We start from the raw sequence: 51,180 nt of genomic DNA on the forward strand, positions 1-51,180 counted from the left end.
AAGGCAGCACGGGCGCAGCGTCGCCGCCGCATCCGCTGAACGAGAAAGCCCAGCTCAGACGCCGTCTGAGCTGGGCTTCGAGAGAGCCGCCTTCGGGATTCGAACCCGAGACCTACGCATTACGAGTGCGTTGCTCTGGCCATCTGAGCTAAGGCGGCGCGCTGTCCGCACTATGGTGCGATCAGCAACGTCGGTAAGTCTACACAGTTTCGGGGTGTGCTCCGTACCGGCCCCGGGCCACCCGGACCCGGGCCGGTGGGGTGGGTTATGAGCAGCGCTTTCCCTTCGTCGGAGGGGTGCCGCGGAGCAGGTACGCGTTGATCGTGGAGTCGATGCAGTCGCTGCCGCGGCCGTACGCGGTGTGGCCGTCGCCTTCGTAAGTGAGGAGGCGGGCGGAGGAGAGCTGGCCGGCCAGGGCGCGGGCCCAGCGGTAGGGCGTCGCGGGGTCGCGGGTGGTGCCGACCACGACGATCGGGGCGGCGCCCTTGGCCTCGATGCGGCGCGGTACGCCCGTGGGCGCCACCGGCCAGTACGCGCAGGGCAGGGTGGCCCAGGCGAGGCCCTCGCCGAAGACCGGGGAGGCCTTCTCGAAGGTGGGGAGGTCCTTCTGCACCCCTTCGGGGGTGTCGAAGGCGGCCGGGAGGTCGAGGCAGTTCACGGCGGCGTTGGCGAACATCAGGTTCGTGTAGCGGCCGTCGGCGTCACGCTCGTAGTAGCTGTCGGAGAGGACGAGCAGGCCCGCGCCGTTCTTCTCCTTCATCGCCGAGGCCAGCGCCTCGCGCAGCTGTGCCCACGCTCCCTCGTCGTACATCGCCGCGATCACGCCGGTGGTGGCAAGGGACTCGGTGAGCGTACGGCCGTCCGCGTCGCCGGTGGTGATGGGCTGCGCGTCGAGCTTCGTGAAGAACGCCTTGAGGTTGTCGCCGACCTTCGCCGGCGCCGTGCCCTTGCCGCCGAGCGGGCAGTCCGGCTGCTGCACGCAGTCCTTCGCGAAGGACTGGAACGCCGTCTCGAAGCCCGCGGTCTGGTCGAGGTTCAGTCGGCGGGCGGGCAGCGACGGGTCCATCGCGCCGTCCAGCACCATCCGTCCGGCCCGGTCCGGGAAGAGGCCCGCGTACGTCGCCCCGAGGAACGTTCCGTACGACGCCCCCACGAAGTTCAGCCTCCGGTCCCCCAGCGCCGCCCGCACGATGTCCATGTCCCGCGCCGCCTCGGCCGTCGAGACATGGCGCAGCAGCTCGGGCGAGTCACTGCCGCAGCCCTCCGCGAACTTCTTGTACGCGTCGACGAGTTGGGTCGTCTCCCGCTCGTCGTCGGGCGTGGTGTCCGTCCGGGTGTACGTGTCCATCTCCCGCCCGTCGAGGCATTCGACGGGCTCACTGCGGGCGACCCCGCGCGGGTCCACCGCCACCATGTCGTAGCGTGCGCGGACCTCCGCCGGGTAGCCGACACCGGCGTACGCCTGCAGGTACCCGACCGCCGAGCCGCCCGGCCCGCCCGGGTTCACCAGCAGCGACCCCAGACGCTTGCCCGAGCCCGTGGCCTTCTTGCGGGCGACGGCCAGCCGGACGTCGCCGGCGTCGGGCCGGTCGTAGTCGAGCGGCGCCTTGATCGTGGCGCACTCGAACCCGGGGACCCCGCAACCGCGCCAGCCCGGTCTCTGCTCGTAGAACGGCGAGAGCGCCGCCGGCGTCGCCTGCGGCAGCGCGGCCAGCGCCGCCTCGGCCGCCGTACCGGCCGACGTCGTCGCACCTCCGGAGGAGCAGGCGGAGGCGAGCAGGGCGACTGCGGTGAGAAGTGCGGCGGCGGCAGCGGTGGTGGTGGTGCGGGGGGTGCCTGCCGTGTCCGTGGCGTGGCGGGCGGAGGGCTGGAGCCTGAGCTCGGGCTTCGGGCTCAGGCTGGTCGGTCGGGAGGCGCGCCTGATGTGCATCCAGCGAGCGTAACCCTGTGCGGTGGATTGGTTGCTGTGTGTGCAGGGTGTGGCTCGTAGGTTGCAGGTCAGGTCCCGGTCGGATGCGGGTCGGCTGTCGGTCAGACACAGGTCGGCCGACGAGCGGGCCTGCGGTGCGCCCCGCACAGGTACGGGTCCCGCCTCGGACAGTTGCTGGGCCCAGCCCGTACGACCGCCCGTCCCGGCTCGGACGACTGCGGTTGTGCCTCGTACGAGTTACGTCGTCAACACATCGGCCGGCCCCGCATGTTCGAGGATGCCGGACCGCCGCCCGTCAGCCCGCTCTCAGTGCCATCGTCATCGCCTCCACGGCCAGCAGCGGGGCCACATTGCGGTCGAGGGCGTCTCGGCAGGCGGCGATGGCTTCGATGCGGCGGAGTGTGGACTCCGGGGAGCCGGCGCGGGCGAGGCGCTGCAGGGTGTCCTCGGCGTCGGCGTTGGCAATGGCCACGCGGGAGCCGAGCTGGAGGGCGAGGACGTCGCGGTAGAAGCCGGTGAGGTCGGTCAGGGCGAGGTCGAGGCTGTCCCGCTGCGTACGCGTCCGGCGGCGCTTCTGTTTGTCCTCCAGGTCCTTCATCACGCCGGCCGTGCCCCGCGGCATCCGGCCGCCCTGAGACGCGCCCATCGCCGCCTTCAGCTCCTCGGTCTCCTTGTCGTCCCTCTCGGCGGCGAGTTGCTTGGCGTCCTCGGCCGCCGCGTCGACGAGTTCCTGCGCGGCCTTGAGGCAGCCGCCGATGTCGTCGACCCGGAGCGGCAGCTTGAGCACGGCGGCCCGGCGCTCGCGTGCGGCCGGGTCGGTGGCCAGGCGGCGGGCGTTGTCGATGTGCCCCTGGGTGGCGCGGGCCGCGGCGGCGGCGACCGGGGGCTCGATGCCCTCACGTCGTACGAGCATGTCGGCGACGGCGTCGACCGAGGGCGTCCGCAGGTTCAGATGGCGGCAGCGGGAGCGGATGGTGGGCAGCACGTCCTCGATGGAGGGGGCGCACAGCAGCCACACCGTGCGGGGGGCGGGCTCTTCGACGGCCTTGAGAACGGCGTTGGCCGACTTCTCGTTCAGCCGCTCGGCGTCCTCGACGAGGATGATCTGCCAGCGGCCGGTCGCCGGCGAGGTGAACGACTTGCGGACGGTGTCCCGCATGTCGTCCGCGAGGATCTGCGTGCCCACGGCGACCACCGTGCTGACGTCGGCGTGCATGCCGATCAGGGTCGTATGACAGCCGTCGCAGAACCCGCAGCCGGGGGCTCCGCCGAGCGCGCGGTCGGGGCTGACGCACTGCAGCGCGGCGGCGAAGGCCCGCGCCGCCTGGATGCGCCCCGCGCCGGGGGGACCGGTGAACAGCCAGGCATGCGTCATCTTGGACGCCTCTGGGGGCGGCGCGTCCGTGGCCGCGGCGGTGACCAGGGCATCGGCATCGCGAGCGGCGGCATCGAGCTGCGCGCTCACCTTCTCCTGGCCGACCAGGTCATCCCATACGGTCATGGGTCACCCCGCCCTTTCGTCACGGTCCGTGCTGTGCCATCCATTGTGGGGGGTGGCACTGACAACGGGGATCCTGAGACGGACGGGGCAGCCGAAACCGCCGAGACTATTCGGGACTGCCGGGACTGCCGGGAGCCCTCCTCTGGACGGCCCGCCGACCGAGTTCAACGCCGCCGACCGCGCCCCCCACCCCCCTCGTCGTCGAACTCGTCGCCCTCGCGCGGCCCCAGCAATTCGTCCGCCAGCGTGGGCAGATCATCCAGCGGCGTCTCCTCGGCCCAGTCGGACCGCGCCCGCCGCCGAGGCGCCCCCTCCGCATCGACCTGGGGCATCTCGCGCGTACGGTCCTGGGTCCCGTCCGGCCGCGCCTCCGCCGACTCGTCCCGGAAGAACCCCGGCGGAACCCGGTCCGCCGGATCTTCCCCCTGTACAGGAGGAAGTACCGCGGTCTCGTCCGCCGCACCGGGCGGCACCTGCGGAAGTACCGCAGTCTCATCCGCGGCACCAGGCGCCACCGGCGGCAACACAGCGGTCTCGTCCGCAGCCCCCGGAGCCACCTCCGGCTTGGGCAGCTCAGCCGTCACCTCGGACTCGCCGACCCCGGAGGAACCAGCAGCGGCCTCTCCGGAAGAACCGGCCTGACCGGTCCCGCCCTCGTCCGCATCCCCCCGCACCGGCCGCAGCACAGCCGTCTCCTCAGCCGACCGCCCGCGCGCCGCTTCCTCCGGCGTCACAACGGGCGTAGGCACCGTCACCGCGTCCGAAGCACCGCGTGCCGCGTCCGATGCCGCACCGGGCTCCGCGTCCCGGGCCCCACCCGGCGCCGTTTCCGGAGCCCCACCCGGCGCCCCAGGAGCCGTCTCCTGCCTCGGCCCAGCCTCCGCCGCAGCCGCCGCCTGCTCCGCCAGCCGGCGTGCCTCCTCGGCGCGCAGCAGTGCCTCCTCGGCCTTCCGCTGCTTCTCCAGGCGCCGCGCCTCCGCCTCGGCGCGCAGCCGGGCCTCTTCCTCGGCCTGCTTGCGCCGCCGCTCCTCCTCGGCCTTGCGGCGGGCCTCCTCCTCGGCGCGAGCCTTCTCCTCGGCGAGGAGCCGAACCCGCTCCTCCTCCGCACGCCGACGCGCTTCCTCGGCCCGCTGCCGGGCCTCCTCCGCCTGCCGTTCGGCCTCGCGCCGCTGCGCCTCCTCCAGTTCGCGCCGCTTGCGCTCCTCCTCCTCGGCGCGCAGCCGGGCGAGCTGTTCCTGGCGCTCGCGCTCCAGCCGCTCCTCCTCGGCCTTGCGGGCGGCCTCTTCCTCGGCCTTGCGCCGGGCCTCCTCCTCGGCCTTCCGGCGCGCCTCCTCGCGCGCCTGGATCTCGGCCTCGGACAGCGGCAGCATCTGGTCGAGCCGCGCGCGGACGACGGTCGTGACGGCCTCGGGCTCCTGGCCCGCGTCCACGACCAGGTACCGCCCGGGGTCAGCGGCGGCCAGCGTCAGGAAACCGGACCGCACGCGCGTGTGGAACTCGGCGGGCTCCGACTCCAACCGGTCCGGCGCCTCGGTGAACCGCTCGCGCGCGGTCTCCGGCGAGACGTCCAGCAGCACGGTCAGGTGCGGCACCAGACCGTTCGTCGCCCACCTGTTGATGCGGGCGATCTCGGTCGGGGACAGGTCACGCCCGGCCCCCTGGTAGGCCACGGAAGAGTCGATGTAGCGGTCCGAGATGACCACCGCGCCACGCTCCAGCGCGGGCCGTACGACCGTGTCCACGTGCTCCGCGCGGTCCGCCGCGTACAGCAGCGCCTCCGCCCGGTGCGACAGCCCAGCGGACGACACGTCCAGCAGGATCGACCGCAGCCGCTTGCCGACCGGCGTCGCGCCCGGCTCGCGGGTCACCACGACCTCGTGTCCCTTGGCCCGGATCCACTCGGCGAGCGCCTCGGCCTGGGTGGACTTCCCGGCGCCGTCGCCGCCCTCCAGGGCGATGAAGAAACCGGACGCGGCGGGCACCGTCTCCGGGTCGTCGCCGCCGAGCAGCGCGTCCCGCAGGTCCTGCCGCAGCGGCACACCGGAGCGGTCGTCGACCTTGGCCAGAACCAGCGCGGCCACCGGCAGCAGCAGCGCGCCGACCAGCATCAGCGTGAACGCGGCGCCGCCGTGCGCGAACACGAACTTGCCGTTCTCCAGGCGGTGGGGCCCGATGAGCGCCGCCACCAGCGGTGCGATCACCGCGCCGAGCGCCACGAAGACCCGTACGACCGCGTGCAGATGCTCGGTCGTGCGCGCCCGCCGGTGGTCCTCGGCCTCCTGGTCGAGCAGCGTGTGCCCGGTGTTGGCGGCCACGCCGGCCCCGACGCCGGCCAGCGCGACGATCAGCAGCACGGTGGTCAGATCCGGCACCAGCCCGGCGGCGAGCAGCGCGATCCCGGTGAAGGCGATGGCCAGTGCGAGCAGCCGGCGACGCGACAGGGCGGGGAGTATGGAAGGTGCCGTACGGATGCCGACGACGACACCGCCGGTCAGCGCGAGCACCAGCAGCCCGTACGTCACCGGGCCGCCGCCCAGGTCCTTGGCGTGCAGCACCGACACGGCGACGGCAGCGGCGATCGCCGCGGCCACGGCGGCGCAGGCCAGCACCAGCAGGGGCAGCGCGCCGGTGCGGCCCTTGTCGACGCCGGCGCCCGTCTTGGGCCGACGCAGTCCTTCGAGCGGCGACCGCGCGCGCGGGGTGCGGGTGCCGGGCACCTCCAGGAAGGACAGCACGGACAGGGAGGCGGCGAAGAGACCGGCCGCCACATACGACGCGAGGGCGGCCTGATGCTGCTCGAACCAGTCGATTCCGGCGCCCAGCAGATTGTTGAGCAGGCCCGCCGCGATGAGTGCGGCAGCCGCGAGGGGGATCGCCACGAAGGTCGTACGGATCGACAGGCGTCGCAGGGCGTCCAGGTGGTCCGGCAGCGGACGCACCGTCGCCCCCTCCGGGGGCGGGGCCGGCAGCAGCGCGGGCGCCGCGCTCTCCCGGCACACCGTCCAGAAGCGCTCGGCGACACCGGTCACGAAGACGGTCACCAGGAGGACGGCCAGCGCGTCGTCCGGCGTCCAGTCGATCCACAGCGGCGCCACGATCAGCAGCGCGGCCCGCAGCCCGTCCGCACCGACCATCGTCCAGCGGCGGTCGAGGGGACCGTCCTGGGACGTCAGCGAGGTGAGCGGGCCCAGCAGCACGGCTCCGAAGAGCAGCGTCGCGAGGATGCGCACGGCGAAGACGGTCGCCACTGCGAACGCCACGCCCCGGTAGCCGCCGCCGAACGAGCCCTCGGCGATGGCCACCTGGAGGGCGAGGACGACCAGCACCAGCAGCGCGAGCGCATCACCGACTCCGCCCACGAGGTGCGCGCTCCACAAGCGCTTGAGCTGCGGTTGGCGCAGCAGAGCGCGGACGGCACGCTCGCGGGAATCCGCTACCAGGGTGTCGTCGGGGGCCGGGTGAGGGGCCGTTGGCTGCTCGGCTCGGGTCATGCATTCAGCCTATCGGCAGCCACCGACAGCCCGTCGCGCCCGTCCGAACGTGCGCACGCCCCGACACCAAAGCGTTGCCGGGGCGCGCCTTTTGCGAACCAGAAGTGAAGATGCGGACGCTCACACGACGCGCGGTGAGCCTCAGTCCTCCACCGAATCAGTCCTCCACCGAAGACGCCGCCGAGTTCGAAGCCGTCGCCTTCTTGGCCGGCGCCGTCTTCGCGGCCGTCTTCTTCGCCGTCGTCGTTGTCTTCTTCGCCGCGGTCTTCTTGGCAGCCGTCTTCTTGGCCGGAGCCTTCTTCGCCGGGGCCTTCTTCGCGGCCGTCTTCTTCGCCATCTTCTTGGCGGGCGCCTTCGCCCGCTTCTCGGCGAGCAGCTCGAAGCCGCGCTCCGGGGTGATCTCCTCGACGCTGTCGCCGGACCGCAGGGTCGCGTTGGTCTCGCCGTCGGTGACGTACGGCCCGAAGCGGCCGTCCTTGACGACGACGGGCTGCCCGCTGACCGGGTCCTCGCCCAGCTCCTTCAGCGGCGGCTTGGCGGCGGCCCGGCCGCGCTGCTTGGGCTGGGCGTAGATCGCCAGTGCTTCTTCGAGGGTGATCGTGAAGAGCTGATCCTCCGACTGCAGCGAACGCGAGTCCGTGCCCTTCTTCAGGTACGGCCCGTAGCGCCCGTTCTGCGCGGTGATCTCCTGGCCCTCGGCATCCTTGCCGACGACACGCGGCAGCGACATCAGCTTCAGCGCGTCCTCGAGCGTCACCGTGTCGAGAGACATCGACTTGAACAGCGAGGCCGTACGCGGCTTGACGGCGTTCTTGCCGGTCTTCGGGGTGCCCTCGGGGAGCACCTCGGTGACGTACGGGCCGTAGCGGCCGTCCTTGGCGATGATCTGGTGGCCCGTCTCCGGGTCGGCACCCAGCTCGAAGTCCCCGCTCGGCTTGGCGAGCAGCTCCTCCGCGAGTTCGACGGACAGTTCGTCCGGGGCGAGGTCCTCGGGCACGTCCGCGCGCTGATGCTGCTCGGTGTCCTTCTCGCCGCGCTCGATGTACGGGCCGTAGCGCCCGACCCGCAGCACGATGTCGTTGCCCACGGGGAACGACGACACCTCGCGTGCGTCGATCGCGCCCAGGTCGGTCACCAGCTCCTTGAGGCCGCCGAGGTGGTCCCCGTCGCCGTTCCCGGCTTCGGCGGCGCCGACCGCGTCGCCCTCGCCGAAGTAGAACCGCCTCAGCCACGGCACGGCCTGCGCCTCGCCGCGCGCGATGCGGTCGAGGTCGTCCTCCATCTTGGCGGTGAAGTCGTAGTCGACGAGCCGCCCGAAGTGCTTCTCCAGGAGGTTGACCACGGCGAAGGACAGGAAGGACGGGACGAGTGCCGTGCCCTTCTTGAACACATAGCCGCGGTCGAGGATCGTGCCGATGATCGACGCGTACGTCGACGGGCGGCCGATCTCGCGCTCTTCGAGCTCCTTGACCAGGCTGGCCTCGGTGTAGCGGGCCGGGGGCTTGGTGGCGTGCCCGTCGACCGTGATCTCCTCGGCGCTGAGCCCGTCGCCCTCGCGCACCTGGGGCAGGCGGCGCTCGCGGTCGTCCAGCTCGGCGTTCGGGTCGTCGGCGCCCTCGACGTACGCCTTCAGGAAGCCGTGGAAGGTGATCGTCTTGCCGGACGCGCTGAACTCGACGTCCCGGCCGTCGGACGCGGTGCCACCGATCTTCACCGTGACGGAGTTACCGGTCGCGTCCTTCATCTGGGAGGCGACGGTCCGCTTCCAGATCAGCTCGTACAGCTTGAACTGGTCGCCGGTCAGTCCGGTCTCGGCAGGCGTGCGGAAGCGGTCTCCGGAGGGGCGGATCGCCTCGTGCGCCTCCTGCGCGTTCTTGACCTTCCCGGCGTACGTCCGCGGGGACGACGGCAGGTAGTCGGCGCCGTACAGCTGCGTGACCTGGGCGCGGGCCGCCCCGATGGCGGTGTCGCTCAGCGTCGTGGAGTCCGTACGCATGTACGTGATGTAGCCGTTCTCGTACAGCTTCTGCGCGATCTGCATCGTGGCCTTGGCGCCGAAGCCGAGCTTGCGGCTGGCTTCCTGCTGCAGCGTCGTCGTACGGAACGGGGCGTACGGCGAGCGGCGGTACGGCTTGGACTCGACGGACCGGACGGCGAACTGCGTCTGCTCCAGGGCGGCGGCCAGGGCGCGGGCGTTCGCCTCGTCGAGGTGGAGGATGTTCGCGCTCTTGAGTTGTCCCAGGGAGTCGAAGTCGCGGCCCTGCGCGACCCGCCTGCCGTCGACGGTCTGGAGGCGGGCGACCAGCGACGACGGGTCCGACGAATCCCCGGCGCGGCCGGTCGCGAAGGTGCCCGTCAGGTCCCAGTACTCAGCAGAACGAAACGCGATGCGCTCGCGTTCCCGCTCCACCACGAGCCGGGTGGCGACCGACTGGACACGGCCGGCCGACAGGCGCGGCATGACCTTCTTCCACAGGACCGGCGAGACCTCGTAGCCGTAGAGACGGTCGAGGATGCGGCGGGTCTCCTGGGCGTCGACGAGCTTCTGGTTGAGCTCGCGCGGGTTGGCGACGGCGGCCTGGATCGCGGCCTTGGTGATCTCGTGGAAGACCATCCGCTTGACCGGGACCTTGGGCTTGAGCACCTCCTGGAGGTGCCAGGCGATGGCCTCGCCCTCGCGGTCCTCATCGGTGGCGAGGTAGAGCTCGTCGGAGTCCTTCAGCAGATCCTTGAGCTTCTTGACCTGGGCCCTCTTGTCGGCGTTGACGACATAGATCGGCTCGAAGTCGTGCTCGACGTCCACACCGAGGCGGCGGACCTCGCCGGTGTACTTCTCCGGCACCTCCGCGGCGCCGTTGGGGAGGTCGCGGATGTGCCCGACGCTCGCTTCGACGACATAGCCGGGGCCGAGATAGCCCTTGATCGTCTTCGCCTTGGCAGGCGACTCGACGATGACGAGTCGGCGGCCGCCGTGTGCGGTGTCGCTGGTCGGGGACAACTTCGCTCTTCTCTCCGGTCGACGCTGGGGTCACTCCCCAGGCCTTGGTTCCCGGGGTCGGGTCATGCTGACGCTGCGGAGTGTGACGGTACATCCCGCCCCCGTGTCAAACGGGAAAAGCCCGCAACGGCCACTCGAACGGTAACCCGACTCCCGCCATTCCTGCCGCCCGGAGTGCCCACCGGCCTTTTCGAACCTATCCGGAGGATGACCTCCTAATTATCGAAGTCCCTGTCCCCGGGCGGTTCTCAGACGCGGGTGAAGCACCACGTTCCCAGAATCAGCGCGATCACCGCGGCGATGGTCGCGAGGGTCACCGATGCGACGGGGCTCACACCGTGGGCGACGGGTTCGCGGTGTCGTACGCGCACCGCCGTCCACACCAGCAGCCCGCCGCCGAACAGGGCGAACACCACACCCGCGAAGATCGCCGGTCCGCTCTCCATGGCTCTTCGTGCCCCTTTTCTCCCGTTCACGCGTGCCCAGTGCCGGGAGGCTGACACGTGCGGACGGCGACCCGGCGAACCTCAGGTGAACGAGGGACCGGCGCGGCTGTGGATCAACCGAGGCCGACCGTTGACCGGTCTCGGCCCGATCCCGACCGGCTCCGAACCGGGTTCCCAGGTCGACTCGATTTTGTCGCGGCACAACTTGATCGAGTTGTCGCTGCCCTTCTTCTGGCTCATTCCATTCGGCGCCGGAGCGAATACGTGCCCACCGACCGCAGGCCTCGTCCCTACGCCGGATCGAGGAATCCCTGTTCCACCAGCAGCCGGATCTGCGCGGGCGTGCGGTCGCGCAGCAAGACGGGGTCCTCGCCCATCAGTTGGGCGATGGCATCCAGGATGCGGCCCGCGCTCAGCGTGCCGTCGCAGACGCCCGCGAAGCCCGCGCCGACCGTGTCCACCTTGGTGGCCCGGCGCATCCCGCGGTGCTGGCGCAGCACCACGTGCTCCGGGTCCTCGGCGCCGGGCAGCCCGACCTGTTCCTGGACGATTTCGGCGCCGAGCCGGAAGTGGCCTTCGAGCAGGTCGGCGTCGTCGTGCGTGCGCAGGAAGTCGAGGCGGCCGAAGTGCGCCCGGACCGTCTCACCGAGCGGCTGTTCGACCGGATGCGGCCACTCCTCGACCGTCACCGAGGGCACGGCCGTGCCCGTCCTGCGCAGCGTGATCCAGCCGAAGCCGACCGCCTTCACCTTGCGCGCCTCGAACTCGTCCAGCCACGCGTCGTACCGCGCCTGGTAATCGGCCGGGTCGCCCCGGTGATCGCCGGCGTCCCTGAGCCACAGCTCCGCGTACTGCGTGACGTCCTGCACCTCGCGCTGCACGATCCACGCATCGCACCCGCGCGGCACCCACGACCTGATCCTGTCCTGCCAGTCCTCCCCCTCCACGTGCTGCCAGTTGGCGAGGAACTGCGCGAACCCGCCCTCCCGCAGCCGTTCCCCCGCCCCCTGAACGAGCGAGCGGCACAGATCGTCCCCGCCCATCCCGCCGTCCCGGTAGGTCAGCCGCGCACCCGGCGAGATCACGAACGGCGGGTTCGACACGATCAGGTCGTACGTCTCACCGTCCCGGACCGGCTCGAACAGCGAGCCCTCCCGGAGGTCTGCCCCGGGGGCACCCGACAGCGCCAGCGTGAGCGCGGTGATGTGCAACGCGCGCGGGTTGACGTCGGTCGCCGTCACGCGCGTGGCGTGCTGCACGGCGTGCAGCGCCTGGATCCCGGAGCCGGTGCCGAGGTCGAGGGCGGCGGAGACGGGCGTACGTACGGTGATGCCGGCCAGGGTCGTGGAGGCGCCCCCCACGCCCAGGACGACGCCCTCGTCCCGGCTGCCGATCCCACCGGCCCCGCCGACCGCGCACCCCAGGTCGGACACGATGAACCAGTCCTCGCCACCGGGCCCGCCGTACGGCCGTACATCCACGGTGGCCGCCACCTCGTCCCCGCCGATGGACAGCAGCCACCCGCTCTCCAGGCACTCCGCGAGCGGCAGAACGTCCGTCACGCGCGCGTGCGGCACGGGCTGCTGCAACAGGAACAGCCGTACGAGCATCTCCAGCGGCGTGTCGCCGCGGGTCGCCCGGAGCGCGGGCACGGTTTCGCTCCGTGCGAGCGCCGCGTACGCGGGCGCACCGAGCAGCTCGAGCAGTCCGTCGGCGGTGAAGGAAGCCGCGAGCAGGGCGTCCCGGAGGCGGGAGGTGATCTCGGGGCGGTCGATGGAGGGCAGCGAGGACAGGCTGGAGTTACTCACGCCCTCATTGTGACCCGCACCGGACCGCAAGGGCTCTGGGTGGGGCCGTGGTGGCGCGGCGATGAGCGCGGAGGCTCTGCGTCCGGACGCGGTGGTGCCTCAGCTGTCCGTGGCCGAGGCCGAGGCGGCCGCCTTCTTGCAGCTCTCCTGCTTGACCAGAGACTCCTTGGCGTCGCCCTCTTCCAGCTGCTTGAGCGCGGCGACCGCGTTCTTGCGCAGGGTCACCACGTCCTTCATCCCGTCCGACAGCTCGTTCAGTCCGGACGCGAACTTCGCCTGGTCCTTCGTGTTCAGCGCGTCGACCTGCTTCTTCAGATCGGCGTAGGCCGTGGAGACGGCGTTGAGCTTCTTGACGGCGTCCTGCTGCTTCGTCGCACCGTCGTCGACACCCGGAGGCGCTCCGGCGTCCTGAAGGTGGGTCGCCCGCTCCTTGAAGCCATCGGCAAGGTCTCCGAATGACTTGGAATCGACCTTCTGGAGCTCCTCGGGCTCGCTGTCCGTGGCCACCTTGTTGATCGCGGCGTCGGCAGCGGCGATCTTCGCGTTCGGCGCCGTGGCCGTGTTGCAGATCTTCTTGGCCCAGGCGTCGAGCTCCTCGTTGCCCTCGTCGCCGCTGCATGCCGACAGCGCCAGTACCAGTACCGCACCGCCGGACAGTGCGGCCGCGAGCTTCTTGTTCACCGGTTTGGTCCCTTCCATGGCTCTCGGCCCCGGAACATACACGCCGGATGGGCGACGACTGCACGCCGAAGGTCCACCAAAAACCCTTTTCATGCGATTTACACCAGAGAGAGAAGGGTCACGGCACCGGGCGTGAACACGCACGGGGCGGGCGGACGACGCGTCAATGCGCGCCGCCCGCCCGCCCCGTGAGCTGGGCGTCGTAAGACCGCCTACGAAACCACCGCGGGATCGGCCGGCTTGGCCACCCTTTCGGCGTTGCCTTCGTCACCCACGGCGATGCCACGCCGTTTGGAGACATAGACCGCGCCGATGATCACCACCAGCGAGAGGACCGCGATCGCGATGCGGACACCGACGCTCTTGTCCTCGCCGTAACTGAACTTGATGACCGCGGGCGCGATCAGCAGTGCCACCAGGTTCATGACCTTCAGCAGCGGGTTGATCGCGGGCCCCGCGGTGTCCTTGAAGGGGTCGCCGACGGTGTCGCCGATCACCGTGGCGGCGTGGGCCTCGCTGCCCTTGCCTCCGTGGTGACCGTCCTCGACGAGCTTCTTGGCGTTGTCCCAGGCGCCACCGGAGTTGGCGAGGAACACCGCCATCAGCGTGCCGGTGCCGATCGCGCCCGCGAGGAACGCGCCGAGCGCGCCGACGCCGAGCGTGAACCCGATGGCGATGGGCGCCATGACCGCCAGCAGTCCGGGCGTCGTGAGTTCCCTCAGGGCGTCCCTGGTGCAGATGTCGACGACCTTGCCGTACTCCGGCTTCTCCGTGTAGTCCATGATCCCGGGCCGTTCACGGAACTGCCGCCGCACCTCGTAGACCACGGATCCCGCCGACCGCGACACCGCGTTGATCGCCAGCCCCGAGAAGAGGAAGACGACCGCGGCGCCCGCGATGAGACCGACGAGGTTGTTGGGCTGCGAGATGTCCATCATCAGGTTCAGCGGCGCGCCCTCGCCGGTGAGTTTCTCGCCGACGTCCCGCGCGCCGGTCGTGATCGCGTCACGGTACGACCCGAAGAGCGCCGATGCCGCGAGGACCGCGGTGGCGATGGCGATGCCCTTGGTGATGGCCTTGGTGGTGTTGCCGACCGCGTCCAGGTCGGTGAGCACCTGCGCGCCGGCGCCCGTCACGTCACCGGACATCTCGGCGATGCCCTGCGCGTTGTCGGAGACCGGACCGAAGGTGTCCATCGCGACGATCACACCGACCGTGGTGAGCAGGCCGGTGCCGGCGAGCGCCACCGCGAACAGCGCCAGCATGATCGACGTACCGCCGAGCAGGAACGCTCCGTACACGCCGAGTCCGATCAACAGGGCGGTGTAGACGGCCGATTCGAGGCCGAGGGAGATACCGGCGAGGACGACGGTGGCCGGGCCGGTCAGCGAGGTCTTGCCGATGTCTCGCACCGGACGACGGGTCGTCTCGGTGAAGTAGCCGGTCAGCTGCTGGATGACAGCGGCGAGCACGATGCCGATCGCCACCGCTACGAGCGCGAGGATCCGTGGATCGCCGTCCTTGGCGGCGATGGTCGCGTCGGTGACGCCGTCGAGTTCGGCGTACGACGACGGCAGATAGATGAAGACGGCGATCGCGACCAGTACGAGCGAGATCACCGCGGAGATGAAGAAGCCGCGGTTGATCGCCGTCATGCCGCTGCGGTCGGAGCGGCGGGGTGCCACGGCGAAGATGCCGATCATGGCCGTGATCACGCCGATCGCGGGCACGAGCAGCGGGAAGCCGAGTCCGGCGTCGCCGAAGGCGGCCGAGCCGAGGATCAGCGCGGCGACGAGCGTCACGGCGTACGACTCGAAGAGGTCGGCCGCCATGCCCGCGCAGTCGCCGACGTTGTCGCCCACGTTGTCGGCGATGGTCGCGGCATTGCGCGGATCGTCCTCCGGAATGCCCTTCTCGACCTTGCCGACCAGGTCGGCGCCGACGTCGGCGGCCTTGGTGAAGATGCCGCCGCCGACACGCATGAACATGGCGATGAGGGCGGCCCCGAGGCCGAATCCCTCAAGCACCTTCGGCGCGTCGGCCGCGTACACCAGCACCACACAGGAGGCGCCCAGCAGACCGAGCCCCACTGTGAACATGCCGACGACGCCGCCCGTGCGGAAAGCGATCTTCATGGCTTTGTGCGAGACGGCGGTGAGATCCTTTTCCGGCTCACCCTCCGCCGGGGTCGCCTCGCGCGCGGCGGCGGCGACTCGCACATTGCTCCGTACGGCGAGCCACATACCGATATATCCGGTGGCTGCCGAGAACGCCGCGCCGATCAAGAAGAACACCGATCGGCCGGCGCGCTGATTCCAGTCGTCCGCGGGTAGCAGCATGAGCAGGAAGAACACGACGACGGCGAAAACGCCGAGCGTGCGCAGCTGCCGGGCCAGATAGGCGTTCGCGCCCTCCTGGATGGCTGTTGCGATCTCCTTCATGCTGTCGGTACCTTCGCCGGCCGCGAGTACCTGGCGCACCAGGACACCTGCGACCACGAGAGCCGCGAGCGCGACGACCCCGATGACCATCACGAGGATGCGGTTGTCGTCGGTCAGGACCGCGGCTGCGAAGGTAGTGGGTTGGTCAAACTGATGAGGGGTAGAAAGCCCCGCCATTCGTCCTCCTTGACGCCTGTGCTGAGCTCAAGATGTGGACGGATTCTAGGTACCCGGACCTGATCAAAACAGTGCGCGGTAAACGGAATTAGCCTTCACATGCTCTTCAGCAAATGATCGACGTCACGCCACACAACCCGAAAGCGGTAATGCCTCAAAGGCATTGACGCCTGCATTGACGCTTGATCAAATTATCGGGTGAATGATCGTGAATTCCTTCACGAATTGCCCGCGCTGCGGCAGAAAACACCAAGGGCCCTGCTCAGCAGGGCCCTTGGTGGTGAAGCGTGGTGGGACTCAGGGGAGCACCGCGGTCGGCGGCGTGGTCGGCCAGGTCATACGGATCAACCCGCCGTGCTCGCCGGCGGTGACCTCCACGTCGTCGACGAGGCCGCTGATGACCGCGAGGCCCATCTCGTCCTCCTCGGTCTCCGCATCGGGATCCTCGGCGGCGCCACCGGGCGCGCGATCCCCGGGAGCCGAACGCGGCGCCTCGTCACCGACCTCGATGGAGAACTGCTTCTCCTCCTCGATCAGCAGCACTTTGACCGGCGCCGTGATGCCGCCGCTCTGGTGCAGTCCGACGGCACGGGTGCAGGCCTCGCCGACAGCGAGTCTGACCTCGTCGAGGACGGCCTCGTCCACTCCGGCCCTGCGCGCCACCGCTGCCGCCACCAGTCGGGCGGTCCTGACGTGCTCGGGCAGCGCGCTGAAGCGGAGTTCAACGGTGGCCATGCATCCCCCTCGGAACTTCGGGCGTGCTGTCGGGGGACCGGGCTGCCGATAGCCCGGACCCCCTCATGAAATTCTTCCGTCCCGGGCACGGACGACTGATCACTGGCCCGGGCGCGGCGGTCAGTCTGTGGCCGCCACCGCTTCCTCGACCGAGGTGTGGATCGGGAACACCTTGGTGAGACCGGTGATGCGGAAGATCTTCAAAATGCGCTCCTGGTTGCAGACCAGGCGCAGCGAGCCCTCATGGGCACGCACCCGCTTCAGGCCGCCGACCAGCACGCCGAGACCGGTGGAGTCGAGGAAGTCCACGCCCTCCATGTCGACGACGAGGTGGAAACTCCCGTCATTCACCAGCTCGACGAGCTGCTCGCGCAGCTTGGGCGCGGTATAAACGTCGATTTCGCCACCGACCTTGACGATCGTGCGATCGCCGACGGTCTCGGTCGACAGGGACAGGTCCACGGATCCTCCAGCACCTTGCTATCGAGCGGTCGCCCCTCGGGACACCTCGGCAGGGCCCGGGACGGTTCGCCAGCCGCGATGGCATTCAATCACTTACGGCAGGCGTGCACGACGCCTTGGTCCCATTGTCCGTCACGCCAGTGACACACTCGGTGCCGATGGCCAAGAATCACCGATCCGATCGACCCTCGACGGACCCCGCCTCGCGCCTCGCTCCGGGCACGATCCTGGGCCGGCTCGCCGCGGGGCCGAGCCGGGCTTCGCGCATCACTCATACGGAGCACTTGCCCCCGCGCGAGGGTCGCCATGCCGTCTGGCCCGACCGGATCCGTGCCGAGGTCATCGCGGCCGTGCAGGCAGCGGGCATCGAGCATCCCTGGGCCCACCAGGCCCGAGCGGCCGAGCACGCCCTGGACGGCGACTCGGTGGTCGTCGCGACCGGCACCGCGTCCGGCAAGTCCCTGGCCTATCTGGTCCCGGTCCTGTCGACCCTCCTGGACGGTTCCGAGGCGCCGAACGGCCGCGGCACCACCGCCCTCTACCTGGCCCCCACGAAGGCCCTGGCGGCGGATCAGCGACGATCTGTGAAGGAACTTTCACAACCGCTGGGCAATTCGGTCCGGCCTGCGGTCTACGACGGCGATACGCCGTTCGAGGAACGCGAGTGGATCCGTCAGTACGCCAACTACGTCCTCACCAACCCGGACATGCTGCATCGCGGCATACTCCCGTCCCACCCCCGCTGGTCCTCCTTCCTGAAGTCGCTGAAGTACGTCGTCATCGACGAGTGCCACACCTACCGCGGCGTCTTCGGCTCCCATGTCGCCCAGGTACTGCGCCGGCTGCGCCGCCTGTGCGCGCGGTACGGCGCCTCGCCCGTGTTCCTGCTGGCCTCCGCGACCGCCGCCGAGCCGTCGGTCGCCGCCCGCCGCCTCACCGGCCTCCCGGTCGTCGAGGTCGCCGACGACGCCTCCCCGCGCGGCGAACTGGTCTTCGCCCTGTGGGAGCCCCCGCTCACCGAGCTCCAGGGCGAGAAGGGCGCACCGGTCCGCCGCACCGCCACCGCCGAGACGGCCGATCTGCTGACCGACCTCGCCGTCCAGGGCGTGCGCACGGTGGCCTTCGTACGCTCCCGGCGCGGCGCCGAGCTGATCTCGGTGATCGCCCAGGAGCGGCTGGCCGAGGTGGACCGCTCCCTCGCCCGGCGCGTGGCCGCCTACCGCGGCGGCTACCTCCCCGAGGAACGCCGCGCCCTCGAACAGGCCCTGCACTCCGGCGAACTCCTCGGTCTCGCCGCGACCACCGCCCTCGAACTCGGCATCGACGTCTCCGGGTTGGACGCGGTCCTCATCGCCGGCTACCCGGGCACACGCGCGTCCCTGTGGCAGCAGGCGGGCCGCGCGGGCCGCTCCGGGCAGGGGGCCCTCGCCGTCCTCGTAGCCCGCGACGACCCCCTGGACACCTTCCTCGTCCACCACCCCGAGGCCCTGTTCGACCAGCCGGTCGAGTCGACCGTCCTCGACCCGGACAACCCGTACGTCCTGGCCCCGCACCTGTGCGCGGCAGCGGCGGAACTGCCGCTGACCGACGACGACCTGGAGCTGTTCGGCCCCGAGACCGAGAACCTGCTGCCGCAGCTGGAGGCCGCGAAGCTGCTGCGCCGCCGGACCAAGGCGTGGCACTGGACCCGCCGCGAACGGGCCGCCGACCTGACCGACCTCCGGGGAGGCGGCGGCCAGCCGGTGCAGATCGTCGAGTCCGGCACCGGACGGCTGCTCGGCACGGTGGACGCGGGCGCCGCCCACACGACCGCGCACGAGGGCGCCGTCCACCTCCACCAGGGCCGTACCTACCTGGTCCGCTCACTGGACCTGGACGACTCGGTCGCCCTGGTCGAGGAGGCCAACCCGCCGTACACGACGGTCGCCCGCGACACGACGTCGATCTCCGTCCTGGAGACGGACGTCGAGATCCCCTGGGGCGACGGCCGCCTCTGCTACGGCTCCGTCGAGGTCACCAACCAAGTCGTCTCCTTCCTGCGTCGACGTGTCATCACCGGTGAAGTGCTGGGCGAGACGAAGCTCGACCTCCCTCCTCGTACGCTGCGCACGCGTGCCGTGTGGTGGACGGTCACCGAGGACCAACTGGACGCCGCCCGGATCAACCCGGAGATCCTCGGCGGCGCCCTGCACGCCGCCGAGCACGCGTCGATCGGCATGCTGCCCCTCTTCGCGACCTGCGACCGCTGGGACATCGGCGGCGTCTCCGTCCCGCTGCACCCCGACACGCTCCTGCCGACGGTCTTCGTCTACGACGGCCACCCGGGCGGCGCCGGCTTCGCGGAACGCGCCTTCCACACCGCCCGCTCCTGGCTGACGGCCACCCGACAGGCCATCGCGTCCTGCGAGTGCGACGCCGGGTGCCCGTCCTGCATCCAGTCCCCCAAGTGCGGCAACGGGAACGATCCGTTGCACAAGAGGGGCGCGGTACGCCTGCTCACGGTGTTGCTGCGGGGGGCTCCGGAGGAGAAGGCGCAGGAGAAGGCGGAGGAGGAGCCGGCGAGGGAGCGGGTCCCTGATCCGGCCCAGGAGCCGGCACACGATCCGGTCCAGGAACCGTCGCACGATCCGGTCCAGGAGCAGGCGCATGGTCCGGTCCAGGAGCCGGTCCCGGGTCCGATCCAGGACCCGAGGAACGGTCCGTCCCGGGAGCCGGTCCAGGATCCCGCGGCACCGTCTCCGCAGGTGCCGCCCGTGCCCTGACCTCCGCCGCGAACGGGCCCCGGCCCGATCTCGCCGTCACGTCCGAGATCTCGCCCACGACATCGCACCGCACCAGCCGCGTGCCCTGGGCTCTCGCCACCCGGTCCGCCCGGGCGCAGGCCGCGGTGCCGCCCTCCGCCCAGTGGTCGGCCGCCGCCAGCGCGGCGAGGTCCGCGGCGCCCGCCGCACGATGCCGGGTCACGACGGCCTGTCCCAGGGCGAGGACGACGCCGAACACCACACACAGCACGGCGATCGCACCGACGGTCCAGACGGTGGCGGACCCGCGGTCGGAATACCGGTCGGCGGGGCCACGGTCGGAACACCGGACGGCGGTACCCCGCTCGGAACACCGGACGGCCGAGAAGCCCCGGCGAAGACCGAAGTCGTCCATCACGCCCCCGGCCCTCAACTCCCCCACACTGTCCTCCGCCAACGCCACGGCCTCCTCCCGTACTTCGAAAGGCAACCCGTCCAGCGCCGGTGGCTTCGCCACGACCGCCACGCGAACCTGGTCCCCCTCCCGGCTGAGCGTGACCTTCGCGCCGCGGGGTGCCGCCTCGCGGGTCACTTCCACGACCGCGTCGGCCGGATCCTGGCGGGCCGCCGCGCGGGCGCCCGCCCTGGCCGCGTCCACACACTGGATCTGGGCGACCACGGCGAGCAGCAGCCCCACCAACGCCATCGCGACCATCACCATCACCGGTAGCACCACGGCCGACTCCGCCGTGACGAATCCCCGGTCCCCGTCCCGCTCACATCCCCGCATCGAGCGCCCGTTTCACGATGGCCTGCAGCTCGGCGTCGACCTGCCCGCTCGTGACCACCTTGTAGAGGACCACCGCGAACGCCACCGCCGCGACGATTCCCATCGCGTACTCGGAGGTGACCATCCCCGCGTCCCTCCGCGCCGCCCGCGCCCCGCACATCAGGGCACGCAGCCGCGCCCATACCGCCTTGTACATCTCAACCCCCGTAAGGTTCGGTTCTGTTGCTCTCTCGCTGTTGGTCGTACGTCCTTCACACGCGCCGTACCGTCATCCACCACCCCCTCCCAGCACCCCGCCCGCGAGCCCGATCACCACGGGCAGCACACCGACCGCGATGAAGGCGGGCAGAAAGCACAGGCCCACCGGAACGGTGACCATGACGGCCGCCCGTCTGGCCCGTGTGGTCGCGCTACGGGCCCAGTCGGCGCGGGCCTGCGCCGCGAGGTGGGCGACGGGTCCGGCCGCCGGGATCCCGGACACGTCGGCCCGCTCCAGCAGCCGCGCCAGCGCCCCGGCCCCCGGCAACGAGGCCAGCCTCCGCCAGGCCTCACCGGGTTCACGGCCGAGCCGCACCTCCGCCGCACCCCGCGCCAGCGCTTCCCCCACGGGGCCTCCCAGGGCCTCGCCGACAGCCTGTGCGGCGATCACCGGACCGGCGCCGGCGGCAATGCAGGCCGCCAGCAGGTCGGCCGCGAGCGGGAGTTGACGCGCCGCCTCACCGACGTCGATTGCCTCGCCCCGCCCAGCGCCCTCCTGCCGACGACGCCACCGCCACAGCCCGACCGCACCGACCAGCCCCACGACGATCCCGGCGACCCCGCCGACGACAGCCCACCCGGCGCCCAGAACCCCCGCCACCGGAGCCCACCGCCGCACGGCGCCCCGCACATCGACGTGCAGCCCCGCGGAAGCCACCTCCAGCCCCAGCAACTCGGCGACCCGCCGCCGCACCCTCCGCTCACGCCGTACCGCCCCGACCCACCGCACCACCCACCCGAGCACCAGCACGGCCCCCAGAGCCGCCCCCACCCTGTGGAAAACTTCCGCACTCACTCCGCCTCCTTCTCTCGATCCCGACCGATACCGACCCATCTCGATCTATCTCGACTGATCCCGACCGACCCCGGCCAATCCAGGCCGATTCCCACCGAGTTCAGCGCCGGGCATCCACGCATTCGCCGTCACCCCTCACACCACCCCCGCCTTCACATCACCTCCGCCCCTCGCACAATCCGGGCAACCCACCACACCCCCACCACCTCCAGCAGCCCCCCGACCACCAGGCACCCGAACCCGGCCCCGGTGTGCAGCAGGACATGCAGCGGGTCGGCACCGAGAGCCGTCCCGAGGCCGAGCCCGAAGGCCGGCAGCGCGGCGAGCATCACCGCCGTGGAGCGGGCGCCGGCCAACTGGGCTCGCAGATCGGCCCGTTGGTCCCACTCCGCGCGCAGCGCCGCCTCAAGCCGGTCGAGCCCCGCCGCAAGCCCCGCCCCCTGGTCCACGGCCACTCGCCAGCAGGCCGCGAGCCCCAGCAGTCCCTCGGCCCCCGGCTGCCGTGCCGCGCCCGCCAGCGCACCCGGCACGTCCCCGCCGAACCTCGCCGCAGCCAGCACCGCCGCCTGCGCGCCCCCGAGCCCGCCGGAGTCGCGCGCCGCACACAGGAGTGCCTCACCCGGCTGCCGCCCGGCCCGCACCTCCCCGGCGAGCGCCGCGCACAACGCGATCACCCCGTCCGCGCGCCGCTCCCGCGCCCGCCGCGCCTCCGCGGCCAGCCGCAGCCGCCGCAGCAAAGGCACTCCGGCGGCCCCCGCGACGAGCGGCAGCACCGACGCACCCAGCACCGCCAGCACCAGCCCGGCGGCCGGTGCCCACCACTCGACCCGCAGCCGCCCGCGGAGCCGCCGCAGCCGGCCGACCGCATCCCGCCACGCGGGTGGACCGGTCCCCACCACCCCGCCACCCGCGAGCAGCAACTCCGCCCGCCGCGCCCCGGAGTGCCATCCACCCATCAGCCAGACGACGGCCCCGGCACACGCCACAGCAGCCCCCGACGACAGCTCACCCATCCCGACCACTCCTCCGCTCCCCGGCACCGCACTCGTCCGCCGGAACCCCCAGCAACTCCCGCAACCGCCCCCACCCCCGCTCCCGCACAAAGGCCTCCTCGCCCCACCGCAGCGCCGGCACCGTCCGCACCAGCCCGGACGGGTCCCGCTCCAGCACATGGACCTCGGCGATCCGCCGCCGCCCGGCCCGGTCGCGCACGAGATGCAGTACGACCGCCAGAGCGGCCGCCAACTGGCTGTGCAGGGCGGCCCGGTCGAGCCCGGCCGCCGTGCCGAGCGCTTCCAGCCGGGTCGGCACGTCCGCGGCCGCGTTGGCGTGGACGGTCCCGCAGCCGCCCTCGTGGCCGGTGTTCAACGCGGCCAGCAGATGGACCACTTCGGGCCCGCGCACCTCCCCCACGACGAGCCGATCGGGTCGCATCCGCAGGGCCTGCCGCACGAGGTCCTCGAGGGTGACGAGGCCCGCGCCCTCCTGATTGGCGGGCCGTGTCTCCAACCGCACTACGTGCGGATGGTCGGGCCGCAGCTCCGCCGAGTCCTCGGCGAGCACGATCCGCTCGCCGGAGCCGACGAGCCCCAGCAGTGCGCTCAGCAGCGTCGTCTTGCCGCTGCCGGTACCGCCGCTGATCAGGAAGGACAGCCGGGCTTCCAGCAGCGCCCGCAGCACCCGGTCCCCGCCAGGCGGCACCGTGCCCGCCGTCACCAGCTCGTCGAGCGTGAAGGCCCGGGGCCGTACGACCCGAAGGGCCAGGCAGGCACAGCCCACGGCGACCGGAGGCAGCACCGCATGCAGCCGTGTCCCTTCGGGCAGCCTGGCGTCCGCCCACGGCCGTGCGTCGTCCAGCCGCCGCCCGGCCACCGCGGCCAGACGCTGCGCAAGACGTCGTACGGCCGACGCGTCCGTGAAGGAGACCGCCGTCAGCTCCAGTCCGCCGCCCCGGTCGACCCACACCCGGTCCGGGGCGGACACCAGGACGTCGGTCACCGACGAGTCGGCGAGCAGCGGTTCCAATGGGCCGCTGCCGACCAGCTCGGACCGCAACTGCCGGGCCGCGCCGAGAACTTCGGCGTCGCCCAGCACCCGCCCCTGCTCCCGAAGCGCCTGTGCCACGCGCGCGGGTGTCGGCTCGGCACCGCTTTCGGCCAGCCACTGACGCACGCCGTCGAGCAGCGGCCCGGAGAAGGTGTTCATGCGGCGTTCGCCTCCATCAGCGCCCGCTCCCAGAACCCCTTGCAGAACCGCGCCAGCGGTCCGCGTCCGGAGGCCCCGGGCGGCGACTTGCTCTCGTGCGGACGCAGCAGCACGGATTCCACGGGCACTTCGCCGGCCAGCGGCAATCCGAGCAGTCGGGCCACCTCGCGGTCGTCGAGGCCGGGCGCGTACGGTCCGCGCACCGCCACCCGCAGATCGCGCAGGACCATGCCGACGGCGGAGGCCACCCGCCCGGCGGCAGCGACCGCGCGCAGCTCGGCGGGCACCACGAGCAGCCCGACGTCGAGCTGCGCGAGTACCTCGGCGACGCCGTCGTCGATACGGCGGGGCAGATCGACCACGACCGTGCCGCCCCGGCGTCGGGCGGCGGCGAGCACCGCGCGTACGGCCTGCGGCGGGACGGCGATACGGTCGCCGCGATCCCAGCTGAGCACCCGCAGCGAGTGCAGCCGCGGCAGCGACTCCTCCAGGGCGCCGCCGCCGACCCGCCCGCGCGAGGCGGCGAAGGCGGGCCAGCGCAGGCCCTCGGCGGTCTCGCCACCGAGGAGCACGTCGAGTCCACCGCCCAGCGGATCGGCGTCGACGAGGAGTGTGCGCAGCCCCTCCCGTGCGGAGGTGACGGCGAGAGCGCACGCGAGCGTGGACGCGCCGGCCCCGCCACGGCCTCCGATGACGCCCACGGTGAGCGCGGGCCGCCCGACACCCTCCGCCACGTCGGCGATGCGGTCCACCAGCCATTGCTCGCCATCGGGCAGCATCAGCACATGGTCGGCGCCGATCTCGACGGCCCGTTTCCAGACGCCGGGGTCGTCCTGGTCCCGGCCGACGAGCACGACTCCCCTTCTGCGCGCGGCCCCGCGCACCCGCCGCACCGCGTCGTCCCCGACGAGGACCAGCGGCGCCGCCTCCCAGCGGCCTCTGGGCTCCGGCACCCCGTGGTGCACCTCGGGTGTGGCACCGGCCGCCGCGCACAGGCGCAGCAGGTCGTCCAGCAGATCGGCGTCTTCCGTGACGATCAGCGGTCCGCCCTGTCGCCCTCCGGCGGTGGGCTGCGGATCGTGTGTGACGGCTGCGGCCACGATGTCCATCCCCCTTCGCGCGGGCCCGCACAGGACCCGCGACACACCTCTCGCGCAGCCCCTGGGGCCCCGCGATTCCCAAACGTGTGAAGAACCGGCAACCGGCCTCCATATGAACGGCCGATAGGAACCGGCCAAACACGCCCGACAAACCGGAACCGGCGATGAAGTCGGCCCGGTCGGGGCGCGCTGGAATCACGGTGCAGCGAACCGGGAAATCGTGTGGATCTTGGTCGATAACTGTGGACAACTCGACGGTTGTGAATATCGCCGTCACCCATACCGGTGACCCCTGTACTGCCCGCTGTGCGACTTCCACAGAGCAGCCCAACGACTACACTCAGTCACATATCATGGGCATGCCAAGGGCTCCCGAAAGTCGCCTCGCGATGGCCCTACAGCCGTGTACAGAAGGAGGAAAACCCGTCCGGACATGCGACGACCCCCGCCGGGGGGGAGAGCGGGGGTCGCCTCCACGGCCGACTCGGGGGGGGAGGAGCCGGACCGGGTTAGCACGGTCGCGAACGATCCGTGACTTCCATGGTGTACCCGAGAGCCCTCTCAGGCAAACCCACGCGCCCACCTTACGCCGAATGGGCTGCCCCTATGCTCAGGGTTGTGGAAAACCACTCCTTGCCCCGCACAGCGGCCTTCTTTGACCTGGACAAGACGGTCATTGCGAAGTCGAGCACGCTCACCTTCAGCAAGTCGTTCTACCAAGGCGGGCTGATCAACCGCAGGGCCGCCTTGCGCACCGCCTATGCCCAGTTCGTCTTCCTCGCGGGCGGCGCCGACCACGACCAGATGGAGCGGATGCGCAAGTACCTGTCCGCGATGTGCCGCGGCTGGAACGTCCAGCAGGTGAAGGAGATCGTGGCCGAGACCCTTCACGATCTCATCGACCCGATCATCTACGACGAGGCCGCCTCCCTCATCGAGGAGCACCACACCGCAGGGCGGGACGTCGTGATCGTGTCCACGTCTGGTGCCGAGGTGGTCGAGCCCATCGGCGAACTGCTCGGCGCGGACCGGGTGGTCGCCACCCGCATGGTCGTGGGCGACGACGGCTGCTTCACCGGAGAGGTGGAGTACTACGCCTACGGTCCGACGAAGGCCGAGGCGGTCAGGGAACTGGCCGAATCCGAGGGGTACGACCTCGCGCGCTGCTTCGCCTACAGCGACTCGGCGACCGATCTGCCGATGCTTCAGGCGGTCGGCCATCCCCATGTCGTGAACCCCGACCGCACACTGCGCCGTGAAGCACTCGCGCGCGGGTGGCCGATTCTGGACTTCCACCGCCCGGTACGGCTCAAGCAGCGGATGCCCACCCTCTCCGTGCCGTCGCGTCCGGCGCTCGTCGCGGCAGCCGCCATAGGGGCCGCGGCGGCCACCGCGGGCCTCGTCTGGTATGCCAGCCGGCGTCGAACCACAGCTGCCTGACCTGCTCCGTTGCCGCCACGCGCGCGTGCTTCGACATATCGGTGACCGTTTAGTACGCCTTTGGACATAAAAGTAAAGAAGTGCAGCCACCACTTCCGCTTGCCCGGGTCCTGGAGTACAAAGGAGTCAACGGCCCGCGAGACCAAGGACATCCGAGAGGATCACCTTAATAACGCATTTGGCCCCACGGACCGAGCATGGACACCGGGCACCCACGCGACGTCGACCCGTCGATTACGGGCCAGCCGCACCAGGGACGGGCGAAGTCCCGACCTGATGGGCAATACATCGAGGACGCTTGGTACCCCGGTGGACATGCCAGCGGCGGTACGAGGACTCGTACCGCCGCAACCCTTCAAGCCCCCTTCGGGGGGCTTTTTCATGCGCCTTTTCTCACTGCATTCTTACTGCCGCGCCGACCCCGCAATTCGCCTGCTACGCCGCCCCGCGCTGCAGCGCCTCGCACACCGCCGTCGACTCTCGCGCCCCCAGCTCGACCGCCCTGCCGCAGTGGGCGATCCAGGCGGCCATGCCCTCCGGAGTGCCGGAGACGTAGCCGTCGAGCGCCGCCAGATAGGCCGCGCGGCCCAGTTCCGCGTGGCCGACCTCCGCCGGACAGACCGACTTCGGGTCGAGGCCGCTGCCGACCAGGACGATGCGCGCGGCCGTGCGCGCGACCAGGCCGTTGTGGGAGGCGAAGGGCCGCAGCGCGAGGAGTTCCCCGTGCACGACCGCGGCCGTGACCAGTGCGGGTGCGGAACTCCCCGCGATGATCAGCTCGGACAGGCCGTCCAGCCGCCCCGACACTTCAGCCGCGCTCGGCAGCGGCAGTTCGACCAGCGGCTCGTCGACCGGCTCGCCCTCCTGGCGGGGCCGCCCGACCTCGTCGGAGTCGCTCGCCGCCGCCACCAGATGCAGCCGGGCCAGCACACGCAGGGGTGACTGGCGCCAGACGGACAGCAGTTGGCCCGCCTCTGCGGTCAGCCTGAGGGCCGCACCCATCGTGCGGGCCTCGTCGTCGCCGCTGAAGTCGGTGCGCCGGCGCACCTCTTCGAGGGCCCAGTCGGCACCGGACAGCGCCCCGGAGCCGCGGGCACCACGCAACGCCGCCTCGGAAGTGATCTCGTTGCTGCGACGCCGCATGATCCGGTGGCCGTAGACCCGGTCCACGGCCTTGCGCACGGACTCCACGGACTCGGCCACTCCGGGCAGCGAGCCCAGGGCCGCGAGCGGATCGGCGGTCGCACCTGTCGTACTCATGAGTACGACACTAGCCACACCGGGCGCGCACCCCACGATGGAGTGGTCTTCTTCACGCCCGTCTGCCACGTACAGCTATCGTCGCACTACCCTTCGTGAACATGAAAATTGCTTTCGTCGGGAAGGGCGGCAGTGGCAAGACCACGCTGTCCTCCCTGTTCATCCGTCATCTCGCGGCCGACGGCGCACCGGTCGTCGCGATCGACGCGGACATCAACCAGCACCTCGGGGTCGCGCTCGGCCTGGACGAGACGGAGGCGGGCGAGCTGCCCGCGATGGGCGACCGGCTGTCGATGATCAAGGACTATCTGCGCGGCACCAACCCCCGCATCACCTCCGCCGGGACGATGACCAAGACGACGCCGCCCGGGGAGGGCTCACGGCTGCTGCGGGTCCGCGAGAACAATCCGGTGTACGACGCCTGCGCCCGGCCGGTGGAACTCGACGGCGGCGCCGTCCGTTTGATGGTCACGGGCCCCTTCACGGACGCCGACCTGGGGGTCGCCTGCTACCACTCCAAGACCGGAGCGGTGGAGCTGTGCCTGAACCACCTGGTGGACGGCCGTGACGAGTATGTCGTGGTCGACATGACGGCGGGCTCGGACTCCTTCGCCTCCGGGCTGTTCACCCGCTTCGACATCACGTTCCTCGTCGCCGAACCGACCCGGAGGGGGGTCTCCGTCTATCGCCAGTACAAGGAGTACGCCGCCGACTTCGGGGTCGTCCTGCAGGTCGTCGGCAACAAGGTGCACGGCCAGGAGGACCTCGACTTCCTGCGCGCCGAAGTCGGGGACGACCTGCTGGTGTCGGTGGGGTACTCGGACTGGGTGCGGGCCATGGAGAAGGGCCGGCCACCCCGGTTCGAGTTCTTGGAGGACGCGAGCCGCCGCGCCTTGCGCCTGCTGCGGACGGCCGCCGACGCGACGTACGAGTTGCGCGACTGGGAGCGCTATACGCGTCAGATGGTCCACTTCCATCTGAAGAACGCCGAGTCCTGGGGCAATGAACGCCTCGGGGTCGACCTGGCCGCGCAGATCGACCCCGGCTTCGTGCTCGGCGAGGGTGTCGGCACCCCCGCGTGACGGTTCCTACCGCTGGTCGGCCGGTGCTCCGGGCGCGCCCTTCGGGGCCGGGGCCGGGCGGGCGGACAGGAAGGACGCCCAGCCCTGCTTCGGGGCCTCGCCGACCTTCAGGGTGCGCAGCTTGCGCAGCGTCATGGGGTCCTGGGCGTCCAGCCAGTCGGCCAGTTGCCGGAAGGAGACACAGCGCACCTCGGGCTTGGTGCACACCTCCTCGATGACCTCCTGGACGGCCCGCATATAGGTGCCGCCGTTCCAGGACTCGAAGTGGTTGCCGATGATCAGGGGTGCGCGGTTGCCGTCGTAGGCCCGGTAGAAACCCTTGAGCAGGCCGTCCCGCATCTGGTCGCCCCAGTAGTCGTACTTGTCCGGGTCGCCCTGGGTGGTGGTGCCGGACTGGTTGACCATGAAGTTGTAGTCCATGGTGAGCTGTTCGTAGGTGTGCCCGGGGAACGGCACGAGCTGCATCGACAGGTCCCACAGGCCCAGCTTCTTCTTCGGCCAGACCTGGTCGTTGACGCCGCTGGTGTCATAGCGGAAGCCCAGGTCGCGGGCCGCTTTCATGAAGTTCTCCTGGCCTTCCAGACAGGGTGTGCGGGCGCCGATGAGTTCCTTGTCGTAGTCGAAGGGCAGTGGGGCCGCCTTTCGCATGCCGGTGTTGGTCTTCCAGGACTTCACGAATCGTTTCGCCTGGGCGATCTCGTCCTTCCATTCCTCGACCGACCACTCGCCGACCCCGCCTCCGCTGCCGCAGAAGTGACCGTTGAAGTGGGTGCCGATCTCATTGCCCTCCAGCCATGCCAGGCGCAGTTGCTTGGCGGTGTCGGCGATGCCGCGGTCGTCGTTGAAGCCGATGTCGGAGCGGCCGGGCGCGTGCTGCGGAGGTCTGTACAGGTCGCGCTTCCCCTCGGGCAGCATGTACACGCCGCTGAGGAAGTACGTCATCGTCGCGTCGTTCTGCTTGGCGACCCTGCGGAAGTGGGAGAACAGCTTCTGGCTGTCCTCGCCCGCGCCGTCCCAGGAGAACACGACGAACTGCGGGGGTTTCTGACCGGGCTTCAGGCGTTCGGGTCTGGGCAGATGCGGCTGGGCTCCGGTGTACGAGGTGGAGCCGTCACCGATCAGACGGACCACGCTCTTGGGCGCCGCCGCTGCCTGCTGCGGGCCGGGGGCTCCTTGTTCTGCGCCCTGGGGACCTGTGTCCTCCGCCGTACAACCGGCGAGGGAGGCGGCACAGGCCGCGGCGGCCACGGCGCCGGCGGCGATCCTCTGGGTGGCGGCCATACTCCGCCCACCTTTCCTTCTCTCAGGCCAACGCTGATGAGTCGATCTCGGGTGATGTGCCGGGAAGGGCCGACAGTGGCGCCAAGGTCGCACGGGGCAGAGAAGGAATTAATACGACAAGCCGATAAAAAGATCGCTTCACTCATGAGAGTTATGCATTAGCCCATTTGCTCGAAAAATCTATGCTCGCCCTTTACTCTCCATTACGATCCATTTACCGAGCGTTGATTCATCCCGCCGCTGCACGCCGTGACCCACGGCCGCGACCCGACCCCCCGCCACCGAGCGGAGGACCACCAGATCCGCGACCGCGCTGCCCCGGAGGAGACGGGAACCATGTCAGCCTGCGTCCCCACCCGCCCATCCGATTCCCCCCGGCCCGAGCACGAGCCCCACAGCCCTCCGCCGTCCCGGCGCCGCTTCCGTATCGCGGGCGCCGATGTGTCGGCCTCGATCGCGGTCTTCCTGATCGCTCTGCCCCTGTCCCTCGGCATCGCCCTCGCCACCGGCGCGCCCCTCCAGGCCGGACTGGTCGCCGCCGCCGTGGGCGGGCTCGTCGCCGGACGCCTCGGCGGCGCCCCGCTCCAGGTCAGCGGCCCCGCGGCCGGCCTGACGGTGGTCACCGCCGATCTCATCCAGCGCTACGGCTGGCGTACGACCTGCGCCATCACCGTGCTCGCCGGTCTCGCCCAACTCGGCCTGGGCTTCCTGCGCGTGGCGCGCTCCGCGCTCGCCGTGAGCCCCGCCATCGTGCACGGCATGCTGGCCGGCATCGGCGCCACCATCGCCGTCGCCCAACTGCACATCGTCCTCGGCGGCACCCCGCACAGCTCGGTCGTCGACAACGTGCGCGAACTGCCCTCCCAGCTGGCCGACCCGCATCCCACCGCCCTGTCCATGAGCGCCCTGACGCTGGCCGTGCTGCTGGTCTGGCCACGGATTCCGGGCCCGGTGGGGCGAGTCGTACGACTGCTGCCGGCGCCCCTCGCCGCGGTGGCGACGGCGACGGCGGTGGCCGCTCTCGCCGGGTTGCGGCTGCCCCGGGTCGATCTGCCCTCGTGGAGCAGTCACGCCCTGGCCGGGCTGCCGGAAGGCCCGGTGCTCGGGATCGTCGCCGCCGTCCTGACCATCACCCTGGTCGGCGGAGTGGAGTCGCTGCTGTCCGCGGTGGCCGTGGACAAGCTGGCCGCCGCCCGGACTCAGGCGCCGCCCGTGCCACGCGCCGACCTCGACCGGGAGCTGCGCGGCCAGGGCGCCGCCAATATCGTCTCGGGCACGCTCGGCGGACTGCCGGTCACCGGGGTCGCGGTGCGCAGCGCGGCGAATGTCCAATCCGGTGCCGTGAGCCGGAACTCCACGATGCTGCACGGCGTTTTCGTAGTAGTCGCCGCGCTGCTGATGGTCCCGATCCTGGAGCTCATCCCGCTCGCCTCGCTCGCCGCCCTGGTGATGGCCGTCGGCATCCAGATGGTGTCCCTGCACCACATCCGCACGGTGACCCGCCACCGAGAAGTGCTGGTGTACGCCGTCACCACACTCGGCGTGGTGCTCCTCGGCGTCCTGGAGGGCGTGGCGCTGGGGATCGCCGTGGCCGTCGCCGTCGCCCTGCATCGCCTCACCCGCACACGCATCACGCACGAAGAGAAGGAAGGAGTCCATCACGTCCATGTACGAGGGCAGTTGACGTTCCTCGCGGTGCCGAGGCTCAGCCGTGCCCTGCATCTCGTGCCCGAAGGGGCCCATGTCGTCGTCGAGTTGGACGGCTCCTTCATGGACCATGCGGCGTACGAGTCACTGCAGGACTGGCAGAACGCGCACACCGCGCACGGCGGCACCGCCGAGGTGAGCGGCCGTCGCACCGGGGTCCGGATCGCCGAGCCCGTCGGCACCGGTAACGGTGAGCACGCCGGCTGCCGTTGCCGTCCCTGGACACCGTGGCGCAACCACCAGTGCGAACCCCCGCGGTCCGCGGCCATGCCCGACGGGCAGCCGACCGGCCTCGCCGAAACGGCCGAGATCGGGCCCAGCAGTCATGAACTGGCCCGTGGCATCGACGCGTTCCACCGCAACACCGCGCCGCTGGTGCGGGGCGAGCTGGCCCGGCTGGCGCGCGAGGGACAGCAGCCGGTTCAGCTCTTCCTCACCTGCGCCGACTCACGGCTGGTCACGTCGATGATCACCTCCAGTGGTCCGGGCGATCTGTTCGTGGTGCGCAATGTGGGCAACCTCGTGCCGCCCCCCGGTCAGGAGAGCGGGGACGACTCGGTGGCGGCCGCGATCGAGTACGCGGTGGAGGTGCTGAAGGTGCGGTCCATCACGGTGTGCGGGCACTCCGGGTGCGGAGCCATGCAGGCGCTGCTCGACTCCGAGTCCGGTGACGTCCAGACGCCGCTCAAGCGGTGGCTGCGGCACGGGGTACCCAGCCTGGAGCGGATGGCCGACGACAGCCGCCCCTGGGCCCGGCTGGCCGGACGCCGGCCCGCCGACGCGGTCGAGCAGCTCTGCCTGACCAATGTGGTCCAGCAGTTGGAGCACCTGCGCGCCCACGAGTCGGTGACCCGCGCGCTGCGCGAGGGCTCGCTGGAGTTGCACGGGATGTACTTCCACGTGGGTGAGGCGCAGGCGTACCTGCTCGCCGAGTCGGACGGGGGCGAGGTGTTCGGCTGGGTGGGCGCGGCGGACGTATCGGCGTGACCAGCGATGTGAGAGGCGTTACACCATCTGAACTCGCCGGCTCCGCCGTCCGTGGGAAGGGATGACCCCGGCCACCAGAAGACCGCTACGGAACCGGATCGACAGGTCTAAACCAATTTCCGGTCGACCCTTGTCATCGGGCCCCCCGGTCTGATGAGCTGTGGCCTGGGACACAACGGACACCCTGGGAAAGGGAGATGTCGTGAGCAACGAAAGCCTGGCCAACCTCTTGAAAGAGGAGCGACGCTTCGCGCCGCCCGCTGACCTGGCCTCGAACGCCAACGTCACGGCAGAGGCGTACGAACAGGCCAAGGCTGACCGGCTCGGCTTCTGGGCCACGCAGGCCCGGCGGCTGACCTGGGCCAAGGAGCCGACCGAGACACTGGACTGGTCGAACCCGCCGTTCGCCAAGTGGTTCAAGGACGGCGAGCTGAACGTCGCGTACAACTGCGTCGACCGGCATGTCGAGGCGGGGCACGGCGACCGGGTCGCCATCCACTTCGAGGGGGAGCCCGGCGACAGCCGCGCCATCACCTACGCCGAGCTGAAGGACGAGGTCTCCAAGGCCGCGGGAGCCCTGCTGGAGCTGGGCGTGCGCAAGGGCGACCGGGTCGCCGTCTATATGCCGATGATCCCCGAGACCGCGATCGCGATGCTGGCGTGCGCCCGGATCGGCGCAGCGCACTCCGTGGTCTTCGGCGGTTTCTCGGCGGACGCGCTCGCGACCCGTATCCAGGACGCGGACGCCAAGGTCGTCATCACGTCCGACGGCGGCTACCGGCGCGGCAAGCCGTCCGCGCTGAAGCCGGCCGTCGACGAGGCGATCACCAAGGCGGGCAATGTCGAGCATGTGCTCGTGGTCCGCCGTACGGGCCAGGAGGTCGCCTGGAACGACGAGTTGGACGTGTGGTGGCACGAGATCGTCGATCGGCAGTCCGCCGAGCACACGCCGGAACCCTTCGAGGCCGAGCAGCCGCTGTTCATCCTCTACACGTCCGGTACGACGGGTAAGCCGAAGGGCATCCTGCACACCTCGGGCGGCTACCTCACGCAGGCCGCGTACACCCACCACGCCGTCTTCGACCTCAAGCCGGAGACGGACGTGTACTGGTGCACGGCCGACGTCGGCTGGGTCACCGGGCACTCGTACATCGTCTACGGGCCGCTGGCCAACGGCGCGACCCAGGTGATGTACGAGGGCACGCCGGACACCCCGCACCAGGGGCGGTTCTGGGAGATCGTGCAGAAGTACGGGGTGACGATCCTCTACACGGCGCCGACCGCGATCCGTACGTTCATGAAGTGGGGCGACGACATCCCCGCGAAGTTCGATCTCTCCTCCCTCCGTGTCCTCGGCTCGGTCGGTGAGCCCATCAACCCCGAGGCCTGGATCTGGTACCGCAAGCACATCGGGTCCGACCGGACGCCGATCGTGGACACCTGGTGGCAGACCGAGACCGGCGCGATGATGATCTCGCCGCTGCCGGGCGTCACGGAGACCAAGCCGGGTTCCGCTCAGGTCCCGCTGCCCGGTATCTCCGCGACCGTCGTCGACGACGAGGCGCGGGAGGTGCCCAACGGCGGCGGTGGCTATCTGGTGCTCACCGAGCCGTGGCCGTCGATGCTGCGCACCATCTGGGGTGACGACCAGAGGTTCCTGGACACGTACTGGTCGCGGTTCGAGGGCAAGTACTTCGCCGGTGACGGGGCGAAGAAGGACGACGACGGCGACATCTGGCTGCTCGGCCGGGTGGACGACGTCATGCTCGTGTCCGGGCACAACATCTCCACGACCGAGGTGGAGTCGGCGCTCGTCTCGCACCCGTCGGTCGCGGAGGCGGCCGTCGTCGGTGCGGCCGACGAGACGACCGGGCAGGCCATCGTCGCCTTCGTGATCCTGCGCGGCACGGCGTCGGAGACCGAGAACCTCGTCGCCGACCTGCAGAGCCACGTCAGCGCCGCCCTCGGCCCCATCGCCAAGCCGAAGCGGATCCTGCCGGTCGCGGAACTGCCGAAGACCCGCTCCGGCAAGATCATGCGCCGTCTGCTGCGGGACGTGGCGGAGAACCGTCAGCTCGGCGATGTCACCACGCTGACCGACTCGACGGTCATGGACCTCATCCAGGCGAAGCTTCCGGCGGCGCCGAGCGAGGACTGAGCGAGGCAGAGGACTGAAGAACGCCCTCAGGGGCACCCGGCGACAAGCGCGCCGGGTGCCCCTTTTGCGATTAACGTGAAGATCCCCCGACGAGCCCGGCCGCATCTTAGGTAAGCTAAGCAAACCGTCAAGAACGTAACAACGAATCAAGGTGCGCCGGGAAGTCTGGTCGGCATGTGTTCCGTCCTGCCCACCGACCGGAGGTCTCCTCGTGGCCGCGCCCGCCCGCAACAGGGAAAACGCCAGCAACCGCAAGGTTTTCGGACGTCTGTCCCTGCCCGAGCGAACCTTCGTGGCGGACGCCCTGCGCGCCGAGACGGTCGGCGGTGTGCTGCTGCTCCTCGCCGCGATCGCCGCGCTGATCTGGGCGAACGTACCGGCGCTGCACGACAGCTACGAAAGCGTCAGCCACTACCACCTCGGCCCGGAAGCGCTCGGCCTGAACCTCTCCATCGCGCACTGGGCGGCCGACGGACTGCTCGCGATCTTCTTCTTCGTCGCCGGTATCGAGCTCAAGCGTGAGCTGGTCGCCGGTGATCTGCGCGACCCCAAGGCCGCCGTGCTCCCCGTCGTCGCGGCCCTGTGCGGGATGGCCGTACCGGCGCTCGTCTACACCCTCACCAACGTCACCGGCGGCGGCTCGCTGGAGGGCTGGGCCGTGCCCACCGCCACCGACATCGCGTTCGCGCTGGCGGTGCTCGCGGTCATCGGTACGTCCCTGCCGAGCGCCCTGCGTGCCTTCCTGCTGACCCTCGCCGTCGTCGACGACCTGTTCGCGATCCTGATCATCGCGGTCTTCTTCACCGACACCATCGACTTCGCCGCGCTCGGCGGTGCCGTCGCCGGCCTGCTCGTCTTCTGGCTGCTGCTGCGCAAGGGCGTACGCGGTTGGTACATCTACGTCCCGCTCGGCCTCGTCATCTGGGGGCTGATGTACAACAGCGGCATCCACGCCACGATCGCGGGCGTCGCGATGGGCCTGATGCTGCGCTGCCACCGCCACGAGGGCGAGGACCACTCCCCCGGCGAGCGCATCGAGCACCTCGTACGGCCGCTGTCGGCGGGCCTCGCCGTGCCGCTGTTCGCGCTGTTCAGCGCCGGTGTCTCCCTTTCGGGGGGCGCCCTGGGCCACGTATTCGCCCAGCCGGAGACGCTCGGCGTGGTCCTGGGTCTGGTCGTCGGCAAGGCGCTCGGCATCTTCGGGGGCACGTGGCTGACGGCACGTTTCACCAGGGCCTCGCTCAGCGACGACCTCGCCTGGCCTGACGTGTTCGCGGTGGCCTCGCTGGCCGGGATCGGGTTCACCGTCTCGCTGCTGATCGGCGAGCTGGCCTTCGACGGCGACGCGGGGCTGACCGGCGAGATCAAGGCCGCCGTGCTGCTGGGCTCGCTCATCTCGGCGGGTCTGGCGACCGTCCTGCTGAAGGTGCGGAACGCCAAGTACCGCAAGATGTGCGAGGACGAGGAGCGCGACGACGACCTCGACGGCATCCCGGACATCTACGAGGAGGACGACCCGGCGTACCACCTGCGGATGGCCGGCATCTATGAGCGCAAGGCCGCCGAGCACCGCCGGATCGCCGAGTTGATGACCGCGGAGAACGGCACGGGCATGCCGAAGTGACGACCGGGGCAGGCGACGAGGACGACGGTCCGGCATGATCTGACGGGACGGTACAAAATGACCGTCGAAAAGAAGTCAGGCAGGAGAGGGAGACCGCGATGAGCGCACCCGACGGCAGCCCGGTCGGTACCGAACGCAGCATCGGCCAGCTGTTCGCCTCGGCGACCACCGAGATGTCCGCGCTGGTGCACGACGAGATCGCGCTGGCCAAGGCGCAGCTCAAGCAGGACGTCAAGCGCGGGGCGATGAGCGGCGGCGCGTTCTCGGTGGCCGCCGGCGTGCTGGTGTTCTCCCTGCCGATGCTGAACTTCGCGCTGGCGTACGGCATCCGGACCTGGAGCGACTGGAATCTCGCGGTCTGCTTCCTGCTGTCCTTCGCGGCGAACGTGCTGATCGCGCTCGTCCTGGCGCTGGTCGGCGTCGTGTTCGCGAAGAAGGCCAAGAAGGGCAAGGGCCCACAGAAGGTCGCGGCCTCCGTGAAGGAGACGGCGGTCGTCCTGCAGAAGGCCAAGCCGCACCCGCGTGCCGAACTGCCGCAGGACCGGGTCCCGGAGGCCATCGAAGCTGTGGCACGCTCGTCGTCATGACCGACCCTTCGGCGCAGCCCGCCTCTGTCGTACGGCCGGACGGTCCCTGGACACACAGGGAAGTGGCCGCCAATGGCGCGCGCTTCCACATCGCCGAGATGGGCGACGGGCCGCTGGTGCTGTTGCTGCACGGCTTTCCGCAGTTCTGGTGGACCTGGCGGCACCAGCTCGTCGCGCTCGCCGACGCCGGGTTCCGGGCCGTCGCGATGGACCTGCGGGGCGTCGGCGGCAGCGACCGTACGCCCCGGGGTTACGACCCGGGCAACCTCGCCCTCGACATCACGGGCGTCGTACGGTCGCTCGGCGAGCCGGACGCCGCGCTCGTCGGGCACGACCTGGGCGGCTATATGGCGTGGACGGCGGCCGTGATGCGCCCGAAGCTCGTACGGCGGCTCGCGGTCACCTCGATGCCGCATCCGCGGCGCTGGCGGGCCGCGATGCTCTCCGACGTCCGGCAGACGGCCGCGGGTTCGTACATCTGGGGGTTCCAGCGGCCCTGGATCCCGGAGCGGCAGCTCGTCGCGGACGACGGGGCGCTCGTCGCCCGGCTGATGCGGGACTGGTCCGGGCCGAGCCTGCCGGACGACAAGGCGGTGGAGACGTACCAACGCGCCATGTGCATCCCGTCGACCGCGCACTGCTCGATCGAGCCGTACCGGTGGATGGTGCGGTCCCTCGCCCGTCTGGACGGCGTCCAGTTCAACCGGCGGATGAAGCGGCCCGTACGGGTCCCGACACTCCATCTCCACGGCTCCCTGGACCCGGTGCTGCGGACCCGCAGCGCGGCCGGCTCCGGAGAGTACGTCGAAGCGCCGTACCGCTGGCGCCTGTTCGACGGGCTCGGGCACTTCCCGCACGAGGAGGATCCGGTGGCCTTCTCGACCGAACTGATCAGCTGGCTGAAGGATCCCGAACCCGATCGGTGACCGTGTCGACGCGGGCCGTGTCGCCCGTTCGGAACAACCGTCCTACGAACAGCCAAATGCCTGGCGCATAAGCCAATTGGGGGGCGTGGGGGCGGTTATCGACCTTGGGGCAGGGGCACACGTCCGGGTATGGGCTGGACGCACGACTACAGTGACGCGGCACGCAATCGACGCTCGGGCAACGCCCTGAGCTCTCACCAGCGAGGCACCCCGCAGCTGCCGGGCACCGACCTCCGCGTGGGCATCCCGCACATCCTGCGCCGCCGGGCCCGCTGGGTCTCCGTGCGGCTGCGTCATACGCGCGGCTGAGCTCCGTACGGCCTACAGAGCGCAGTCGTCGCTGTCCACCCGCTGGTTCGCGGTGCGCCCCTTGGCGATGTCCTCCTGGATCTCGTCCGCGGTGAGCGCGTACCCCGTCTCGGCGTCGTCGAGGGACTTGGCGAAGACCACGCCGTACACCTGGCCTTCGGGGGTGAGCAGCGGGCCACCGGAGTTGCCCTGGCGGACGGTCGCGTACAGGGAGTAGACGTCGCGGCTGACGGTGCCGCGGTGGTAGATGTCCGCACCGCTGGCCGTGATGCGCCCGCGGACCCGCGCGGACCGCACGTCGTACGCCCCGTTCTCCGGGAAGCCGGCGACGATCGCGCTGTCCCCGCTGCCGGCGTCCTCGGTGGTGAACTTGAGCGCCGGAGCGTCCAGATCGGGTACGTCGAGTACGGCGATGTCGCGCTCCCAGTCGTAGAGGACGACCGTCGCGTCGTACTTCCTGCCCTCGCCGCCTATCTGGATGGTGGGCTCGTCGACGCCGCCGACGACATGCGCGTTGGTCATGACGCGGCGGTCGGAGAAGACGAAGCCGGTGCCTTCGAGGACCTTGCCGCAACTCTCGGCGGTGCCCATGACCTTGACGATGGAGCGCTGGGCGCGGGCGGCGACGGGGCTGCCCGCGAGGGCCGGGTCCGGGGGCGCGACCTCCTTGATCGGCTCGTTCGAGAACGGGCTGAAGACCTGCGGGAAGCCGTTCTGCGCGAGGACCGAGGTGAAGTCCTTGAACCAGGTGTCGGCCTGGGTGGGCAGGGCCTCCGACACCCCCAGCAGCACCTTGGAGTTGCGGACCTCCTTGCCCAGCGTGGGCAGCGTGGTCTGCGCGAGGGCGGAGCCGATGAGCCAAGCGACCAGGAGCATCGCCAAGACGTTGACGAGCGCTCCGCCGGTCGCGTCCAGCGCGCGGGCCGGGGACCAGGTGATGTACCGGCGCAGCTTGTTGCCGAGGTGGGTGGTGAGCGCCTGGCCGACGGAGGCGCAGACGATGACGACGACAACCGCGACGACGGCGGCGGTGGTGCCGACCTCGGCGTTGTCGGTCAGCGCGTCCCAGATGACGGGCAGCACATAGACCGCGACGAGACCGCCGCCCAGGAAGCCGATCACCGACAGGATGCCGACGACGAAGCCCTGGCGATAGCCGACGATCGCGAACCACACGGCGGCGACCAGCAACAGGATGTCCAGCACGTTCACCGCTTCTAGCCTCGCCTCATCACTTCGCGGTCCCCACAGTCGGCTTCGGGGGTCCACCCTGCCGCGCAGCGGCGATCGAACACAGCGTTCCCCCCGGGTAGACACAACACGGCGCCCACCTTGTCATGACCGCCAGTCGAGCGGGACCTGCTTCTCTCGGTCCCATGGTCGCTCCCAGCCCGCGTAGTGCAGCAGGCGGTCGATGATCCCCGCCGTGAACCCCCACACCAGGGCCGATTCGACCAGAAATGCCGGTCCTCGGTGGCCGCTGGGGTGAACGGTGGTGGCGCGGTGGGCGGGATCCGTGAGATCCGCCACGGGAACGGTGAAGACGCGCGCGGTCTCGTTCGGATCGACCACATCGACCGGGCTCGGCTCGCGCCACCAGCCCAGCACCGGGGTCACGACGAAGCTGCTGACCGGGATGTACAGCTTGGGCAGCACGCCGAAGAGCTGGACGCCGCCCGGGTCAAGGCCGGTCTCCTCCTCGGCCTCGCGGAGAGCGGCCCGCAGCGGCCCGTCGGTCTTCGGGTCGCCGTCCTCGGGGTCGAGGGCACCGCCCGGGAAGGACGGCTGCCCGGCGTGCGAGCGCAGCGAACTCGCCCGCTCCATCAGCAGCAGCTCGGGACCGCGCTCGCCCTCGCCGAACAGGATCAGTACGGCGGACTGGCGCCCCGCGCCGTTCTCCGGCGGCAGGAAGCGGCTCAGCTGGAGCGGCTGCACCGTCTCCACCGCGCGCACCACCGGATCGAGCCAGCCGGGCAGGCCCTCCTTGCTGAGCGCCACCGAGCCGCCCTGTGTATCGCTTGCGCGCGTCATCGCCACCCCCGTCGTCCTGCACTGCCCAACGCGGGACGGCACCGAGATCGTTCCTGAGGACTCATCCGGCCGCCAGCGGCGGCGCCGGCTTGCCGCCCGCGTCCAGATACGCCTGCGGAGGCTTCAGGCGCTGGCCCGGGAAGCCGCCCTTCTCGTACTTGAGCAGCTTCTTCGCCTTCTCCGGGTCCGTCTCGCCCTCGCCGTACGCCGGGCAGAGCGGGGCGATGGGGCAGGCGCCGCAGGCGGGCTTGCGGGCGTGGCAGATGCGCCGGCCGTGGAAGATCACGTGGTGCGAGAGCATCGTCCAGTCGCTCTTCGGGAAGAGCGCGGCGACAGCGGCCTCGATCTTGTCCGGCTCGGTCGCGTCGGTCCACTGCCAGCGCCGCACCAGCCGCTGGAAGTGCGTGTCCACGGTGAGGCCGGGGCGGCCGAAGGCGTTGCCGAGCACGACGAACGCGGTCTTGCGGCCCACGCCGGGGAGCTTCACGAGGTCTTCGAGCCTGCCGGGGACCTCGCCGCCGAAGTCCGCCACGAGGGCCTTCGACAGCCCCATCACCGACTTGGTCTTGGCCCGGAAGAAGCCGGTCGGGCGGAGGATCTCCTCGACCTCCTCGGGGTTGGCGGTGGCAAGGTCCTCGGGCGTCGGGTACTTGGCGAAGAGCGCCGGGGTGGTCTGGTTGACGCGGAGGTCGGTGGTCTGGGCGGACAGCACGGTGGCCACCAGGAGCTGGAAGGGGTTCTCGAAGTCCAGCTCGGGGTGGGCGTACGGGTAGACCTCGGCGAGCTCGCGGTTGATCCGGCGGGCTCGGCGGACGAGGGCGGTGCGGGACTCGTCCTTCGGAGGCTTCGGGGCCTTCTGAGGCTTCGAAGGCGCCTTCTTCACCGCGGCCTTCTTTTTCGCAAGCTTCTCCACAGGCTCCTTTGTCACTTTTGTCGCTTTCTCTCCGCCGGTGGGGATCTGTTCGCCCACAGCAGAATCCCGACGTACAACCACCCGTCCAGCCCCCTTGGCCTGTGCTCTCACCGGCGATTTGGACACCCGGCCAGCCTAAAGCCCGGCACTGACATCCGCCCCGGACCCGGGAGATCGGCCCCCGATTGGACCCCTGCCGCGTACCTCGGCACACCTGTGCGGCATCCTTGTGACAGATCACACTGTTTGGACCGTCCGGCAAAATGGGGAGCACGGTCCCCTGGTACGCGGGGGAGTGATCCCCTGAGCAGGTCGACAAGGAGAGAACTCGTGGACGACGTTCTGCGGCGCAACCCGCTCTTCGCGGCGCTCGATGACGAGCAGTCCGCGGAGCTGCGCGCCTCCATGAGTGAGGTGACCCTCGCACGTGGCGACTCCCTGTTCCACGAGGGCGACCCGGGCGACCGGCTCTATGTCGTCACCGAGGGCAAGGTCAAGCTCCACCGCACCTCGCCCGACGGCCGCGAGAACATGCTGGCCGTCGTCGGCCCCGGCGAGCTCATCGGCGAACTGTCGCTCTTCGACCCGGGCCCGCGCACGGCGACCGCCACCGCGCTGACCGAGGTCAAGCTGCTGGGCCTGGGCCACGGCGACCTCCAGCCCTGGCTGAACGCCCGCCCCGAGGTGGCCACCGCGCTGCTGCGCGCCGTCGCCCGCCGGCTGCGCAAGACCAACGACCAGATGTCCGACCTGGTCTTCTCCGACGTCCCCGGCCGTGTCGCGCGCGCCCTGCTGGACCTCTCCCGCCGCTTCGGCGTGCAGTCCGAGGAGGGCATCCACGTCGTCCACGACCTCACGCAGGAGGAGCTGGCCCAGCTGGTCGGCGCCTCCCGCGAGACGGTCAACAAGGCGCTCGCCGACTTCGCCCAGCGCGGATGGCTCCGCCTCGAGGCGCGCGCGGTGATCCTGCTGGACGTGGAGCGGCTCGCCAAGCGTTCGCGGTAGCCACGCAGTTGACGACGTCAACGACCGGCCCCGGCGATTCCGTCAGGGCACAGTGACCCCATGGCCGCAGCCGTTCCCCGCAGAGGGCTCGACTCCCTCGGCTTCATCGAGCGTGAGGGCACTCTCGGGCGGGTCCCGCCCGACTTCCGTCCGGTCGTCGCCGCCACCCGGGACCGTGTACTCGATCTCTTCGGGGCGCGGTTGGACAGCGCGTACCTCTACGGGTCGATTCCGCGGGGCACCGCGCGCGTGGGGCGCAGTGATCTGGATCTGCTCGCCGTGCTGCGCGAGGAGCCCGGTGACGCGGACCGGGAGGGGGCGCGGACGCTGGGTGAGGCGGTCGACAAGGAGTTTCCGCAGGTCGACGGGGTCGGGATCCTGCTGGTCAGCCGGGCACAGGTGCTGAGCGAGCTGGAGCGGTACGGCCTGGGGTGGTTCGTCGCATGCCTGTGCACGCCGCTGCTCGGCGAGGATCTCGCCGAGTACCTGCCGCGCTACCGGCCCGACTCGCTGCTCGCCCGCGAGACCAACGGTGACCTCGCGACGCTGCTCCCCCGCTGGCGCGAGCAGATCGCCGCGGCCGACTCCGCCGACGAGGCCCGGCGGCCCCTCGTACGCCTCATGTCCCGCCGCCTCGTCCGCACCGGCTTCACGCTCGTGATGCCGCGCTGGAACGGCTGGACGAGCGATCTGGCCGAAATGGCCGAGGCGTTCGCCGCGTACTACCCCGCGCGCGGGGAGCAGATGCGTGCCGCCGCCGTCCTCGGCTGCGAGCCGACCGGCGACCCTGACATCCTCACGTCGTACGTCGACGACCTCGGGCCGTGGCTCGCCGAGGAGTACGCGCGCGTGCACGGCGTCAAAGCGCCCCGGCCCAACTCCTAGATGAGGCCGTGCTCCTCCAGGTAGTCCAGCTGGGCCCGTACCGACAACTCCGCCGCGGGCCACAGGGAACGGTCCACGTCCGCGTACACATGGGCGACGACCTCCGGCGGCGTGCGGTAGCCGTCCTCCACGGCCGTCTCGATCTGGGCGAGACGGTGGGCGCGGTGGGCGAGATAGAACTCGACGGCGCCCTGGGCGTCCTCCAGGACCGGTCCATGGCCCGGCAGGACGGTGTGGACGCCGTCGTCGACGGTGAGGGACCTGAGCCGTCGCAGGGAGTCCAGATAGTCGCCCAGGCGGCCGTCGGGGTGCGCCACGACCGTCGTGCCGCGGCCCAAGATCGTGTCGCCGGTCACGACCGCCCGGTCGGCCGGGAGATGGAAACACAGGGAGTCCGAGGTGTGCCCGGGCGTCGGTACGACCCTCAGCTCCAGGCCGCCGACCGTGACCACATTCCCTGCGGCCAGCCCTTCGTCACCCAGCCGCAGCGCCGGGTCCAGGGCCCGCACGTTCGTGCCCGTCAGTTCGGCGAAACGGGCGGCGCCTTCGGCGTGGTCGGGATGACCGTGCGTCAGCAGGGTCAGGGCGATGCGCTTGCCGGCCTTCTCGGCCCTGTCGAGGACGGTGCGCAGGTGGCTCTCGTCCAGTGGGCCCGGGTCGACCACCACGGCCAGTTCGGAGTCGGGCTCCGACAGGATCCACGTGTTGGTGCCGTCCAGGGTCATCGCCGAGGCGTTGGGCGCAAGGACGTTGACGGCCCGTGGGGTGGCGGGGCCCGAGAGGACCCCGCCCCTTGGCTGGCCGGGGAGGGCGGCTGCGTCCGTCATGCGGAGGTTCCTCCCGTCAGGCTGGGCAGCACGTCAGGTCGCCGATCGGAGGCCGGCACAGCGTCCCGAAGCCTGCGAAGCAGTGCGAGGGGCGCACGAGGAATTGGGTCCCCGCCCCTCGGCTGGCCGGGAAGGGCGGCTGCGTCCGTCATACGAGGGGATCCTCCGGGGGGTACGGGGTGGCGGTCCGGTTCGTGCGAGGGGCTCTGGCGTGCGTCATGCTTCAGGCCCCGCCCGTGGGGATGTGCTTCGTGAACTCGTCGTGGCCCGGCCAGGACAGCACGATCTCGTCGTCCTCGAGGCGGGCCTTGGCCAGGACAGGGGTCATGTCACGTTCGGGGGCGGCGGCGAGCGCCGCGGCGGCCGTGGCGTACGGGGACAGCTGACGCAGGGTCGCGATGGTGGGCGGCATCATCAGCAGCTCGCCCTTGTCGTACGTCGCGGCGGCGTCGGCCGGTGCCGTCCACACCGTGCGGTCGGCCTCCGTGGAGACGTTCCGGGTGCGCTGGCCCTCGGGGAGGGCGGCCACGAAGAACCAGGTGTCATAGCGGCGGGGTTCGAACTCCGGGGTGATCCAGCGGGTCCAGGCGCCCAGCAGATCCGACCGCAGGACCAGGCCGCGGCGCTCCAGGAACTCCGCGAAGGACAGGTCCCGGGCGACCAGGGCGGCACGGTCCGCCTCCCAGTCGTCGCCGGTGGTGTCACCGACGACCGAGTCGGGGGTGGGGCCGGCGAGAAGGACGCCTGCCTCCTCGTACGTCTCCCGGACCGCCGCGCAGACGATCGCCTGAGCCGCCGTGGTCTCGTCGACGCCGAGTCTGTCCGCCCACCACGCGCGCGTGGGGCCCGCCCAGCGGATGTGGTGGTCGTCGTCGCGCGGGTCGACTCCGCCGCCCGGATACGCGTACGCGCCTCCGGCGAAGGCCATGGAGGCGCGTCTGCGCAGCATGTGGACGGCGGGGCCGGCGTCGGTGTCCTTCAGGAGCATGACGGTGGCCGCGCGCCTCGGGGTGACCGGGGTGAGGGTTCCTTCCGCGAGGGCGCGGATCAGGGCCGGCCACTCCTGGGGATACCACTGCCCGTTTGCCATGGGCGGAGGGTATCCCGGGGTGGGCTGATGTTCGAGATGTACCCGGCGCCGTTACGGCACCAGCTCCACCTGCACCTCGACCTCCACCGGCGCGTCCAGCGGCAGCACCGCCACGCCCACCGCGCTGCGCGCGTGCACGCCCTTGTCGCCCAGGACCGCGCCCAGGAGTTCGCTCGCTCCGTTGAGGACACCCGGCTGGCCGGTGAAGTCCGAGGCCGAGGCGACGAAGCCGACGACCTTCACCACGCGCGCGATGCGGTCCAGGTCACCCACGACGGACTTGACCGCGGCGAGGGCGTTCAGCGCACAGGTGCGGGCGAGATCCTTGGCCTCCTCGGGCGTGACCTCGGCGCCCACCTTGCCGGTGACCGGAAGCTTGCCGTCCACCATCGGGAGCTGGCCGGCGGTGTAGACGTACACACCGCTGAGCACGGCCGGCTGGTACGCGGCGAGCGGCGGGACGACCTCCGGCAGGGTCAGGCCGAGCTCGGCCAGCTTCGTCTCGACCGCGCTCACTGCTTCTCCCGCTTCAGGTAGGCCACCAGCTGCTCGGGGTTGTTCGGCCCGGGCACGACCTGGACGAGCTCCCAGCCGTCCTCGCCCCAGGTGTCCAGAATCTGCTTCGTGGCGTGGACGAGCAGTGGCACGGTTGCGTATTCCCACTTGGTCATGGGGCCGACTGTATCCGCTGCCGCACGAGGCCTCGCGCGCACGTTGTCCACAGCCTCCGGCGTACTCCGGTGGCCGTTTGGTTAGGCTCGAATATGTGAGCAGGCTCCAGGTCGTCAGCGGCAAGGGCGGAACCGGTAAGACCACGGTGGCCGCCGCACTCGCGCTGGCCCTTGCCACCGAGGGGAAGCGCACGCTTCTCGTCGAGGTCGAGGGTCGGCAGGGCATCGCACAGCTCTTCGAGGCGGAGGCGCTGCCTTACGAGGAGCGCAAGATCGCCGTCGCTCCCGGGGGCGGGGAGGTGTACGCACTCGCCATCGACCCCGAACTGGCCCTGCTGGACTACCTCCAGATGTTCTACAAGCTGGGCGGTGCGGGCAGAGCCCTGAAGAAACTCGGCGCCATCGACTTCGCCACCACCATCGCACCGGGCCTGAGGGACGTACTCCTGACCGGCAAGGCATGCGAGGCCGTGCGCAGGAAGGACAAGGCCGGGCGGTTCGTGTACGACTACGTCGTCATGGACGCGCCGCCCACCGGGCGCATCACCCGCTTCCTGAACGTCAACGACGAGGTGGCCGGGCTCGCGAAGATCGGCCCGATACACAATCAGGCGCAGGCCGTGATGCGGGTGCTGAAGTCCAAGGAGACGGCCGTCCACCTGGTGACGCTGCTCGAGGAGATGCCCGTGCAGGAGACCGTGGACGGGATCTCCGAGCTGCGGGGAGCGCGGCTGCCGGTGGGGCGGATCATGGTGAACATGGTGCGGCCCGAGGTGCTGGACGCGGCCGATCTGGATCTCGTACGAGCCGTGCCGCGGACCTCGGTCGCCAGGTCGCTGTCCGCTGCCGGGCTCGGCGGCGCGCGACGCGGCGGGAACGCCGAGAAGCTGGTCGATCCGCTGCTGCAGCAGGCCGAGGAGTACGCCGAGCGGTACGCGCTGGAGCACGAACAGCGGGCCGTCCTGAGCGAGCTGGGCCTGCCGCTGCACGAACTGCCGCTGCTCGCCGAGGGCATGGACCTGGCGGGACTGTACGAACTGGCCACCGAGTTGCGGGAACAGGGGATGTCATGAGTCCGGACCACTCGGCCCACACGCACGACACCGCCCGCCACCACCTCTCCCCCACGCGCATGCTCGACGTCGATCCGCTGATCGACGATCCGAAGACCCGCATCGTGGTGTGCTGCGGCTCGGGCGGGGTCGGCAAGACGACCACGGCGGCGGCGCTGGGACTGCGGGCCGCCGAGCGCGGCCGGAAGGTGGTCGTCCTCACCATCGACCCGGCCCGCCGGCTCGCCCAGTCCATGGGCATCGACTCCCTCGACAACGTCCCGCGCCGGGTGAAGGGCGTGGACGGCGAGGGCGAACTGCACGCCATGATGCTCGACATGAAGCGCACGTTCGACGAGATCGTCGAGGCGCACGCGGACCCCGAGCGGGCGGCCGCGATCCTGGGGAACCCCTTCTACCAGTCGCTCTCGGCGGGCTTCGCGGGCACGCAGGAGTACATGGCGATGGAGAAGCTGGGGCAGCTGCGGGCGAAGGACGAGTGGGACCTGATCGTCGTCGACACGCCCCCGTCCCGTTCCGCGCTGGACTTCCTGGACGCGCCCAAGCGGCTCGGCTCCTTCCTGGACGGCCGACTGATCCGGCTGCTGACGGCCCCGGCGAAGCTGGGCGGCCGCGCCGGGATGAAGTTCCTGAACGTCGGCATGTCGATGATGACCGGCACTCTCGGCAAGCTGCTCGGCGGACAGCTCCTGAAGGACGTACAGACGTTCGTGGCTGCGATGGACACGACCTTCGGCGGCTTCCGTACGCGTGCGGACGCGACGTACAAGCTGCTGCAGGCACCCGGGACGGCGTTCCTGGTGGTCGCGGCACCCGAGCGGGACGCGCTGCGGGAGGCGGCGTACTTCGTGGAGCGGCTGGCCGCGGAGGACATGCCGCTGGCGGGTCTGGTGCTCAACCGGGTCCACGGCAGCGGCGCCACCCGGCTGTCGGCCGAGCGGGCGCTCGCCGCCGCGGAGAACCTTGATCTCGTGGGCGATCCCGTGGGAGACCCCGCCGCGGAAAATCTTGAAGAGCCCCGCATTGTCGATCAGGAGGGCGGGAAAGCTGGACTTCGTAACTCTCCCGACCCGCAGGGCAGTTCAGAATCTCCCGCTCCCGCAACACCAGTGCCGGCCGAAGGCTCCCCCGCCGATACCGCCGACCCGGACCCGGAGCGCTCCGTCGACCAACTCACCGCAGGCCTGTTGAGGCTGCACGCCGAGCGTATGCAGCTGCTCTTCCGCGAGCAGCGCACACGTGATCGCTTCACCGCGCTCCACCCCGAGGTGGCGATGGCCGAAGTGGCCGCGCTGCCCGGCGATGTACACGATCTCGCGGGGCTGCGGGACATCGGGAACCGACTCGCGGCCCACCGGCCGGAGCTGCCGAGCAGTGACTGAGGGAAACCCCGTGAAGGGGTGGCCTCAGCTCACCGCCGCGTAGTTCTCGTACACCTCGTCGTCGTCGAGGGGCAGGATGCCGGCCCCCCGCTCGTATTCCGTCCGCGCGGTCTCCAGCAGTCGGCGCCAGGAGGTCACGGTGGGTCGCCTGCGCAGCAGTGCGCGGCGCTCCCGCTCGGTCATTCCTCCCCACACGCCGAACTCGACGCGGTTGTCCAGCGCGTCGGCCAGGCACTCGGTCCGCACCGGGCATCCGGTGCACACCGCCTTGGCCCTGTTCTGCGCTGCTCCTTGAACGAACAGTTCATCCGGATCGGTAGTGCGGCAGGCCGCCTGCGCACTCCAGTCGGTTACCCAGCCCATACCGGCGCCGTCCTCTCCCGAATCGAGGCTCCCCCACGGCGGCAGCGGCATATTCACCGCCGCCAGTTGAGGACGTTACGGAAGGTGGGCACGGCGCAACACCCCCAGCGGGCCCAATCTTGAATGGCCCGAACGGACTATGGGTAAGCGGCAGATCACCCGGGGGAGTGAGGTGACGACATGCGTGATCATCCCGGCAAACCGGGACAGGTCTCCAGAGTCACAACGGACGCCGAGTGACACACAAGGCGGATTCGGACACGCGCCCCGTAAAAAAGTTGGGCTACCTCCGGAACGATTCGGGGTCGCCGGACGTATTGATACGTGACCTCACTGCTGTGACAGTTGAGAGCAGCTTAGGCCAAGGCCTGTCCGCGTGTCCGGCGAATGAGAAGGTAGGCGGTCGGCGTTGTCATGCCGTGATGCGGACGGGCTCGGGACCCTTGTGTGTACCCCTGTATGTGATGGGTTCGAACCTCTCAGGACGCATGGGTCCCTCGGATCGGACTCAAGTACGGATTAGGCTGCCCTCATGCGAAAGAAGCGCTCGGGTGGTGGGCTGTCGCCCACGCAGGAGGCCGCAAAGTTCCTCGGTGTCAGTGTGCTCGCGGGAGCCGTGCTGGCCGGCATCGCGCTGCCCGCGTTCGGCGCGCTGGGGCTGGCCGCGAAGGGATCGGTCGAGGGGTTCGACGAGATCCCGACCAACCTCAAGCAGCCACCGCTGAGCCAGCGCACCACCATCCTCGACGCCAAGGGCGACCAGATCGCCACGGTCTACTCCCGTGACCGCACGGTGGTCGACCTCAAGAGCATCTCGCCGTACATGCAGAAGGCGATCGTCGCCATCGAGGACTCGCGCTTCTACCAGCACGGCGCGATCGACCTCAAGGGCGTCCTGCGCGCGCTGAACCGGAACGCGCAGAGCGGCGGCGTCGCCGAGGGCGCGTCCACGCTCACCCAGCAGTATGTGAAGAACGTCTTCGTGGAGGAGGCCGGCGACGACCCGACGAAGGTCGCCCAGGCCACCCAGCAGACCCTCGGCCGCAAGATCAAGGAGCTGAAGTTCGCGATCCAGGTCGAGGAGGAGCTCGGCAAGAAGAAGATCCTCGAGAACTACCTGAACATCACGTTCTTCGGCCAGCAGGCGTACGGCGTCGAGGCGGCCGCACGGCGGTACTTCTCCAAGTCCGCGAAGGACCTCAGCCTCCAGGAGTCGGCCCTCCTCGCCGGCATCGTCCAGTCCCCCAGCCGGTACGACCCGGTCAACGACGAGGCCGAGGCCACCAAGCGGCGCAACACCGTGCTGCAGCGCATGGCCGACGTCGGCGACGTCTCCCAGGCGGAGGCCGACAAGGCCAAGGAGGCACCGCTGGGGCTGAAGGTCAGCAAGCCGAAGAACGGGTGCATCACGGCGGTCAAGGGCGCCGGCTTCTTCTGCGACTACGTGCGCGAGGTGTTCCTGAGCGACCGGACCTTCGGCAAGACCAAGGAGGCCCGGGCGAAGGTCTGGAACCAGGGCGGTCTGACGATCCGTACGACGCTCGACCCGCAGGCCCAGGATTCGGCCCAGCAGTCGATCAAGGATCACGTGTACAAGACCGACGAAGTGGCGACCGCCGCCACCATCGTCGAGCCGGGCACCGGCAAGATCCTGGCGATGGGCCAGTCGCGTCCGTACGGCTTCGGCAAGAACGAGACGCAGATCAACCTCTCCGTGAACCGGGCGATGGGCGGCGGCGCGGGCTATCAGCCCGGATCGACGTTCAAGCCGATCGTGGCGGCCGCCGCGCTGGAGGGCGGTATGCCGGCGAACAAGACGTATGCGGCGCCGTACGAGATGAACTACCCGAGCCCGATCCAGCAGTGCGACGGCAAGGTCTACCGCAACGACGGGCCCGACCCGGTCACGCTCACCAACGAGAACGAGACCGAGGTGGGCCCGTACTCCATGGAGGAAGCGACGGCGAAGTCCGTCAACACCTACTTCGTGGAGATGATCGCCGACATCGGCACCTGCCCGGTGGTCGAGATGGCCAAGAAGATGGGCGTCCAGCGGGCGGACGGCGCGAAGATGGACCAGGGTCCGGCGATCGCCCTCGGCACCCAGGAGATGTCCCCGCTGACCATGGCCGCCGGTTACGCGACCTTCGCCTCGCGCGGGATGTACTGCACACCGGTCGCCATCGAGTCCATCAGCCAGCGGATCGGCGGGCAGACCAAGTCGCTCGACGTCCCGAAGTCGACCTGCTCGCGCGCCATGTCCGAGACCACGGCCGACACCGTCAACACGCTGCTGCGAGGCGTGGTCGAGGACGGTACGGGTTCACAGGCCGGACTCGGCAGCCGGCCGAGCGCCGGTAAGACCGGTACGACGGACGAGCGTTACGCCGCCTGGTTCGTGGGCTACACGCCCAACATGGCCGGTGCCGTCTGGGTCGGCGACCCCGCGCACGACCGGCAGATGTCCGACATCACCATCGGCGGCGTCGACTACGACAAGGTGTTCGGTGGTGAGGTCCCCGGCCCCATCTGGCGGGACATGATGACCGGCGCGCTGGCGGACAAGGAAGCGCCCCCGTTCAACCTCGTCGACATCCCGGACGCCGACAAGGGCCGCGGCGATGGCGACGGAAACGGCAACGAAGACGGTGACAACGGCGACGAGAACGGCGGCCTCATCGGCGGTCTGATCGGTGGCGGCAACGGCGGCGGCAACGGCGGCGCCGAACCGACGCCCACCTTCTCCATCCCCGAGAACCTCTTCGAGGGGCAGGACGGCGGGAACAACGGGAACGGCAATGGGGGGAACTGGCCGTGACGGGCCAGTTGTTCCGGTAGTTCCGGTACGACAATGGGGGCGCTCCTTTTCGAAGGGGCGCCCCCATTGTCGTAGACACCGTTGGCGAATGCCCCTCGGCTCCGCCCCACCGGTTCTATCCGGTGGGGCGGAGGGCTGCGAAGTGGGATGTCCGGGTGGGGGCGAAGGGTGTTCCGGTGAGCCATGCGTTGACGCGGACGA

Annotated in this window: 38 protein-coding genes, 1 tRNA gene and 3 pseudogenes; 14 read left to right on the top strand and 28 right to left on the bottom strand. The window is 70.5% G+C overall.

Annotated elements, in window-relative coordinates; genetic code table 11:
- Positions 1 to 84: 84 nt before the first annotated feature.
- From ACTWQO_RS41835 to bldG, 11 genes are all read right to left on the bottom strand, one after another.
- Positions 85 to 158: transfer RNA gene (locus ACTWQO_RS41835), tRNA-Thr, on the bottom strand.
- A 107-nt stretch (positions 159 to 265) separates the two neighbouring features.
- Complete coding sequence (locus tag ACTWQO_RS41840; protein WP_443242616.1) at positions 266 to 1,930, bottom strand: alpha/beta hydrolase; 1,665 nt, start codon at positions 1,928 to 1,930, stop codon at positions 266 to 268.
- 295 nt (positions 1,931 to 2,225) lie between these two features.
- The gene (locus ACTWQO_RS41845; RefSeq protein ID WP_443242617.1) at positions 2,226 to 3,431 is read right to left on the bottom strand and encodes a DNA polymerase III subunit delta'; all 1,206 of its coding nucleotides are present in this window, start codon (positions 3,429 to 3,431) and stop codon (positions 2,226 to 2,228) included.
- Between the two features lie 164 nt (positions 3,432 to 3,595).
- Entirely contained in the window at positions 3,596 to 6,922 is a 3,327-nt protein-coding gene (tmk, locus tag ACTWQO_RS41850) for a dTMP kinase (RefSeq protein ID WP_443242618.1), read from the bottom strand.
- A gap of 157 nt (positions 6,923 to 7,079) precedes the next feature.
- Positions 7,080 to 9,920, bottom strand: coding sequence for a type I DNA topoisomerase (gene topA, locus ACTWQO_RS41855; protein ID WP_443242619.1), 2,841 nt, complete (start codon positions 9,918 to 9,920; stop codon positions 7,080 to 7,082).
- A 248-nt stretch (positions 9,921 to 10,168) separates the two neighbouring features.
- Positions 10,169 to 10,366 carry a hypothetical protein gene (locus ACTWQO_RS41860; protein WP_443242620.1) on the bottom strand — a complete coding sequence of 66 codons (198 nt, stop codon included), beginning with the start codon at positions 10,364 to 10,366 and terminating at the stop codon, positions 10,169 to 10,171.
- Positions 10,367 to 10,656: 290 nt separating this feature from the next.
- Entirely contained in the window at positions 10,657 to 12,174 is a 1,518-nt protein-coding gene (locus ACTWQO_RS41865; protein ID WP_443242621.1) for a DUF7059 domain-containing protein, read from the bottom strand.
- Between the two features lie 99 nt (positions 12,175 to 12,273).
- Complete coding sequence (locus ACTWQO_RS41870) at positions 12,274 to 12,873, bottom strand: small secreted protein (RefSeq protein ID WP_443242622.1); 600 nt, start codon at positions 12,871 to 12,873, stop codon at positions 12,274 to 12,276.
- A gap of 194 nt (positions 12,874 to 13,067) precedes the next feature.
- Positions 13,068 to 15,473 carry a sodium-translocating pyrophosphatase gene (locus tag ACTWQO_RS41875; protein WP_443242623.1) on the bottom strand — a complete coding sequence of 802 codons (2,406 nt, stop codon included), beginning with the start codon at positions 15,471 to 15,473 and terminating at the stop codon, positions 13,068 to 13,070.
- A 297-nt stretch (positions 15,474 to 15,770) separates the two neighbouring features.
- Positions 15,771 to 16,208 (bottom strand): ATP-binding protein, encoded by a 438-nt coding sequence (locus tag ACTWQO_RS41880; protein ID WP_210577898.1) that lies wholly within the window; start codon positions 16,206 to 16,208, stop codon positions 15,771 to 15,773.
- A 120-nt stretch (positions 16,209 to 16,328) separates the two neighbouring features.
- Positions 16,329 to 16,670: an anti-sigma factor antagonist BldG gene (gene bldG / locus ACTWQO_RS41885; RefSeq protein ID WP_097267104.1), complete on the bottom strand. Its 342-nt coding sequence runs from the start codon at positions 16,668 to 16,670 to the stop codon at positions 16,329 to 16,331.
- 158 nt (positions 16,671 to 16,828) lie between these two features.
- Between bldG and ACTWQO_RS41890 the strand changes: the two genes are divergently transcribed.
- On the top strand, positions 16,829 to 19,432 hold the full coding sequence (locus ACTWQO_RS41890) for a DEAD/DEAH box helicase (RefSeq protein ID WP_443242624.1): 2,604 nt from the start codon (positions 16,829 to 16,831) through the stop codon (positions 19,430 to 19,432).
- On the opposite strand, the pseudogene ACTWQO_RS41895 reads toward ACTWQO_RS41890, so the two are convergent.
- The 7 genes and pseudogenes from ACTWQO_RS41895 to ssd form a co-directional block, all read right to left on the bottom strand.
- Positions 19,374 to 19,826 (bottom strand): annotated as a pseudogene (locus tag ACTWQO_RS41895) (Rv3654c family TadE-like protein); the annotation flags it as partial. The gene ACTWQO_RS41890 and the pseudogene ACTWQO_RS41895 overlap by 59 nt on opposite strands.
- Positions 19,827 to 19,844: 18 nt before the next feature.
- Positions 19,845 to 20,201: pseudogene (locus ACTWQO_RS41900) on the bottom strand (TadE family type IV pilus minor pilin); the annotation flags it as partial.
- On the bottom strand, positions 20,188 to 20,397 hold the full coding sequence (locus ACTWQO_RS41905; protein WP_210577896.1) for a DUF4244 domain-containing protein: 210 nt from the start codon (positions 20,395 to 20,397) through the stop codon (positions 20,188 to 20,190). The gene ACTWQO_RS41905 and the pseudogene ACTWQO_RS41900, both read right to left, overlap by 14 nt.
- Before the next feature lie 72 nt (positions 20,398 to 20,469).
- Positions 20,470 to 21,255 (bottom strand): type II secretion system F family protein, encoded by a 786-nt coding sequence (locus tag ACTWQO_RS41910; RefSeq protein ID WP_443242625.1) that lies wholly within the window; start codon positions 21,253 to 21,255, stop codon positions 20,470 to 20,472.
- Positions 21,256 to 21,407: 152 nt separating this feature from the next.
- On the bottom strand, positions 21,408 to 22,268 hold the full coding sequence (locus ACTWQO_RS41915; RefSeq protein WP_443242626.1) for a type II secretion system F family protein: 861 nt from the start codon (positions 22,266 to 22,268) through the stop codon (positions 21,408 to 21,410).
- Positions 22,261 to 23,460, bottom strand: coding sequence for a TadA family conjugal transfer-associated ATPase (locus tag ACTWQO_RS41920; RefSeq protein WP_443242627.1), 1,200 nt, complete (start codon positions 23,458 to 23,460; stop codon positions 22,261 to 22,263). The genes ACTWQO_RS41915 and ACTWQO_RS41920 overlap by 8 nt, the downstream gene beginning before the upstream one ends.
- On the bottom strand, positions 23,457 to 24,569 hold the full coding sequence (ssd, locus tag ACTWQO_RS41925; protein ID WP_443242628.1) for a septum site-determining protein Ssd: 1,113 nt from the start codon (positions 24,567 to 24,569) through the stop codon (positions 23,457 to 23,459). Before ssd ends, ACTWQO_RS41920 begins: the two co-directional genes overlap by 4 nt.
- A 597-nt stretch (positions 24,570 to 25,166) precedes the next feature.
- On the opposite strand from ssd, the gene ACTWQO_RS41930 reads away from it, so the two are divergent.
- A complete protein-coding gene (locus ACTWQO_RS41930) occupies positions 25,167 to 26,000 on the top strand; it encodes an HAD family hydrolase (protein ID WP_443242629.1) in 834 nt (277 codons plus the stop codon).
- A gap of 435 nt (positions 26,001 to 26,435) precedes the next feature.
- On the opposite strand, the gene ACTWQO_RS41935 is transcribed toward ACTWQO_RS41930, so the two are convergent.
- Complete coding sequence (locus tag ACTWQO_RS41935; RefSeq protein ID WP_443242630.1) at positions 26,436 to 27,260, bottom strand: oxidoreductase; 825 nt, start codon at positions 27,258 to 27,260, stop codon at positions 26,436 to 26,438.
- A 101-nt stretch (positions 27,261 to 27,361) separates the two neighbouring features.
- Here ACTWQO_RS41935 and ACTWQO_RS41940 point away from each other — a divergent pair, with 101 nt between their 5' ends.
- Positions 27,362 to 28,342 carry a nucleotide-binding protein gene (locus tag ACTWQO_RS41940; RefSeq protein WP_443242631.1) on the top strand — a complete coding sequence of 327 codons (981 nt, stop codon included), beginning with the start codon at positions 27,362 to 27,364 and terminating at the stop codon, positions 28,340 to 28,342.
- 6 nt (positions 28,343 to 28,348) lie between these two features.
- Here the strand turns inward: ACTWQO_RS41940 and ACTWQO_RS41945 are convergent, their stop codons facing one another.
- Positions 28,349 to 29,623 (bottom strand): hypothetical protein, encoded by a 1,275-nt coding sequence (locus ACTWQO_RS41945; protein WP_443242632.1) that lies wholly within the window; start codon positions 29,621 to 29,623, stop codon positions 28,349 to 28,351.
- Between the two features lie 336 nt (positions 29,624 to 29,959).
- Here ACTWQO_RS41945 and ACTWQO_RS41950 point away from each other — a divergent pair, with 336 nt between their 5' ends.
- From ACTWQO_RS41950 to ACTWQO_RS41975, 6 genes and pseudogenes are all read left to right on the top strand, one after another.
- Positions 29,960 to 32,317, top strand: a complete 2,358-nt coding sequence (locus ACTWQO_RS41950; RefSeq protein WP_443242633.1) for a bifunctional SulP family inorganic anion transporter/carbonic anhydrase — start codon at positions 29,960 to 29,962, stop codon at positions 32,315 to 32,317.
- Between the two features lie 202 nt (positions 32,318 to 32,519).
- Complete coding sequence (gene acs, locus ACTWQO_RS41955; protein ID WP_443242634.1) at positions 32,520 to 34,475, top strand: acetate--CoA ligase; 1,956 nt, start codon at positions 32,520 to 32,522, stop codon at positions 34,473 to 34,475.
- 211 nt (positions 34,476 to 34,686) lie between these two features.
- A pseudogene (nhaA, locus tag ACTWQO_RS41960) lies at positions 34,687 to 36,137 on the top strand (Na+/H+ antiporter NhaA).
- A gap of 60 nt (positions 36,138 to 36,197) precedes the next feature.
- Entirely contained in the window at positions 36,198 to 36,686 is a 489-nt protein-coding gene (locus ACTWQO_RS41965) for a phage holin family protein (protein WP_443242635.1), read from the top strand.
- Positions 36,683 to 37,612, top strand: coding sequence for an alpha/beta fold hydrolase (locus ACTWQO_RS41970; protein WP_443242636.1), 930 nt, complete (start codon positions 36,683 to 36,685; stop codon positions 37,610 to 37,612). The genes ACTWQO_RS41965 and ACTWQO_RS41970 overlap by 4 nt, the downstream gene beginning before the upstream one ends.
- A 129-nt stretch (positions 37,613 to 37,741) precedes the next feature.
- Positions 37,742 to 37,921, top strand: a complete 180-nt coding sequence (locus ACTWQO_RS41975; protein WP_301982934.1) for a hypothetical protein — start codon at positions 37,742 to 37,744, stop codon at positions 37,919 to 37,921.
- Between the two features lie 12 nt (positions 37,922 to 37,933).
- Here ACTWQO_RS41975 and ACTWQO_RS41980 read toward each other — a convergent pair whose 3' ends face one another.
- From ACTWQO_RS41980 to nth, 3 genes are all read right to left on the bottom strand, one after another.
- Positions 37,934 to 39,133, bottom strand: coding sequence for a MarP family serine protease (locus ACTWQO_RS41980; protein ID WP_443242637.1), 1,200 nt, complete (start codon positions 39,131 to 39,133; stop codon positions 37,934 to 37,936).
- Positions 39,134 to 39,256: 123 nt separating this feature from the next.
- The gene (locus ACTWQO_RS41985; protein WP_443242638.1) at positions 39,257 to 39,952 is read right to left on the bottom strand and encodes an NUDIX hydrolase; all 696 of its coding nucleotides are present in this window, start codon (positions 39,950 to 39,952) and stop codon (positions 39,257 to 39,259) included.
- A 61-nt stretch (positions 39,953 to 40,013) separates the two neighbouring features.
- Positions 40,014 to 40,910 carry an endonuclease III gene (nth, locus tag ACTWQO_RS41990; protein ID WP_443242646.1) on the bottom strand — a complete coding sequence of 299 codons (897 nt, stop codon included), beginning with the start codon at positions 40,908 to 40,910 and terminating at the stop codon, positions 40,014 to 40,016.
- A gap of 285 nt (positions 40,911 to 41,195) precedes the next feature.
- Between nth and ACTWQO_RS41995 the strand changes: the two genes are divergently transcribed.
- Together ACTWQO_RS41995 and ACTWQO_RS42000 are read left to right on the top strand one after the other, a co-directional pair.
- On the top strand, positions 41,196 to 41,870 hold the full coding sequence (locus tag ACTWQO_RS41995) for a Crp/Fnr family transcriptional regulator (protein ID WP_155056914.1): 675 nt from the start codon (positions 41,196 to 41,198) through the stop codon (positions 41,868 to 41,870).
- A gap of 60 nt (positions 41,871 to 41,930) precedes the next feature.
- Complete coding sequence (locus tag ACTWQO_RS42000; RefSeq protein WP_443242639.1) at positions 41,931 to 42,755, top strand: nucleotidyltransferase domain-containing protein; 825 nt, start codon at positions 41,931 to 41,933, stop codon at positions 42,753 to 42,755.
- On the opposite strand, the gene ACTWQO_RS42005 is transcribed toward ACTWQO_RS42000, so the two are convergent.
- The 4 genes from ACTWQO_RS42005 to ACTWQO_RS42020 all read right to left on the bottom strand — a co-directional run bounded on the left by ACTWQO_RS42005 (position 42,752) and on the right by ACTWQO_RS42020 (position 45,343).
- Complete coding sequence (locus ACTWQO_RS42005) at positions 42,752 to 43,582, bottom strand: MBL fold metallo-hydrolase (RefSeq protein WP_443242640.1); 831 nt, start codon at positions 43,580 to 43,582, stop codon at positions 42,752 to 42,754. The two genes, ACTWQO_RS42000 and ACTWQO_RS42005, sit on opposite strands and share 4 nt — an antisense overlap.
- A gap of 223 nt (positions 43,583 to 43,805) precedes the next feature.
- Positions 43,806 to 44,672: an NUDIX hydrolase gene (locus ACTWQO_RS42010; RefSeq protein WP_443242641.1), complete on the bottom strand. Its 867-nt coding sequence runs from the start codon at positions 44,670 to 44,672 to the stop codon at positions 43,806 to 43,808.
- A 51-nt stretch (positions 44,673 to 44,723) separates the two neighbouring features.
- A complete protein-coding gene (locus tag ACTWQO_RS42015; protein ID WP_443242642.1) occupies positions 44,724 to 45,188 on the bottom strand; it encodes a RidA family protein in 465 nt (154 codons plus the stop codon).
- Positions 45,185 to 45,343, bottom strand: coding sequence for a DUF4177 domain-containing protein (locus tag ACTWQO_RS42020; RefSeq protein WP_003991873.1), 159 nt, complete (start codon positions 45,341 to 45,343; stop codon positions 45,185 to 45,187). Before ACTWQO_RS42020 ends, ACTWQO_RS42015 begins: the two co-directional genes overlap by 4 nt.
- A 95-nt stretch (positions 45,344 to 45,438) precedes the next feature.
- Between ACTWQO_RS42020 and ACTWQO_RS42025 the strand changes: the two genes are divergently transcribed.
- Together ACTWQO_RS42025 and ACTWQO_RS42030 are read left to right on the top strand one after the other, a co-directional pair.
- Positions 45,439 to 46,416, top strand: coding sequence for an ArsA-related P-loop ATPase (locus ACTWQO_RS42025; protein ID WP_443242643.1), 978 nt, complete (start codon positions 45,439 to 45,441; stop codon positions 46,414 to 46,416).
- Positions 46,413 to 47,798 carry an ArsA family ATPase gene (locus tag ACTWQO_RS42030; RefSeq protein ID WP_443242644.1) on the top strand — a complete coding sequence of 462 codons (1,386 nt, stop codon included), beginning with the start codon at positions 46,413 to 46,415 and terminating at the stop codon, positions 47,796 to 47,798. The genes ACTWQO_RS42025 and ACTWQO_RS42030 overlap by 4 nt, the downstream gene beginning before the upstream one ends.
- A 24-nt stretch (positions 47,799 to 47,822) precedes the next feature.
- Here the strand turns inward: ACTWQO_RS42030 and wblA are convergent, their stop codons facing one another.
- On the bottom strand, positions 47,823 to 48,161 hold the full coding sequence (gene wblA / locus ACTWQO_RS42035; protein WP_067033339.1) for a transcriptional regulator WblA: 339 nt from the start codon (positions 48,159 to 48,161) through the stop codon (positions 47,823 to 47,825).
- A gap of 532 nt (positions 48,162 to 48,693) precedes the next feature.
- Here wblA and ACTWQO_RS42040 point away from each other — a divergent pair.
- Positions 48,694 to 50,979 (top strand): transglycosylase domain-containing protein, encoded by a 2,286-nt coding sequence (locus ACTWQO_RS42040; protein WP_443242645.1) that lies wholly within the window; start codon positions 48,694 to 48,696, stop codon positions 50,977 to 50,979.
- Positions 50,980 to 51,180 lie beyond the last annotated feature (201 nt).

Origin of the sequence: Streptomyces sp. 4N124, from assembly GCF_052245395.1 — a bacterium.
Taxonomy (GTDB): Bacteria; Actinomycetota; Actinomycetes; order Streptomycetales; family Streptomycetaceae; genus Streptomyces.

What these genes read in the sequence shown, in the direction of transcription:
- ACTWQO_RS41840 (WP_443242616.1), bottom strand. Translation starts at nt 1,930, where the DNA reads ATGCACATCAGGCGCGCCTCCCGACCGACCAGCCTGAGCCCGAAGCCC.
- ACTWQO_RS41845 (WP_443242617.1), bottom strand. Translation starts at nt 3,431, where the DNA reads ATGACCGTATGGGATGACCTGGTCGGCCAGGAGAAGGTGAGCGCGCAG.
- tmk (WP_443242618.1), bottom strand. Translation starts at nt 6,922, where the DNA reads ATGACCCGAGCCGAGCAGCCAACGGCCCCTCACCCGGCCCCCGACGAC.
- ACTWQO_RS41860 (WP_443242620.1), bottom strand. Translation starts at nt 10,366, where the DNA reads ATGGAGAGCGGACCGGCGATCTTCGCGGGTGTGGTGTTCGCCCTGTTC.
- ACTWQO_RS41870 (WP_443242622.1), bottom strand. Translation starts at nt 12,873, where the DNA reads ATGGAAGGGACCAAACCGGTGAACAAGAAGCTCGCGGCCGCACTGTCC.
- ACTWQO_RS41875 (WP_443242623.1), bottom strand. Translation starts at nt 15,473, where the DNA reads ATGGCGGGGCTTTCTACCCCTCATCAGTTTGACCAACCCACTACCTTC.
- ACTWQO_RS41880 (WP_210577898.1), bottom strand. Translation starts at nt 16,208, where the DNA reads ATGGCCACCGTTGAACTCCGCTTCAGCGCGCTGCCCGAGCACGTCAGG.
- ACTWQO_RS41890 (WP_443242624.1), top strand. Translation starts at nt 16,829, where the DNA reads ATGGCCAAGAATCACCGATCCGATCGACCCTCGACGGACCCCGCCTCG.
- ACTWQO_RS41905 (WP_210577896.1), bottom strand. Translation starts at nt 20,397, where the DNA reads ATGTACAAGGCGGTATGGGCGCGGCTGCGTGCCCTGATGTGCGGGGCG.
- ACTWQO_RS41915 (WP_443242626.1), bottom strand. Translation starts at nt 22,268, where the DNA reads ATGGGTGAGCTGTCGTCGGGGGCTGCTGTGGCGTGTGCCGGGGCCGTC.
- ACTWQO_RS41920 (WP_443242627.1), bottom strand. Translation starts at nt 23,460, where the DNA reads ATGAACACCTTCTCCGGGCCGCTGCTCGACGGCGTGCGTCAGTGGCTG.
- ssd (WP_443242628.1), bottom strand. Translation starts at nt 24,569, where the DNA reads ATGGACATCGTGGCCGCAGCCGTCACACACGATCCGCAGCCCACCGCC.
- ACTWQO_RS41930 (WP_443242629.1), top strand. Translation starts at nt 25,167, where the DNA reads ATGCTCAGGGTTGTGGAAAACCACTCCTTGCCCCGCACAGCGGCCTTC.
- ACTWQO_RS41935 (WP_443242630.1), bottom strand. Translation starts at nt 27,260, where the DNA reads ATGAGTACGACAGGTGCGACCGCCGATCCGCTCGCGGCCCTGGGCTCG.
- ACTWQO_RS41940 (WP_443242631.1), top strand. Translation starts at nt 27,362, where the DNA reads ATGAAAATTGCTTTCGTCGGGAAGGGCGGCAGTGGCAAGACCACGCTG.
- ACTWQO_RS41945 (WP_443242632.1), bottom strand. Translation starts at nt 29,623, where the DNA reads ATGGCCGCCACCCAGAGGATCGCCGCCGGCGCCGTGGCCGCCGCGGCC.
- ACTWQO_RS41950 (WP_443242633.1), top strand. Translation starts at nt 29,960, where the DNA reads ATGTCAGCCTGCGTCCCCACCCGCCCATCCGATTCCCCCCGGCCCGAG.
- ACTWQO_RS41965 (WP_443242635.1), top strand. Translation starts at nt 36,198, where the DNA reads ATGAGCGCACCCGACGGCAGCCCGGTCGGTACCGAACGCAGCATCGGC.
- ACTWQO_RS41970 (WP_443242636.1), top strand. Translation starts at nt 36,683, where the DNA reads ATGACCGACCCTTCGGCGCAGCCCGCCTCTGTCGTACGGCCGGACGGT.
- ACTWQO_RS41975 (WP_301982934.1), top strand. Translation starts at nt 37,742, where the DNA reads ATGGGCTGGACGCACGACTACAGTGACGCGGCACGCAATCGACGCTCG.
- ACTWQO_RS41985 (WP_443242638.1), bottom strand. Translation starts at nt 39,952, where the DNA reads ATGACGCGCGCAAGCGATACACAGGGCGGCTCGGTGGCGCTCAGCAAG.
- ACTWQO_RS42000 (WP_443242639.1), top strand. Translation starts at nt 41,931, where the DNA reads ATGGCCGCAGCCGTTCCCCGCAGAGGGCTCGACTCCCTCGGCTTCATC.
- ACTWQO_RS42005 (WP_443242640.1), bottom strand. Translation starts at nt 43,582, where the DNA reads ATGACGGACGCAGCCGCCCTCCCCGGCCAGCCAAGGGGCGGGGTCCTC.
- ACTWQO_RS42010 (WP_443242641.1), bottom strand. Translation starts at nt 44,672, where the DNA reads ATGGCAAACGGGCAGTGGTATCCCCAGGAGTGGCCGGCCCTGATCCGC.
- ACTWQO_RS42020 (WP_003991873.1), bottom strand. Translation starts at nt 45,343, where the DNA reads ATGACCAAGTGGGAATACGCAACCGTGCCACTGCTCGTCCACGCCACG.
- ACTWQO_RS42030 (WP_443242644.1), top strand. Translation starts at nt 46,413, where the DNA reads ATGAGTCCGGACCACTCGGCCCACACGCACGACACCGCCCGCCACCAC.
- wblA (WP_067033339.1), bottom strand. Translation starts at nt 48,161, where the DNA reads ATGGGCTGGGTAACCGACTGGAGTGCGCAGGCGGCCTGCCGCACTACC.
- ACTWQO_RS42040 (WP_443242645.1), top strand. Translation starts at nt 48,694, where the DNA reads ATGCGAAAGAAGCGCTCGGGTGGTGGGCTGTCGCCCACGCAGGAGGCC.